Source organism: Prochlorococcus sp. MIT 0701 (assembly GCF_000760295.1).
GTDB lineage: Bacteria > Cyanobacteriota > Cyanobacteriia > PCC-6307 > Cyanobiaceae > Prochlorococcus.
Map to the genome: position 1 here is coordinate 1 of NZ_JNBA01000037.1, position 54,332 is coordinate 54,332.

Consider the following 54,332-nt stretch of genomic DNA (forward strand, 5'->3'; position numbering starts at 1 on the left):
GAATGCTGGCTATGACAGCCGGCCAATGAATACAGGTAATGCCGATTCAGGTGTCACCCTCTACGACAAGGAAAGCGCCTTCTTCCAGCAGATCGCAGCAGGTTTAGAAGCTGTATCCGATACCTGGAACTTCAATGCCTATGCCCTTATCCCTGTTGGTGATACAGAGCAGCGCCTCAATGTGCGTTATCTCGGTGGCGCTCTTGATACCTATGGCCTGGATGTTGGTTATTTGATCACGCCTGCTCTCAATGCTTCTGTTGGTTACTACTACCAGCAAGGTGATCTTGATGAGGCTGATGGTTCTGGCGTGCAAGTCGAGCTGGATTATCGGATCGCTGATGGCTTAACTCTTGGCGTCAATCTCTCCCATGATGACACCTTTGAGACCCGAGTTTCAGGAAACATCAGCTATCGCTTTGGTAGCAATAGTTCAGCATCAATCAGTGAGAAGAAAGCATGGCAAAAGCCAACAATACAAGCCTTATCTGAAGCCGTTAAGTACAGGAATATCCGCGTTCATGATGCAGCCGCTCGGCATTGCTCAAATGGCGTCCGGTTTACGGCGCCGGTTTCATATAAAACGCATTTCACCATTTCGTCCACAGTGACCGGCGATTTACATTGTACCGGAGGCAACGGCCACCCAGGAGGGGCATTTAAATCGTGGGTGGGCTGGCAACGCATAGATTAAGGCTGAGTATTGGGCGAATCAGTTATCAACTCTCCTCCTAGTGCCCCTCAAAACAAAAATAACTATTCAATACCTGGCACCTTGTTTGCTATTAGATGCTTAGATAGGCAAGCAAATAATAGAAACGAAGCATGGCAATATCTGCTCTAGACTGCAAAGCTAGCAATCAACTTCTTAGCCCTAGCTAATACTCTTATCCCCTCAACTAGCCAGTATAAGCCCAGCTGAATGTCGCAATCTTCAATTGCGTTAGCTTCTCTAAAGGCTCACGACATAGCGCCGCAAGTCTTTAGCAATAACAGGCGCCGGCTTTCAATCCAGCTCTCATTCAATGGCGGCGTCATGCCACAACTTGAGCTGCTGCATGCCTGGCCAGACCATCCCTTGCGGATCAATCAGTGTGAGCTCACTATTCAGGAATTACCCGCTTTGTTTAGCTCAGCAAGCTGAGCCGGCCATTGCTGCCGTCAAGCTGGGCTTGTCGTCCAAGTGGTAATGCAGCATTACCGCAGCAATGACCAACTGGGAGTTTGCCGACGACAGGGATCCCAAGATCAGCACTGCGTTCTTTTAGGACTTGCTCAAGCTGGAAGGTTTGATCCACAGGCATCTGTTCAGGTGCTTCACACCCCTTGAAGCTGCCGAATCCGAGTCCAGCCAACCCTTGTAGAAGTCCTGCGAGGCGCCAGTGGGTGAGCATGCGCTCGATGCGATAGGGAGCTTCTTCAACATCTTCCAGAATCAAGATTGCACCGTTGAGATCGGGTACATGGCTACTGCCTAGCAAATGGGAGGCCACAGTGAGATTGGCAACCACCAATGGCCCGCTAGCTACTCCACCCATCCAGGGCTGCCCTTCAAGGTCTGGGATGTGTTTGCCGAAGAGAAGATCATGCAGTCGGGCTTGGCTCCAGGCGGGTTCCTTGGCAAGTGTGGTGAGTAAGGGGCCATGCACGCAGCCGTCGAACCCGGCCGCCAAACGTGCCCAGAGCAGGGCGGTGACATCTGAAAACCCCATTAGCCAGCCTGGTTGCCAGGTTTGCTTGTGTTCCAGTAAACGTGCAGCCCCCCAGCCGCCGCGAGCACAAGCCAACAGAGCAGCATGAGGGTGAGGATTGAGGTCGGCCTGACGGATGGCGTCATCACCCGCCAGGTAGCCCCAGCGGCGTTCACTCACTTGCTGAGACCGGCAAACTAATCCCCATTCTTCAAGGATTTTGAGGCCTTCGAGCAGTGATTGCTCATCCTCCAGCGCTGAACTCGCAGCCACTGTGATCACCTCGTCGCCACGTTGAAGCGCTGGTGTGAGCAGGTCAGATCGGAGCTGCACCATCATTCAGCTGATGCGCCCCAGGATCAAGCCGAGCAGCAACATTGCGCCTAGCAGAACTTGATGCTGAAAGTGCTGCCCGTAGGTCGTCATTGGTTGATTGGAACCTCGCAGGGCCCACGTCTCCTTTTGCATGCCGATGCTGGCGATGAGCCAGAAGGGCCAAAAGGCCCAGCCCACTCCTGCGCTCATTGCTGCACTAGCCAAAAAGGTGCAGGCCAGTGCATAACTAAACGCGACAGTTTTAAGTGCATGGCTCCCCAAGCTCAAAGCACTGCTTTTTAAGGCCAGGTTGGCGTCGTCACGACGATCCGCCATGGCGTAAACCGTGTCAAAGCCGAACGTCCACATCAGAGTGGCCAACCAGCAGCCCAGCAGTGGCCAGCCTCCGTTGAGATTGGCCTGGCTTGCTGCCCAGGGGATTAGTACGGCAAACCCCCAGCAGAGGGCAAGCACCGCTTGTGGATAGGCAAACCAGCGCTTGGCGGAGGGATAGAGCAGGATCGGTGGCAAGGCCAGGATGGCTAGAGCCAGACATAGGCCCCGGCTTGGCGTTGGCAGGGACACCACAACCAAAAGACTGAGCAGCAACAACACAATCAATAAGCCCACAGCAGTGGAAATTCGAATGCTGCCCTTCGCTAGCGGCCGTTTCCTGGTGCGCTCCACCTGGCGATCAATGCGTCGATCCCAGAGATCATTAGCAATGCAACCGGCGCCGCTCACCATCAGGCCTCCAACGACGATCAGACTCACAAGCCCTGCTAAAGGAGGTGCATCCGGAGTGAGCCAAAGGCTCCAACCTGCTGGCACGAGAAGGATGAGCCGACCACTGGGTTTGTGCCATCGCAGCAGCTCTAGCCATTGCCTTAAGCCATTAGAGACGGATCTGCTGGTCACGGGTTTCTGGGTTTGAAGAACCCTAGGGAGGGACCTCCAGACATCGTTGGCTGATGGCAAAGTGGTCTCGTTCCAGGCTCCTGTACTTCATGCCAGGTGTCGAGCCATTGCCTTTCGGTGTGGTTGATGTCGAGCGGGAGGAGGCCAGGTACGTCAGTGCTGGTCAGCTCCGTTCTGAGCGAGAGCTCCGCAACGTTGCCGCGATTGATATTGGAACCAATTCCACCCATCTCCTGGTGGCGTCGGTTGATCCTTCTCTGCACACCTTCAGCGTTGATCTTGCAGAGAAATCAACCACAAGATTGGGTGAGCGAGACCCTGACTCTGGAGAGCTCACGGGTCCTGCTATGGAGCGGGCATTTGAGACACTCAAACGTTTTAAGGAGTTAGCCGCCAGCCATCAGGTGGAGCAGGTGGTTGCGTCGGCCACCAGCGCAGTACGTGAAGCTTCAAATGGGCGGGATTTTTTGCAACGGATTCAGGATCAGCTCGGCCTTGAGGTGGATCTGTTGAGCGGTGCTGAGGAAGCACGACTGATCTATCTGGGTGTTTTGTCTGGCATGCCTTTTGGGGAGTGTCCCCATCTTTTGCTCGATATCGGTGGCGGTTCCACCGAACTCATCCTCGCGGATGGTCGCGATGCTCGGGCTCTGACAAGCACTCGGGTTGGTGCTGTTCGGCTGCAGAGGGACTTTGTCAAGCATGAACCAATCCACCCTCATCGGCGTTCCTTTTTGCAGACATTTATTCAGGGTTCTTTAGAGCCAGCTGTTGATAAGGTCTGCCGTCGCATCAAGCCTGGGGAGAGCCCCGTGATGGTTGCCACCAGTGGAACCGCCATGGCCATCGGTGCTTTGTTGGCTAGCGAAGACGATCGCCCTCCGTTGAGATTGCATGGCTATCGATTGTCACGGCAGCGGCTTGATGGCTTGGTTGAGAAGCTGATAGCGATGACCCCCGAGCAGCGTCGCGTCCTGACGCCGATTAATGATCGCCGTGCCGAAATCATCGTTCCGGGTGCGCTGATTCTTCAAACCGCCATGCAGATGCTCGCTGCTGATGAGCTGGTGCTGAGTGAAAGGGCTCTGAGGGAGGGTTTGATCGTTGACTGGATGCTGCGACATGGCCTACTGGAGGATCGCTTTAGTTTTCAGAGCAGTATTCGTCAGCGCACCGTGATTCATCAGGTGCAGCGTTTTGCAGTGAATCACCGTCGTGCAGAGCGTGTAGCCAGCCATGCACTCAGCCTTTACGACCACACACATGGTGTTCTTCATCAAGACGATGGAGGGGGTCGGGATCTGCTTTGGGCATCGGCGATGTTGCATGCCTGTGGTCAGCACATCAATCTCAGTGCTTATCACAAGCATTCCTGGTATCTCATTCGTCATGGCGAGTTGCTCGGCTATTCGGAAGCGGAGCATTTGATGGTTGCGGCTATTGCGCGCTATCACCGCCGCAGTCTTCCCAAGAAGCGTCATCTGGAATGGCAAGCTTTAGCCACCCGGGAGCATCGTCGTCTCGTTGCCGAGATGGCCTTGCTGCTGCGATTAGCAGCAGCCATTGATCGTCGTCCTGAGCCAGTGGTGGCTGAAATCAGAGTGGAGTCCGCTGATGATGATCAGGTTGTCTTTGAATTAGTGCCGGAAGGATTGAATCAGAACCTCAGCCTTGAACAATGGAGCTTGAAGAGCTGTGCTTCGGTTGTGAAAGAAGCAAGCGGCGTAACCATGAAAGTTGTCGTTAAGGAATGCACTTAGTTCAGTATTGGGTTGTTGTTGGTTAATTGATGCCAGTGGATCTTTCTGATTGCGCCCAGAGCAGTAGGTGATTTTCGATTATGAGTTACATGAATCAGATCAGGATGCCCTGCATAGATCTCTAGGTCTTCCTCTTGTGGATAGCTAAGCGGCTCGCCCAGGGTGCCTTCAAAAACAATCTCAGCTTCACTGTTGGGGTTTTTTATCTGGCTGGGTTTTTGGCTGTTCAGTTGAAGCTGATTGATTATTCTTAGTTGTTTTTTTTTGCCCTGATGGAGATGTTGATGGCAAATTTTGGCTAGGTGTTGCAACTGCAGGCTGAGAGATTAGCTCGGTGTCCTTAGGCTCATCTTTTAGATCATTTGAACGAGTCGAAGACCAAAAGATCAGGCCTTCGGCGGTGTTGTTGATTGAAATGATTGCGTTGTTGACGCTTCTTTGGATACGGGTAAAGGTGTTGGGGTTGCTGTAATAGGTGATGGCTAGTCCTGCTGCAGTCAATCCAATCAACCCTCCCAAAAAGGCCAATGCAGGTATCACTTTTAGGTTTGGACGAGACGCTTTGCTCTTTGATTGGCGTAGGGCTTCGGAGCTTGATGGAATGATGACCTGCATGTGCTGCACAAGGGCAGTCGCATCGAGGTTGAGTCGCTCGGCGACCCGGCGCACCATGGCTCTAATAAAAACCGGCTCAGGTAGTAGTTCTTTGTTTCCATTCTCCAGGGCTATTAGTTGCTCTTTGCCTATTCGAAGACTTCCCGCGATTTCTGCTATTGAAAACCCCCGTTTTTCGCGGGCTTCTCTAAGCAACGCGCCAACTTGAATCAATGGTGTGGAGATTTGCTCTGAGTGGGATTGGTCACTCAAGAAGTCCTGAGGGTGCTCCGGCATTAAGGAAGAGGAGTGTTGACCTGCATGCATTTGACCTTAGTTGGAAGCACTGAGCTTGTCAGGCATCATTTGTTCCCATGTATGTGGGATCACGTGGTTTTGATGATGAGTAGATCAAGCAAATGCTTGGCATTAAAACTTATGGGCGATGCGGGATTCGAACCCACGACCCCTTCCGTGTGAAGGAAGTGCGCTACCACTGTGCTAATCGCCCGCACTACTGGATTTTAAAACACTCTCTTTAGCCCTTTTGGCGAAAGAGATGCTTGTGGTCTGGAGAATACAGCTTCGAACGTTGGCGTCCTGCGGCTAGGGCCGGACTGACGACATAAAGGGTGGTGCGAATCAGCTCGTGTTCACGGGAGGTCGTAGCCATTTGCTTCAAAGGCACCACGCTTAACCATTGATCGGGCCAGCTCACCCTGTAACCGATAGCGACTGGTGTTTCAGCTGAATAGTGCTGCAGCAGTGTGGCTTGTACTTCCTCCACATGTCGTGCACTGAGGTAGAGGCATAGAGAGGCTCCAAGCGATGCCAAATGTTGGAGGTTTTCGCGTTCGGGAACACCGGTACGTCCTCCTGCTCTGCTGAGAACAATGGTTTGGACAAGGCCAGGGATGGTGAGTTCAGCTTTTAGGGCTGCGGCCGTCGCTTGGTAAGCACTCAGACCCGGCACAACCTCTACTTCAATACCTTCGTCAGCAAGGCCACAGATCTGTTCCGACAGGGCCCCATAAAGGCAGGGGTCTCCGTCGTGAAGACGGACCACTCGCTTACCTGCTTGCGCCCTGTTCACCAGAAGAGGAAGAACGTCCTCGAGGGTCATCGAGCTGGTGCGGATTCGTTCACAGGATTCAGGAGCCAATGCTGCAATGTCTGGTGAAACCAGTGAATCGGTCCATACAAGGACCTCAGCCTGCTTGAGATGTTCTGCGGCACGCAGGGTTAGCAGATCAGTCGCGCCTGGACCTGCACCAACGATGGAGATTCTGCTCATCAAGCGAATGACCTAGGCCTACCAGGGTCCGGTAGCTTTCGTTTGCGACCATAGAGCCACCAGAGGCCAAAACCTCCAACTGCCATCATCGCAAGACTCATCAGCTGGGCGATACGCAGGCCCCCTTCACAGGAGGGTGGTAAGGCGCCTAGGCAGAGGGGATCAGTTCGAAGTGCTTCGATCCAGACTCTGCCGAGGCTGTAAGTGATCAGGTAGATGCAGCTCAACGCCCCGGCGGGAAGCTTCAGTAGCCCTTTGTTGCTGCGTTGAAAAAGAACAATTAACAGTGTAAATACTAGAAGATTCCAAATTGATTCGTAGAGGAATGTGGGATGGAAAAACTCGTTATTGGCATAATTAAGTGGACGATTTACGAATGGGATGAACAATTTCCAAGCAAGGTCGCCGTTGATTGGAACACCGAAAGCTTCGTTATTGAAAAAATTTCCCCACCGTCCGATTGCCTGACCAAGGGCAATGGATGGGACAAGCACATCAAGAACATCCCAGAAGGCTTGGCGACGCCAACGGCAGAAGATCAATACTGCAAGGGTGCCAGCAAGCAGTGCTCCATGAATAGCGATTCCTCCACCCCAAATTTCCACTGCACTTGGGATTGGTATCGCGAGTCCAAAGATATTGATCGAGCTCCAGAAATTGTCTCCGCTGTAGTTCCTCCACTCAAAGGCGACGTAGTAGATGCGTGCTCCAACAACGGCAGTTAATACGAGAATGGGCAGCAGATCACTGATCAAGCCCTGCTCAAGGCCTCGTTTACGGGCCAGGTTGCTGGACAGATTGAGGCCGATCAGTACGGCGATCGCAATCAGCAATCCATACCAACGCAAGGCAAAGGGCCCGAGCTGAAAGAGCTCGGGCCCTGGAGAGGTAAAGGTCGCGATATATGCGTCCATTGAGTTGAGATGAATGAGGATCAGATCCCCTCAGCAGCCTGAACCTTTTCGACTTGCTTCTTCTTCAATACAAGTAAGATCTGAGCGAGAGAAACGGCTACAAAGAACGCCAAGAGTCCATAGATTCGAACTGGATTCTGAAGGACAACCTCGGTATCGAGTTGTCCAAAGCCACCACTATTTGGGTCGCTAGTTAAGGGGGCGCCAGCCTCTACTTTGTCATCTACTTTTACCAGCAGGCTTGGACCAGCTGGAATGGTTTCACTGATAACTTTTCCGCTGTCAGTTTTGAGCTTGATGTCGCTTTCCCCATTTTTACCAGCCTTAATAGATGTAATCGTGCCAGCTTCAGTTGCTGTGAAAGCGTTGTTATTGGTTTTTTCACCAGTAGGTAATATTTGGCCTCGTCCACGGTTGCCTCCAACGTGGATGGAATATTTGCCGAATTGAATACTGCTGTCAGTCGCAGGATCAGGTGAAAGGATTGGGAAAACAATCTCTTTGTTGTTGTCACCTGGGAGTGGGCCAACAAGGAGAATATTCTCCTTCTCTTCGCTGTATTGAGTGAAGAAGACTCCTTTGGTTTCTTCTTTTATCTCGTCGCTCCAGCGATCCTGTGGGGCCAGTTTGAATCCATCAGGAAGCATGACAACGGCACCCACCTGGAGGGGCACATCACTGCCATCGGAGCTGATCTCTGTCGTGTCTTTCTTGTAAGGGATTTTCACCACTGCTTTGAAGACGCTGTCGGGAAGTACTGATTGAGGTACTTCTGCCTGAGTGGTTTTTTGGGCCAGATGACAGTTCGCACAGACGATCTTGCCAGTAGCTTCTCGGGGGTTGTCGTAGTTCTGTTGAGCCCAGAAGGGATAGGCCCAGCTGGCAGCTGGAGCAACAAGAATCGAGAAACTAAGAACCAGTGAGCCGAGAAGGATGGGGATGAGGCGACGCATGATGCGAGGGGATAGGAGAGCTGGAACGACGATGGTGCGTTTGGTTGTCAGATTCAGGTCCACCAGGGCTTCTCGCCCGTGCGGAAGTCTGTCTCGGTCCATTGGCTTACAAAGACGTTGTCGTTCTCGACAGCGATGTTGGCCAATGCGAGAGAGAGGGGTGCCGGCCCTCTTACGACCTTTCCAGTGGAGTTGTATTGACTGCCATGACACGGGCAGACGAATTTATTGGCCCCGCTGTTCCAAGGCACCACGCAGCCAAGGTGGGTGCAGATCGCGTTGATTCCGTAACTGCCAATGGCGTCTTCACCTTCAACAATCAGGTAGGTGGGATCACCTTTCAGCCCTTGGACAAGGCTGCGGTCACCATCTGAATGGTTGGCAAGCCAGCCGCTTGCTGTGACCGAATTGCCAAGTTCATCCTTGGCGCTCGTGCCACCTCCGCTCCCGGAGGCACGAGGTGGAATGAAGTACTTCACCACTGGATAGAGGGATCCAAGCGCAACGCCAGTCACTGACCCGAAAGTGAGCAGGTTCATGAACTGCCGACGACCCATCCCGGGCACATCACTCGAGGTCATTTGTGTCATGACGGATGTTCGATCTGCGCAGAATGGAGACCATTATGGACTGTGAAGGGCCCGTCACGCTTTGCAAAGACTGGGCTTTTCAGTGAAATCGTCGCATCATTCTGTGCTTTAGCTAATCCTTGACGATGCTCTGTTGTCTCTAGAGTTAAAAGAAGGAATTGCTTGCTTAAGGGATTGCCGCCAAGCTTCCTAAGACATGCGCTTGGTGTTGTGCCGCCAAAGTCTGTACTTGCAGGTGATCTGGGCGTATTTGAGCAGCAATCTTTATGTTCTGGATGAACAGGCTTTTCGTAATCATCTCGGCAAGTCGTTTTAGGCGGTCATTCGACTGGGCTTGGTAGATGTGGTCTAGGAATTGCTGGCTCGCACAACCGAAAGATCAAGCTTCTCAATTTGTGGCTGGAGGAGGCTGGTTGCTGCCGCTTGCAGGCATGTCTGGCCTGAATTGATCAGTTAGCGCCACGAGGCCTACTCCAATCAGGAAAAGGGCTGTAATGGCTCCAGCCAGCAGCAGCATTGTGATTGGATCAGTGGATGGGGTCAATACAGCTCCAGCCAAGGCCGCACCAAGCACGACCCATCGCCAGGCACTCAACATTGGTTGCCAGTGCAACAACCCCAGAATTCCTAATATCAACTGGAGCACAGGTAGCTGAAAGGCCAGGCCGGTAGCCAGCATCAGCAGAAGCACAAAGTCGAGATACCGCTCAATTGACCAAAGAGGTTCGACTACATCGGCGCCATAACTCACCAGAAACTTCAGAGCTGCTGGTGCTAGCGCCCACCATGCGAAGGCAAGGCCGGCTAGAAACAAGATCGCTGATCCAGCTACTGCTGGAGCGATCAGACGTCGTTCCCGTTGAGTAAGGCCAGGCAATACAAATCCAAGCCCTTGGTAGAGCACATAGGGCAGTGCAAGTGTTAAGCCTGCGTAGCCTGCCACCTTGATTGAGACGAATAGAAACTCTCCTGGGGCCAGCTGAAGAAAGTGAATGGATCCAGCCGGAGCTTCCAAAAGCCTTACGAGCGGCTTCACCATGAGCAGGCAGGCGCCTGCCGCTAAAACAACAGCCAGCAGACTGCGCAGCACCCGTTGCCGTAATTCCTCCAGGTGATCAACCAGAGGCATTTCCACGTCGTGGGGTGGTTCGGTGTGCTTGATTCCCTGCTCGACGTGAATCGGGGCAGGGGGTGGAAGAACCGAACCTGTGGGCTGATCGGGACTGGTCAGAACAGGCGCCGCTTGGTTTTCATCAGACTAAGAGTTCTTAGGCAGAGAGGTGTTGAAGCCCTCGATCTGGTTCAGCCCAGCAAAGGTTGCCGTCCCGGTATCGCACGGTTCCTGGGCCTGCTCCTGGGATTCGCTGCAGGTTGCTTGTGGGCACCATCACCACGGGTACGCGTTGATTGCCTCTAGCACGACTGAAGTGGGCGGCCAGGTCTGCAGCTAGTTGTAGGTCGGCCTCCTCAGCATGGCCATTGGAGGCCTTGAGAACGACATGACTGCCTGGACATTCCTGGGCATGAAACCAAAGATCACCAGGGCGGGCTTGGCGAAGGCTGATCCAATCGTTTTGGCGGTGGTTGCGACCAACCTGGACGACGAGTCCACCAGGACTGGTCAGTTCGAGGGGGCTTGGGGGTTGTTGATTGCGACGGCCCCGCTTCTGGCGATTGCGGGATTGAGAGATCAGCAATTCGTCCAGCTCCTGCCGCAACTCCTGCAGCCTTATCGACCGTTCTCGCCTTCCTTCCCAGCTGGTTCCAAGCAGATCTTCCAGAAACATTTCACTGCCGTGGATCAGCTGCAACCTTTGCTGGTGATGTTCAATCCGTGTTTTCAGCATGGGCACTGAGCGGCGGAATTTTTGAGCTTTTCGGTAGAGCTTTTGGGTTTGGTTGATCAGATCCTTGCTCGGCGAAGGCAGGCAAAGCATGGCGTCGGCTTGTTGTTGAAGAGAATTGCTTTGACTGGTTTCGTTGAGTCGACCCTGTTGTTCGGCAAGGGCCTGCTCCTCTCGTTGTCGCCACTGACAAAGTCTTTTTTGGAGGTCTTCGGCTAGTTGATTGAGAGACTGGGTTTCAAGATGCCTTCGGTAATAACTCCCGAGAGTGAGGCTGATCTCATCTTTGAAAGAGGAGGAGGTTGTTGAGTTGTCACAGTCCCAGACGCGGTAGCTGCTTGGACCGCCAAACCTCATCGTGAAGCGCTCTTTCTCAAGGCAGTCCAGCCATCGACTCCAGCGGTGGTAAATGTGTTGCCATTGCTCTTCGGTGATCTCAAGTACTGAAAGCTCCAGCAGGGCATGTGCTTTTTTTGCATCGTCGTCAACCAGCTGCAAAGCGAGTGCAGGACTGATGCCTTGGTAACACTGCTGCAGAGCGCTACGTAGCTTGGTTGGCACAAGGCAAAGAATGTCTTTCCAGCGTTTTAGGGATTCCTTTGAGCTTGGTTCTCTGCCTTGCATTGGCGGTGGAGCTACATAGATGTCTGCCGTTCCGATTGGTCTCACTCTTGATTGATGGTTGCGTACCTGGCGTCCAAGGGTGATCACCTGGCGTTGACGATCAAGCAGAAGCAGGTTGCTGTGGCGTCCCATTAGTTCCAGCACCAGAGTGCGCTCGATAGGTTCGCCGGGGCGGTGGGCGAGGCCGCACTCCACCACGCGATCAAATCCTTTCTGTTTCAGTTCAATGAGCGCCATCTGTCGAAGGCCATGTTGAATCTGCTGGGCCAAAGTGCTGCCGCTGCCTAGGCGGGGAGGAGGGGTGATCTTCACCAATCGTGGACAATCAGCACGCCAGCTGAGTTCCAGCCAAACAAGACCTTTGAGTGTGCGCAGCCCGAGCTGGAGGGTATGAGGTTCTGGTTGTTGGACCTTTTCGAAGCGGCTTGGCAGCACCTCCTTGCGGAGCTCGCTAAGTACAGCGCGCAAGCTTGAGAGGTCCATGACCTGGAGGGCAGCAGGGGCCATCGATTCAGTCGGGACCTGGATTGCAAGCAGCCTTCCTACTCTGCGATCCGATTCAATGCAATGCAATCAATGGCTCCATCCGCCGCTGAAGGAAAGCTCACGGTGATTACTGGGCCCAGTGGGGTTGGCAAGGGTTCGTTGGTGAAGCAACTCCTAGAGCTCCATCCAGAGATCTGGCTGTCTATTTCGGCGACAACGCGTGAAGCCAGGCAAGGCGAGATTGAGGGTGATCATTACTTCTTCTTGAACCGTGATCGCTTTGCAGAACTGGTTCAAACTGGCGGTTGTCTTGAATGGGCTGAATTTGCAGGCAATCGCTATGGCACCCCACGCCAACCTGTTGAGCAGCAGCTTTCATTAGGCCGGCCGGTTTTGCTTGAAATTGAACTGGAAGGGGCCAGACAGGTGCGGCGCAGTTTCCCTGAAGCTTTTCAGATTTTTTTGGCGCCGCCCAGTTTTGAGGAGCTTGAACGACGCATTCGCGGACGCGCCACTGATCCTGAAGAGGCAATTCAGCGACGTTTAGCCAGGGCGAGGGAGGAACTGATGGCTCAGCAGGAGTTTGATGCTGTGGTGATTAATGACGACCTGCAGGTTGCTGTGATTGAGCTGGAGTCTTTAATGCGTCTTAGCTCTTAGCTCTTGATGCGAATACTTTTTGCAGACTTTAAAGGGTTATTTGACAATATATAGGCCAATAAAAAAGCCCCCTTTACGGGGGCTTTTGAAGTTACTTTTATTAGAAGCAAAAAAGAATCTTAAGCATTTTTTGATTCATTTAAGCTCCTTAGCCTTCACATTGGGTGGAAGAGAAGGTCTGGGTAGAAGCGGTTGAATTCAACAATGATTCCAGCTGTAAGCCATACCCAGAGAACGGCAGCCATTGGCCAGCTTTCGAAGAATTTTCTCATCTTGATTAAGGGGAAATGGGGTGGTTGTTAAGAGGAGAATATTGCTCAGCGAGGCGAAACTGTGATCTTGTCGTCGCTCTCACGGAGACTGCCATTTTGGCCTTCAATATGAGCGAGCCATGGCCAGGCGGAAGCTCTCATCATGCAATTGAATGCCAGGGTTATATCAAGATGGATCTCATTGTCTAAGGCTGCTTTGTGGCCTTTGGCTTTGATGGCCTGGAGATAAGAGCGCCCAGCCCAACCGATGATTCCAGCGATATAGATGAAAATCACCCCTGGGATCATGATTTCGCCTTCATGCCCGCGAATAAAGGACATCGCAAACGGCTCAGTTGGCGCAGGGATTAGAGCGTGTGGGAGTCCGTCATCACCGCACAAGGATGTGCTGTAGCGGTCAAAGCGGGCAATGGCCTGTGGAGTGTCTGCAGCACTGGCTCGCTGCTGAAAACGGGCATTCTCAGCGCAAGGGGTTAGGCCAGCTATGTCGGCTTTAGCAACGGGTGCAAAGCCGAGAACCAGCAGAGCCGAGAGCACAACGGCGAAGAGACGACGCATCGGTTTCGATTCCTGTAAGACCTGCTCCGGAACGGCAGGATGTCACAAGTAAAATGTAAATGAGGCTTTCCACAACCATGCCGACGGTGCTTGCCCTCGAAACAAGTTGTGACGAGTCGGCTGCAGCAGTCCTACGTCTAAATAACGGGCGATTGCAGGTTATGGCTAGCCGAATTGCTTCTCAGGTTGAGAAACATGCTCAATGGGGAGGCGTGGTACCTGAAGTTGCCTCTCGCTTGCATGTGGAGGCTTTGCCTCATCTTGTAGAAGAGGTTTTGCAGGAGGCGGGACAGTCGATTGCTCGCTTTGATGCTGTGGCGGCAACGGTGACCCCTGGGTTGGCAGGAGCACTGATGGTGGGATCGGTGACAGGTCGATCTTTGGCTGCTCTCCATGCGCTGCCTTTTTTTGGCATTCATCACCTGGAGGGGCATTTGGCTTCAGTGCGCTTGGCGGAGCATCCTCCACGCCCTCCTTATCTGGTGCTGCTTGTGAGCGGGGGACACACTGAGTTGATTCGGGTTGGGGCAGAGGGAGAGATGCTGCGTCTTGGACGTAGCCATGATGATGCTGCTGGAGAGGCCTTTGACAAAGTTGGTCGTCTGCTTGGCTTGGCCTATCCAGGTGGCCCCGCTATTCAGTCGCTTGCTGCGACTGGCGACTCTCGCAGATTTTCTTTGCCAAAAGGACGGGTCTCTAAGCCTGGTGGTGGATTTCATCCCTACGATTTCTCGTTCAGCGGATTGAAGACCGCCATGCTGCGCCTGGTTCAGGCTCTTTCAGAGGCTGGTGAAGATCTGCCCCGCACAGATCTTGCTGCAAGTTTTGAGCAAGTGGTTGCAGATGTTTTGGTCGAGCGCAGCTTGCTCTGCGCCAATGACCAGGGCCTAAAAACGGTGGTGATGGTTGGAGGAGTCGCTGCTAACCGCCGCCTAAGAGAACTGATGAGGAAATGTGGACAAGAACAGGGGATTGAAGTGCACTCGGCACCGCTTCGATACTGCACGGATAATGCCGCCATGATTGGAGCAGCGGCCCTGCAGCGCTTGGTGTCTGGGGTTGGTGGCAGCTCTCTTGAATTGGGAGTGGCAGCTCGATGGCCATTGGACAAAACCGAGGATTTGTACCTTTCACCTCCCCCATTTTGAAGAAGCGAATTATCTTGACCTTGTCTGCTATGCAGCGATGGCTTCTGAATCTCCACTTGATTCCAACACCTCTGCGGAACCTGTCAGTAGTGAAGAGCTAAACGCTTGGCGACGAGGGTTCACGCCACAGGCCGAGATCTGGAATGGTCGTATGGCAATGGCGGGATTGATTATTGGAATCAGCGTGTTGTTGTTGTTCCGTCTAGTGATACCTGCTGACTGCAGAGCCTGGCTGAATTAGGTGTTGTTCAATTCCGCCCACGAATGCTTTGGGCTAGTTCGTTGGGCTTAAAGCTTGCGGCAACTGCCATCTCTGGCTCTACCCGGCCAGTATCCACAAGCTTCAGCAATGATTGATTGGCTGTGATCATGCCATCAAAGCTGCTGCGTTCCATGATCTCCTCAACATCCTCAAGTGCTCCTCTTTGGATGTAGTCCTTGCAAGCATCGGTATTAATCAGGATGTCGTGGTAGGCAGCTCGCTTGTTGTCGGTGGTGCGGATCAATCCTTGGGCAATCACCCCCAGCAGTGATTCTGAAAGGGAGCGACGCATGCTCTCTTGATCTTCTGGGGCATACATGCCCAGGACTCGCTCAATTGTCTTGACTGCCGAGTTGGTATGCAGAGTGCCGAACACCAGGTGCCCCGTTTGGGAGGCCTCAATCGCCGTGGCCAGAGTTTCTTGATCACGGATCTCACCGATCAGGATCACATCTGGGTCTTCTCGTAGGGCTGCTTTCAGGGCGTTGTGGAACTTCAGGGTGTGTTTCCCCAGTTCTCGATGTTTGACGAGGGATTGCTTGCTCTTGTGTACAAACTCCACAGGATCCTCGATGGTGAGGATGTGGCGGGGTTGATTTCTATTGATCCAGTCGATCATTGCCGCCAGGGTGGTGCTTTTCCCTGACCCGGTTGAGCCGGTTACCAAGACAAGTCCTTTCGGCTTGGATGAGAGACCCTTCAGTACATCAGGGAGTTGCAGTTGTTCAAGGGTGAGAATTGTTTGGGGAATGATGCGAAGTACCATCGCTGGCCCTGTGAGGGAATCCAGCAGGTTGATCCGGACTCTTGCGAAGGGAAAGGCATGGGAGCCGTCGAATTCTTTGCTGCTAAAGAACTCATCGATCTGATTTGCAGAGAGGATCTCTTGCAACCAACCCTGAAATCTTTCTGGATCGGTTACAGGCCAATCTGTGCTTTGCATTTCGCCGCGGTCTCGGAAACGAGGCACTTCGCCAACGCCTAGGTGTACATCGGAATGTCCTTCTTGATAGGCGATCCGTACGATCTCCTCCAAGTTGGGAGAGACCCCAGGATTGGCTCCAGCGAATGGAGTTAATCCCTCTGTAGATGAGGTTGATATCGGTACCGCCGATTGAGAGGCTGACTTTGGTGCTGGAGGGGGGAAGTTGGGCGGAAAGACCGGTTGACTCACGAGGGGGGATGGTGGCCGCTCTCTTCAGCTTCGTCATGGCGAAGCTCTTGGCAAGTCCGTGAGCACTTTTGGTGATCAGCAAGCACTCTTAGGATCCGTTCAAGATTGCTTCTGTTATGGCTGGTTTGCCCCGCGTCACGATCGTGCTGGGCACCCGTCCAGAGGCGATCAAATTGGCACCGGTGATCCAGGAGTTTCAGTCCTGTGACGCTTTTACGACTCGAGTTGTGCTCACTGGCCAGCACCGCGAGATGGTTGCTCAGGTCATGGATCTATTTGGTCTTTCAGCCAATCATGATCTCGATCTGATGGCCCCTCTGCAGACCCTCACACACGTCACCTGTGCAGCATTGCAAGGCCTCAAGGATGAATTCAAGGCCTACCCGCCCCAGCTTGTGCTTGTCCAGGGAGATACCACTACAGCATTTGCAGCTGCCCTTGCTGCTTTTTATGAGCAGATCCCGGTTGGTCATGTTGAGGCTGGTTTGCGCACAGACAACCTGTTGGATCCTTTTCCTGAAGAGGCAAACCGGCGCCTGATTTCTCAGATCTCCCAGCTTCACTTCGCTCCAACGCCACGCTCTCAGGCCAATCTGATCAGTTCAGGGGTTGTTGGTCAGATCTTTGTTACGGGCAACACAGTGATCGATGCTCTGTTGCTGATGGCTGAGCAGGCGCCGCCTATCGAATTTGATGGTCTCGACTGGGTGCATCAGCGCGTCATTTTGGCCACCGTGCATCGACGGGAGAATTGGGGAGACCGGCTTCAAGATATTGCCGAGGGCATGAGAAGGGTTCTTGACCTTCATCCCGACACGGCTTTACTTCTGCCTCTGCATCGCAATCCAACCGTACGAGAACCAATGCAGGCACTTTTGGGGAACCATCCGAGGGTGGTACTCACCGAGCCTCTCGACTACGACCGTTTGGTTGCTGCGATGAGGGCCTGCACGCTTCTGCTCACAGATTCCGGTGGGCTCCAAGAAGAAGCTCCTGCGCTTGGTAAGCCAGTTTTGGTTTTGAGACGGACCACCGAACGACCAGAGGCCGTTGAAGCGGGTACGGCCAGGCTGGTTGGTACCGATCCGGAGATGATCGTGACTGAGACAGCTTCCTTGCTTGATGATTCAAGCGCCTACGAGGCGATGGCACGTGCTGTCAATCCCTTCGGCGACGGTAAGGCCAGCCGTCGCATTCTTGAGGCAAGTTGTGCATTCCTGGGCGTCTGAGGCTGCCTTTAGTTCTTGCGGTCACTACCGCTGGTGGCTGAAGCGCAGCCTTGGGCAATGCGAGCGCACGTTGCTTTTCATTGGCTTGAATCCCTCCACGGCTACAGCGTCAGAGAATGATCCAACCTTGCGGCGGTTGCTGGGGTTTTGCTGCTCCTGGGGTTATGGAAACCTTCTTGTTGTGAATCTATTTGCCCGGATCAGTCAATCCCCAGCGCTGCTTAGGCACTGTGCTGATCCGATTGGTGATGCAAATGATGATCAGCTTTTGACTCGGGCACGCCAGTGGTCTGAGAGCCCTAATTGGGACCTTTGGTTTGGTTGGGGGTGCGGTGGAACTTTGCGTCGACGTGATCTTGCTGTCCAGGCTTTGTTGGAGCGTCATCGCCAGAACCGCATCAGGAACAATCCTGATGCTCGCGGCCCTCTCTCGCTTGGTTTGACGCGTGAGGGGCACCCCTGTCATCCCCTTTACATGCCTGGCAAAGAGGTACTTCGACCATTCAAGTGGGCAAGTGGGGCGACTATCGGCCATCCTGAGTCGATGGACCTTGGCATTACGGTTCACTGATGACACGCACCCCACGCCGCTATGCGGTGTACCTCCATCTATCCGGGGGGCAGACCGAAGAGGTTCATTTTCCTACTCTTGAGACGTTTCAGCAGTGGTATCAGGGAATCGTCAACGCCTCAGGCAGTGGGGGGTTCGTGAACGTACCGCTTAGCGAGCTTGATGGCGAGTATCTGGTGGTGCGTCCAGAGGCTGTGATCGGTGTGAGAGTGGAACCTCAGTTCGCAGCCCTCGATGACACCTGAGCGGTTAGGCCTGCTTTGGGGGATCACCGTCTTCGCAGGTGCCGGAGCTCGGATTTTGTCTGCTCTCTCTGGCCTTCCTGGTGTGGTGCTGTTGTTGCTATCTGGCCTGCTGATTGGTCGATCGGGCCTTGGTTTGGTTGAACCGCTGGATCTTGGTCAAGGACTTGAGACGATCGTTGGTCTGCTGGTGAGCCTTGTGCTCTTTGACGGGGGTCTCAATCTGCGCCTCCCTGGTGACACCATCAAGTCAACTGTGCTGCGCATCTTGCTGATCCGACTAGTGATTTCACTGGCCGCGGGTCTGTTGGCGGCGCATTGGTTGGCTGGTTTGGGTTGGTCAGTGGCAGCGGTTTACAGCGCCATCGTGCTGGCTACTGGTCCGACTGTTGTGACCCCGTTGGTGCAGCAGATCCGTTTGGCTTCTCCTCTGGGGGATGTCCTTGAGGCAGAGGGATTGGTGCTTGAGCCAGTGGGTGCTGTGCTGGCCTTGCTTTTGCTTGAGTTATTGCTGGGCGATTTGCATGGTTGGCGGGAGGTTGCCTTCGGGCTGCTGGCCCGCCTGGGTGGAGGCGTGTTGATGGGGGCTGCTGCTGGTTGGCTTTTGTCAGAGGGATTGCGACGTTTAAAACCGGACCCTTCGGTAGGGCTGAGGTTGCAGCTCACCTTGGGAGTGTTGTTCCTCTTGTACGCAGTTTGTGAATGGTTGTTGCCGGAGTCGGGCTTGCCGGCTTCTGTAGCAGCGGGGGTGGTGGTCGGTCGCAGGCCTGTTACCCAGTCCGATCAGCTCGATGAGTTGATCCGGGAGCTGGCCCGTCTTGCCATCACAATGTTATTTCCACTTTTGGCAGCGGATGTCTCTTGGGGTGAGCTAAGTCCGCTTGGCTGGGGGGGGGTCAGTTGTGTGCTCGTACTGATGTTGGTTGTGCGTCCTGTTGCGGTCAGCCTTGCCACTATTGGCTTGCCTCTTGATTTCAGGCAGCGATTGTTTCTTGGTTGGCTTGCACCACGTGGGATTGTTACGGCCGCAGTGGCCTCTTTGTTTGCGATTCGCCTTGAGCAGGCTGGGATTTTAGGAGCCGGTCGGTTACAAGGTTTGGTCTTTCTCACCATCCTGATGACGGTTGGCATTCAAGGCCTCACGGCCCAGCCGCTGGCCAAGGCCCTGGGTTTAATCGCTCCTCCTGAAGATTCAAACGAAGACGATTGCTCAGAGACAACGACGCAGCCTGTTCAAGTCTTGCCCGATCCTGGCCAGTAATCCCCATGTTGTGATTAGGTCTGGCCCTTGCAGGCGGCCTAGAAGCGCAGCCCTGAGGCTTTTCATGATCACACCTTTTTTGACGTTGGCAGCCTGAGCAGCATTCGTTAGAAGTTGTTGTGCTTGCTTGACATCAAAACCGTCCCAGGAAGTGCTATCAAGCTGATCGAGAAGATTGCTAAGGCCTGCCTTGGCACCTTCTACGGCAAGTTGTTCCAGGCCATCAGCTTGCAGCGTTGGTTCTTCGAAAAAAGGGCGAGCTTGATCGACACCATCCTTGAGCAGTGTCAGAGATGGACCAAGCAGCTCCGCTAGATCCAAACACCAGTTTTCTTCTGGCAGAGCCCAGCCAGCCTCAGACCACAAGGGTTTGAGTTCATGCAACAGTTGATCTTTAGGCAAGTCATGTAGCACTTGAGAGTTGAGCCAGTTGAGTTTGTCCCAGTCAAACTTTGCTCCTGCTTTATTGACTCGGTCAAAACTGAAGACGGTTGCAGCTTGCTGAAGAGTGAACCGTTCGTCAGTCCCTTCGGGGACTGACCAGCCCAGCAGGGTCATGTAGTTGGCCATAGCTGCGGCTGTGTATCCCATGGCTTGGAAATCACTGATCGAGGTCACTCCATCCCGCTTGGAGAGTTTGCGTCCTTCGGAATTGAGAATTAGCGGGGTATGGGCGAATTGAGGTATTGGTAATCCAAGGGCCTCATAGATCAGCAATTGTTTGGCTGTGTTTGCGATGTGATCTTCGCCGCGGATCACATGCGAGATACTCATGGCGGCGTCATCAACCACCACCACAAGGTTATAGAGCGGGTCGCCAATTTCCTTGGCTGGAGCCCGACGTGAGATCACCATATCGCCGCCCAAATCTGATCCCCTCCAGTGCATTGGACCGCGCACCAGATCCTTCCAACTGATGGCCGCAGCATCATCGATACGGAAGCGCACCACGGCACTTCTACCTTCAGATTGGAAGGCGGCTTCTTGCTCGGGATTGAGATCTCGGTGACGGTTGTCGTAGCGAGGGGCCTGGCCCTGGGCCTTTTGTGTTTCTCGCATCGCCTCCAGTTCAGTCTCGCTGGCGTAGCAGCGGTAGGCCAGGTCACGATCGAGCAGCTTTTGGATTGCTGCGCGGTGGTCATCCACCCGCTGGCTTTGAATGATGGGCTGTTCATCCCAGTTGAGGCCAAGCCACTCCAGACCTTCGAGGATGTTGGTCGTGAATTCAGGCTTGGATCGTTCTTTGTCGGTGTCCTCGATGCGTAAGAGGAATTGCCCCCCCTGATGGCGTGCAAAGAGCCAGTTGAAAACTGCCGTTCTTGCCGTGCCGATGTGAAGTGTGCCTGTTGGACTCGGGGCCAGCCGAACGCGCACCTTCACAATGACTCTCAGGATTAGGAAAAAGAACGGGACCGACGGGATTCGAACCCGCAACTTCCGCCGTGACAGGGCGGTGCTCTAACCAATTGAACTACGGTCCCAGATGAGCTCAGGTCCAGTCGGGAGCTCGCCGCATGGAAGCTGATCTGTGTCGCTTATGCGACCAAGAAAGTATCAACCTCTGCCCTGCCTGCCGTCAACTCGCTGGCGGTCGTCTTGTGATCCTTTTGAGGATGGATCGATTCGAATGAAATTGAAGACTTCGGATCTGCTTTTTGGGACGCTTGTTTTCGATGTCGAAATAAAGACATCCCTAGTGGCGTTGAAGGCAGGGAACTCAGATAGAGAGCAAATCGAAAAGTTGGAATCAGCGTCCCTGTGATTAGGGACGGAATCCTGCGGGTTCGATTAGGCGTACTTGGTTCCCCCGGGCTGTGAATTCGCGTCCCTGATCGCTTTGCACGACCACACGACCACCAGATTTGACTCGAATGACGCGTGCACGAACCCAACCAAGAGCGGCTGACTCGAGCACTTTTACGACATCACCAGGTTGAAGATCTAACTCCATTCTCGAAACGAAGAAACTGCAGGATGGGCCATCGGACGCGCCGTGGAGGACTTGAACCCCCGACATCAGGTTTTGGAGACCTGCGTTCTACCAACTGAACTAACGGCGCAAGGCGATGGACCCGTCGACCATCACAGAGGTGATGGCATTTGGATTGAACGAGGCCGAAACCTCAGCGGTCGAAGCGCTGCTTCACGCGGGTGGCCTTACCCACCCGTTCCCGCAGATAGAAAAGCTTCGCTCTACGGACTTTACCTCGCCGCTCCACCTTGATGGAGGCCACCTGAGGGCTATGCAGCATGAAAACACGCTCGACACCAATGCCTTGGAAGATCCTGCGCACGGTGATGGTTTCATGAATTCCGCCGTGGCGCTTTGCAATAACAACACCCTCATAGGGCTGGATCCGTTCCTTATTGCCTTCACTGATGCGCACTCCTACTCGGACGGTGTCTCCCACGTAGATGTCATTTAAATCACTTTTCTGCTGTGAGGCCTCGAACTCTTGGATCAGGGCATTAGCGCTGAGCCTGACTTTTGTGGCACTTTTGCTTGTTACATCAGTCACCATGGCTGAGCTGTCGTCAATTGTTGTTGCCGTTTCAGTGTTGCCTTCGCTCATGGAGGTGTCTTTCGAATCCGCCGTCATCCCAGCTCCGGGTTAACTAGCCAAACAACAACTCTACCTGCCGATCATTCTTGCCTTGGGGAGTTTTGGCTATTGCTTTGTGGTGAAAGCTCCTCAGACGATGATTGGCCATTGCTATCGCTCACAAGCCTTTGGGGAATTTCACTTACTCAGGAAGCCTTCAGCATCATGCTGGCGCCTGTGATCAGCATCCATAGCAGTTAAAGGGCATTAGTAGAACCTCCATAGGCTCAGCGTGGGGAGCAGGCCATTCACCTTCAGGCAGGGTCATTGATTAGCCAATCACTTTGTTTATGGGACATCTCTGGCCAGTGACGCATCAGGGGATATGTGCCTCATGAAGTCATCTTGAGATCAGCAAAGAAATCACCACTTATCGACCCAGCAAGCCAGCGATGTGGCTAGCAGTGTTGCTTGAACCAGTTCATTTGCGCCGTTCCTAGTGCAGAGATTGATAGCGTGACTAATGGAAAGATGGAAGTCGGGCAGAGCCGGTAACCGTTCATTCGATTTTTTTATATCAGTTTTTCTTCAGCCCTATGAACCTCTTCGCTGATCTGCTGGCCTCAACTTCAGAGGCGCGTGCAACGGCCACAGGGCCGCGAATTCAACAGCGTCGAGGGGTGGAAATCAAGTCTGCAAGGGAGCTGGCGATCATGCGCAAGGCAAGTCACATCGTGGCCACTGTTCTGCGCGAGATCATGGAGATGGCCGAGCCTGGCCAGACGACTACTGATCTTGACGTTTATGCCGAGCGCAGGATTCGTGAGATGGGTGCAACACCTAGTTTCAAGGGCTATCACGGCTTCCCTGCCTCGATCTGCGCGAGCATCAACAATGAAGTTGTGCATGGCATTCCAGGCCCTAAGCGAGTGATCAAGTCCGGTGATCTTCTCAAAGTCGACACCGGGGCTTACTACGAGGGATATCACGGTGACAGTTGCATCACCATCTGCGTTGGCGAGGTGCCTGAATCTGGGCGGAAACTTAGTCGCGTGGCCCAAGAATCCTTGATGGCAGGGCTCTCTAAAATTCGAGCCGGCAACACTCTTCTTGATATCGCAGGAGCCGTTGAGGATCATGTCAAGGCTCATGGCTACAGCGTGGTGGAGGATTACACCGGCCACGGTGTGGGCCGCAACTTGCATGAAGAGCCTTCCGTTTTTAACTTCCGCACGGATGATCTGCCCAACATCACTTTGCGTTCAGGGATGACTTTGGCCGTGGAGCCGATACTCAATGCTGGTAGTAAGGCCTGCCGCACACTTAAAGATCGCTGGACTGTTGTGACTCAAGACGGCAGCCTTTCGGCTCAGTGGGAGCACACCATCGTGGTCACCTCTGATGGCTGCGACATCCTCACTGATCGTGGTGACTAATGCTGGAGTTGACTTGTTATTGATTATCTGTGGACCCACTACCTAACAATCGGGAGTAAATCATTCGCCCTAGTTCGGTAAGGGGCATCAGCAGATAAGTGAGAGGGTTGGGGGTAACGATGATCAGATTGAGGCCAAGGTCGGCTTGTTGAACAATTTGGCTGGCTACTAGATCAGCAGACATTAATCCGATTGGATTGAGCTCTGAGCGGAAGGGGCCAAGTACAAGCTTGCGGATTTTGAAGACTTTGCGTTGATTCGAGGTGAGGTTGTTCCAGCGCAGGCTGACCAGCTGACCGATCAACCGCTTGCTGATTTCATAGGTGGGGCTGAGGGCTGGTTGGATTTCAGCTTCTGATGTGTTCACCCATAGCTCGCGGGGGCGTATGGATGGTTCTGCGTTGAGGGCGAGGCTCTCAAAGAGTTCCATTAAGCGCCAGCTGCTCAGAGCATTCACCTCTAAGGCCGCTTTGATGTCTTTCGGTGTCTGACGTCCCTGCGGATTGATGCCGTGATTGAGCACGAGCACGTCAAGGCTCACAAGGATGCTTTTGAGGGATGCCTCTTCGCTGCACTTCCATTGCACCCATTCCTGGGGTGCATCGTCTGATGGCTCTGCGGAGGGAATCGGTCCATGGGTCAATCCGATTACAAAAGCTCCCCGGGAGCGCAGCTTTTGGGTTAGGGCCCTTCCAAGACTTCCACTGGCTCCAGTGATGCCGATGCGGCAGTTTGACCAGCGGTTGTTGAGAGTTGTGATCTGTCCCATTCCTTCAGCTTGGGGCATCCTTTGGTGTGAGCTTCAAGTTGACGTTGCCAATTCCCTCCGAAGCGGCCCAATTGGCCTTGTTTGCACCCTATTGCGGTGGTCTTTCCAGGCAGGCTGATCTGCAGCGAGCCCTGCGGCTCTTGGCTCAGAGGTCATTGCAAGGAGAGCGACCTCTTCAAGGTGGACGTGTTCATTCCTTCACTCTTAGTTGGCAGGGAGCTAGGTCGCCACTGGAGATGTGTTCTTGTCAGTTGTGTTTTCCAGACATCCAAGCTTTGACCTACACCTTTGAAGTTTCTACGCATCAACTTGTGGACTGGTTGATGGACTGGCCTGAGTTTGGTGGTCAGGGAGACCTGCCCAATCGATTCTGGAAGTGGCTGCTCTTGGGTTCTGAAGAGTCTGTGGGTGACGCCTAAATTGCTCAGTTATAGGAACACGGAGTCCACTGATGGGCAAGACCTTGCTGATTGGATCTTGTGAGCCATTCAGTGGTAAATCGGCATTTGTTCTTGGTCTCGCTCGCCAGTTGATAGCGGCGAATCAGCCAATTCGCTTTGGAAAGCCTTTGGCCACGAGTGTGGAATGGGATCCCGCAGTTTCCCCTCTGCCCGAACCTTTAATTGATGATGATGTTCGTTTTGTCGGTGCAACCCTGGGTTTGTCTGAGCATCAGCTGATTCCCTCTTTGCATCTCCTGGCAAAGGCAACGGCTGATCACCGTTTGGCTATGTCTCAAATGGATGCTGGCAAAGGATTCGAGGACCTATGCAAACAGCTCGATCTTCATGCTCAGGGCCTCACCATTCTTGAAGCAGCGGGCAGCTTGCATGAAGGCCTTCTTTACGGTCTCAGTCTTGGTCAGCTGGCGCATGGCTTGGATGCCCGCGTCGTGCTGGTGCATCTCTGGCAGGACAGTCGCAGCGTCGATGCTTTGTTAGCGGCGAAGGAACAGCTCGGAGATCATCTGGTGGGCATCGTTTTGAATGCGGTAAAACCAGATGAAGTTGATGATCTAGAGACAAATGTGGTCCCTGCCCTGGAGGCCCTTGGACTGGCGGTGTTCGGAGTGATGCCCCATTCGCCACTCTTACGCAGCGTGACTGTGGGTGAGTTGGTTAGGCGCCTAGGAGCGAGGGTGATTTGTTGCTCTGAGCGGCTTGAGCTTCTGGTTGAGACTCTCAGTATCGGCGCCATGAATGTGAATTCCGCCATGGAATTTTTCCGTCGTCGTCGCAACATGGCTGTGGTGACTGGTGCTGACCGCACTGATATTCAATTGGCGGCCCTCGAGGCTTCGACTCAGTGCTTGATCCTCACCGGTGCAGGGCAACCGTTGCCGCAGTTGATTAGTAGGGCAGAAGAACTTGAGGTTCCCTTACTCAAGGTGGATCACGACACAGTGTCTACCGTGGAAGTGATTGAGCAGGCCTTTGGTCATGTGCGACTGCATGAGGCCGTCAAAGCAACCTATTCCTTCCGATTGGTGGAAGAACACTGTTACTTGGACCGTTTGTTTGATGTTCTGGGGTTGCCTATGCAGGGTCGATGACCACTGCTAGCTTCGATCCATTGTCATGGGGATGTCCTTGAGTCAGTCTCTGGATCTCCCTGACCTTGATCGGGTCGATACCCTTGCCCAAGAGCTTGCCCTCTTGCAGGACAAGGGCAAGCGCCGAAATGCCATGCTCGGCAGTCGCCATGTGCCGGTGGTAGCGATTCATCTTGTTGAATTGATGGCGCGCTCCCTTGCTCAAGAGGGCCATTCTCTGATCACCTCCGGTGCACAGGGGGTGAATGCCGCTGTGATCCGTGGGGTATTGGAGGCGGATGCCTCTTGCCTCACTGTGTTGCTTCCCCAGAGCCTTGATCGTCAGGCCCCTGAGATTCGCGATCAGCTCGACTCAGTGCTTCATCTCATCGAAAAACCTGAGCACGATGAGCTGTCCTTACCGATGGCTAGCAGTCTTTGCAATCAGGAGATCATCAGTCGTTGTGATCAATTGATCTGCTTTGCTTTCCATGACAGTGAGACGTTATTGACCAGTTGTCGCAGTGCTGAGGATATGGGCAAGGTGGTGAGTCTTTTGTTCTTTGATTGAATTCAACGTTGCGATGTTGATAATTACTGGACGGATAAACAAGAAAAGGATTAATCACTTTTACCTGTAAATATGTGTTGAATCAGTGTTGATAAGTACTATAATTCGGGAGAGTGTGCCATTTTCCCATGGCCCTCCATGCTAGGTATGCTATTAAAGTCTGTGCGCCTATTAGAGCAATATTGGCGGCTATAGCAACGCCTAGATCGCTCCAAATGATACCTAGACCCCACATTCCTAAAATGCCAAGCATGGCAGCTATAAGCATTATCTTCATGGCATTTATTTCCTGCCCTAAATACTGATAAAGTTTGACAAATAGCAAATTAAAGGAAGTTATTGTGTATCCTATAAGGCAGACAATTAAAGTCCAAATCCCTCCTTTGAATTCTTGTCCAAAAAGATTGAGTAGCCAAGGCGCTGTGATGATCATTGCTGTCAGTGAGGGTAAGAATAAATAGGCAAGGTGTTTATACCAAAGTCTAAATATGTTGAATACACGTGCTTGGTTACGATTGGCAGCTGCTTCGGAAAGAACAGGTTTAAAAATTGACGCGCAGGATTGCGCTATTACATAATATATAGTCCCTAGCGTGATTGCAGCGGCCAGTTCTGCAGAGGCAGTCCCATCTGCATTTATCCATCCCAATACAACCAGCCCCCCGTTATCAAGCATAGCAACGCCAAGTGTTGTTAGCGAAAGTAAGAATCCAGTTTTAGCCCATTTTGCTACTGAATATCTTGGCTTGCCATGCTTGATGATTTCTGGCTCGCTTTTGAAAAGCAATATGTATAGCAAAAGCATTGAGATGATCAATGAGCTTGCCATAGCACCAGTTACTAATAGGATCCCAAGTGGTGGTTTCCATATCACAATTAAGCTTCCTATAAATAGAATATAAATGGTCTTCTCTATACAGCCAGCAATGACACTTGCTGCAACTCCAGCTCCATGGACGGCAACGCTTGCCTTGAAGAATTGCCTAAGACAAACTAAAGGAAGAACTGATAGAACTGCCGCGAAACTCTCCAGTCTTACCGCAGTCTTATCATGAATCATGGCATGGGAAGTTACTAGTGCTATGTATGTAATTATTGAGGCAATAATTATCAGAAATGGGCCTGTACGCCTGAGTCCTCGTGATTCTTCTATATTTCTATTGGATTTGTTTCTTTTGAAGATCTTTGTGGCTAGTGTTCCCATCCCTAAGGCGCAGACTACTTTCCATATTTTCAAGACACCCATGCAAGAAGAAAATTCACCAAAAATCTCAATCTGCATTGAGCGTGCTAGAAAAAGGTTGATTAGAAAGGCCATAGAAGCGCCTGCTATCCCGCTAGCTATTGCCATATTTATTCGTCTTGCTGATAGATCTTTTTCTTGTTCCTGAGTGATTTGATTGCTTGCTAGAATGTTTCTCATGAGATTCAGCTACTTTCGTGTTTTTCAAGGCCTAATCGGAGAGGTCTTGTCTCACAAAGGCTATATATTAAACCTGGTAGACTGCTGTTTGATGTCTCAAGATTCTCTTGAGATTATATATCTTGTTTTGGTTCTATAGAGCTATAAAAATATCTTTCAAGTTAGATTTTTACTCCATGGCGTATTTGTCTCATCTGCTTTTAATCTTTCCTTGAGTTCGGCGTCGTGGCTGAGTTGATTGTTGCGGTAGTGATAACACCTGTAGTTGGGTGCCATCACGCCCCATCACTAATACCTGATCTCCTTCTTTAAGTATCGTTTCCAGATCCAGAGAGCTGGCTGCCCAGCTTTGGCCATGCCATCGCACGCGTCCTTCTCCTCCTGCTGCCATTGGTGTCAACACTTCGGCGATCTCGTCTCGTTGCCGCAGTCCACCAGGGCTGGGGTTGCGGCGGGATGACCAACGAGTCAGCCAAAGAGTTCCTAAAACCGTGATCAGCAGGAAGAAGATCATCTGCAAGATCAGTGGCATGGGAGTGATTGCGGTCAAAATCGATACAAGTAAGGCCCCAAGCGCTGCGAATATCAGACCATCGAAGCTCGGTTGAGCCAGCTCAATCGCTAGGAGTAGGCCAGCTACGGCGAGCCAGATCAGAGGAATCCAGATCAGAGAAGACAAGGTCTAGAACGCAGGACTTTCTAACCACTATTGACTAGGGACAAGCTGTTTGGAAGGTCTTAGCAGTGGTTCGTTTACGGGCCTAGATTTTGCATACACAGGAAGATCATTGTGGAAGCGTTTCTTGGGTTGCCAGCTCTCTTGCTAGTTGCCTTGCTGGGAAGTGGCAGTGTCAAAATCACAAGTGGTGGGCGCTCGCGCTTGGTGGAGCGGCTCGGCAAGTTCGATCGTGAACTGCAGCCTGGCCTTTCTTTTGTGCTCCCCATGGTTGAAAAGGTGGTCAGTTACGAGTCGTTGAAGGAGAGGGTTTTGGATATTCCTCCGCAGCAATGCATCACTCGTGACAACGTGTCGATCGAGGTGGATGCGGTGGTGTATTGGCAGCTACTTGAACACTCTCGTGCTTATTACTCGGTGGATAATCTGCAGGCGGCGATGGTGAATCTCGTTCTCACTCAGATCCGAGCCGAGATGGGCAAGCTTGACCTTGACCAGACATTTACCACCCGTACAGAAGTGAACGAATGCCTTCTTAAGGAGTTGGATGAGGCCACAGATCCCTGGGGGGTCAAAGTCACGCGAGTGGAAATGCGCGACATTGTTCCATCGCGAGGGGTGCAGCAAGCAATGGAACAGCAGATGACAGCAGAGCGGGAAAAACGTGCTGCCATTCTTCGTTCCGAGGGCGAGAAAGAGGCTCAGCTCAATGAGGCTCGTGGTCAGGCTGAAGCCTTGGTATTAGATGCGCGCGCGCAGCAGGAAGCCCTGTTACTAGAAGCTGACGCCCAGGCAAAGCAGCAGGCAACCCTTGCTCGCGCCAAGGCGGAAGCCGCCCTGGAGATTGCTCGGGCTTTGGAGGCCAGTCCCAGAGCGGAGGAGGCTTTGAGGCTTTTGTTGGCTAAAGAATGGATGGCTATGGGCGAGCAGATGGCTGCTGCACCAGCAGGAAGTGTCTTGATGGTTGATCCTCAAAGCCCAGCTGCTTTGCTTTCGGCACTCAAGGCTTTTCAGAAATCAGATAGCTGAGTTTGCTATGGCTGTTAGCTAGCTGGTTTAGCTCTCAAGCACTCGGCTGGGTCAGGGTTATTGGTCATGCGGCTCAAAGGGTTGTGTTTGGTGAGTGTGAGTGCTGGTTGCCTTGAGTTTTAAGCAGAGCAGCCATCCCTTGCGCCTGAATTTAGATCCTGCAGCAGGGTTGGCTAGGGAACGTTGCTGCAGGATCTAAATCATGAGAAGCAACAAAAAACCCTTGCTGATGACGCCGGGCTTTGGTGATGGGGATTTCCCTCGTTAGTGGATCGTGAGGGGCCATCTACTCCCTCCTTGCCGAGAGCTCCCACCAGCTCCATATGTAGTAGTTGTTACCCGTAGTTGTGGCAAAAGAAGCGCCATCTGCAGTGTTTTTGCGCATGACAGATCCCTGAATAGTCACTACTCTCTTTGCGTGGCCGGGTGATGGGGATCAATCGGTTTCAGGAGAATTGAACCCTCGGGTTGTTTGCTGGGGGATTCTCTAGAGCCTCAATTGAGTTGGCTGAAGGCCGCAAAGCTGCTTTGTGGGTCTTAGCTCGCAGGATTTCTCGTCTCTGGTAGATGTTTTAAACATCGCTCTCAGCAGGAATGCGCTTCGCCTGGATGTTGGCCAAGGAACCGAGAACGATCGGGTGAACGGTGAGCAGGGAGTTGCGGTAAGTAGGGCCTGAAAATGCTGAGTTCCTCAAAACAAAGGGTTTCTAGGCTGTGTCAATACCGCTTGTGGGTTAATGCTAGACACCTCTCTGTTGAGAAGTGGACCGTGTATCAGGCAGTGGTGAAGGGATTGATCCACTTCTGGCAACGCCTGGGGCGATCGGAATTCCGCGTCGCCAACGTCTCCTTTGCTTGATTTAGATGGACGACCCCAAAAGAGACCTGGAAAAATTCCAGCAGGAGATTGATGAAGCACAGGCCAAGGTCCGCAAGGTCAGCGAAGGAGGCTCATCTGTGATCAAGAAGCCCGCGAATCTGGATGTGGTTCTTGTGGTTGCCTGCGGACTTGGAGTGATTGCAGCTGGTGTGCACTTCGTTGGCCAGATGACCGCGCAGCATCGTTTTGCGTTGATGACTGGGATGGGTGGCGCTGGAATTGGCTTGGTTGCAGGCTTCGCTATCGGGGCAAACCGCAAAGAATCCTGAGTCTTTCGCTCATACGAGCAAGATCAGGCTGAGTTGGACCTGGTCTTGCTGAGATGTTGGGTAGGTTGAGCTCAGAACCGTTTCCAGATATGGCGACTTATTCCTTTGATGTTGTCTCGGACTTTGATCGTCAGGAGTTGGTGAATGCGTTGGATCAGGTCCGTAGGGATGTTGGACAGCGCTACGACCTTAAGGATTCAAATACTGAGATCGATTTGACAGAGAGCGAAGTGTTGATCACTACTGCTAGCGATATGACGCTGCAGGCAGTGGAGGACGTGCTGCGAGCTAAGGCCACCAAACGCAACCTCTCGCTCAAAATCTTTGACTTTCAGACGCCGGAGGCGGTTGGTGGCAGCCGGGTGAAGCAGGTGGTGAAGCTGCGCAAGGGTTTAAGCCAGGAGATCGCCAAGAAGTTGAGTAAGTCTGTGCGCGATGAGCTCAAGAAGGTGACCGTGGCGATTCAAGGCGAGAGTTTGCGGATCACCGGCAAAAACAAGGATGATCTGCAAGCAGCGATTCAGTTAGTCAAAAGCAAGGAAGATGATTTAGATGTGCCACTTCAGTTTGAAAATTATCGATAACGAAATGCTCTTTTGAATGTTGCTGTGTGTATAGTAGTGGCAGCAAAATTCTTTGTTTAAGTATTAGATATGAATCATTCGCAGGGGCCGAAGATATTTAAGCAAGGCATAAGACTTGCGCTTGCTCTCGGCATGGCTTGTCTTATGGCTGAGAAGGCTATGGCCAACCAGCTTGGTAGTCAGAAATTTGGGATTAAGGAGTCTACAATTGAATCCATCCATGATGCTTTTAAAGAGAGAAAGATTGATTGTGAGCAATTGATTCAGAGGCATTTGTATCGGATAAAGAAATATAATTTTAGCCTCAAAAGAGGAGCTCCTCTGAATGCATTTGTTGCACTTAATCCGAATGCAGTCAGGCAGGCAAAGGCTCTTGATAGGCATTTCAAACAAAGCAATAAATTGATTGGGCCTCTGCATTGCATCCCTATTGCTGTTAAAGATAATATTGATACCGTTGACACTCCCTCCACTTCCGGATCGCTGGCTTTACTTGGCTCTCAGCCAATCAGTAATGCTTTTTTGGTGAATCAATTAAGAGCAGCTGGCGGCATCATTATTGGTAAAGCCGCCATGGATGAATTGGCTTCCGGCGGGGAAGGGATTAGTGGCCGCAGCGGAAGGATTGGCAATGCTTATGACCCCAATCAAAACTCCGGTGGCTCAAGCGGAGGCTCTGCAGTTGCAGTGAGTGCGAACTTTGCTGTGTTGGGGATCGGCACGGACAACAGTGGCTCGGTCAGAGTGCCTGCAGTCTTCAACGGGGTTTATGCCATTCGGCCAAGCACGGGTCTGATCAGTCATTCAGGAATTCTCCCGAGAGGCAACCTGGATGGAGTCGCTGGCGTGATGGCAAGGTCGATTCCTGATCTTGCTCTTGGCCTTGCTGCGATAGCAAACAGATCTGATCCAGATGATGATTTAACGAAATCAGCACCGCGCACAGATTCCTATGTAAATAATTTAAAAAATGCTGCCCTTGATGGAAGGCGAATTGGCGTGATTCGCAGTGTTGCAGGCAATGAGGTCTTTGACGCCACCGACAAGACTTCAATGGCTATATTCAATCAGGTCAAAGCCAGGCTTGAGAGAAAGGGTGCATCACTTGTGGACATCAATCTGCCCTTATTCGACTCGAACAGAGCTGATAATATGGCGGGCGAGGTGGAAGATATTGATCAATACCTAGGTTCTTTTGTATCGACCAGAAGGAGCCTTCAGGACATATGTTTATCTGGTCGCACACGGCTAGGCGAGAAAGCCTGCATAGGGTATATGGAAAGCATTGCTCCAAAGTACAGCGATCGATACTATTCTGCGTTAAAGACTTTTGAGAAGAACAAAAACTATCTAGAGGGATTGATGCGAGAAGATGGCATTGATGCTTTGCTGATGCCTCTCAGCTCCTGGCAACCCCCAAGCTATTACGATGATATGTATCGCACAGCCACAACGGAATCGCCGGTTGCATCAAACTCCGGATTGCCGGCAATTGCTTTGATTGCTGGTTGGACATCGGCAACTCCAGCAATGCCTATCGGCTTTGAGTTGATTGGTTTTCAATATGGAGAGGGGGATTTGATCGGCCTTGCGCAGGCTTATTCTTCTGGTCTTCCAGGCAGGCCTTTGCCTGAATTGAACCCAGGCAACAATGACTTTCCTTTCGAGGATATTTGTGTTCAAGGAATCAATTACTTTATTACTCAGACTGGTTGGCATAGTTATAAGCAGTTCTTAAAGGATGCTAATGGTCAGAATATTGAGCCAGCTGCTTATCAAAGGTTTTTTGAGCAGCAAACGCAAAAATTCGCTCAGGCAAATCAACAGTCTGTCCAAGCTTGTGAATAACTGCTCTGCTTATCCAGCTTTTTCCTGTTCTTGAGAGGCTTCTTCTGCTCCGCAAAGACAGGCAGAATTAGGGCTTGCTAAAAAGCGTGAGTTAATTCAACTCTCGCTTTTAAATTTTTACTTCTAGATGTAGCACCTTGGCTTAGCTCGCTTGTATTTGCGCAAGAGAGCTGTAAGAACAGCTCTCTATTCTCGTTGTCTGTTCACGCCACTGCTGCAAAACTCTCGCGGAATGCCTTCAGGGTGGTTTCGATGTCTGCTTCGGAGTGAGCAAGGGATGTGAAGCCTGCTTCGAAGGCACTGGGGGCTAGGTAGATGCCCCTTTCGAGCATGGCCCGATGCAGCTTGCCGAAGAGTTCGGTATCGGTTGCTTTGGCATCTTCGAAATTCCGTACTGGGCCTTCGCAAAGGAAGAAGCCGAACATGGCACCGATACTGCTTCCAGTAATAGGAACCTCTGCTGCTTTGGCTGCTTCGAGAATGCCGTTAATTAAGCGCTCCGTTGTGCTTTCTAGGCGCTCATAGGTGCCTTCTTGCTTGAGTAGTTCAAGGGTCTTGATGCCAGCCGTCATGGCCAGTGGGTTGCCACTCAGCGTGCCGGCTTGGTACATGGGGCCTGCGGGAGCGACCATCTCCATGATCTCGACTCTGCCGCCATAAGCACCAACGGGGAGCCCACCACCGATCACTTTTCCCATGGTGGTTAGATCAGGCGTGACGCCAAAACGGGCCTGAGCACCTCCGTAGCTGATACGGAAACCACTCATGACTTCATCAAACACAAGCAAGGCGCCATGTTCACGGGTGAGTTCTCGTAAACCTTCCAGGAAACCAGGCTCTGGAGTAATGAATCCGGCATTTCCTACGACCGGCTCAAGGATTACCCCGCTGATTGCGTCAGGATTCTCGGCAAACAGCTCTTTGACTGCCTCGAGATCGTTGTAGGGCGCAGTGAGGGTGTTACTGGTGGTGCTGCGGGGAACCCCTGGTGAGTCGGGTAGACCAAGAGTTGCCACCCCGGATCCAGCTTTCACCAAAAACATGTCGGCGTGGCCGTGATAGCAGCCTTCGAATTTGATGAGCTTGTCGCGGCCAGTGAATGCCCGCATCAGCCGCAGCACAGACATGCAGGCCTCAGTGCCGCTATTCACAAAACGGACCATCTCGACGCTGGGCACGGCGTCGATCACCATTTCGGCTAGTTGATTCTCTAGCTCACATGGGGCACCAAAGCTTGTGCCCTTTTCAAGCGCATCTTGTAGAGCAGCGATGACTTCTGGGTGGGCATGGCCGCAGATTGCGGGCCCCCAGCTGCCGATGTAGTCGATGAAGCGATTGCCATCGACGTCCCAGGCGTAGGCACCCTTTACGCGGTCAAACACGATCGGTTGACCGCCTACGGAGCGGAATGCTCGCACTGGAGAACTAACGCCACCAGGCATTAAGCGCTGGGCGGCGCTGAAAATCGCCTGGGAGCGGCTGGTGTTCAAGGCTGAAGCTGTCACAGGGACCGAAGCCAAGTGGCTGATACGAACCGTTCGCCATCTTGACCCAAAACGGTCAGAAGCGGCTGAACTGTGTCAGGCCATCCGTTTACTTCTGGGTTTGCTGCCTAGGTTGTTGGACAGATGCGCGGGCATGGTGTCCCACGACTGGACTGCTCTAGACAGGGACTTAAGGCAATTTTTGCCGAAGAAGTCGGTGGTCTCCAAGCGGCAAGAGTTGCTCGTTTACGACTGTGACGGGTTAACCATCGATCGTCATTGTCCTCCTTTGGCAGTGTTGCCCGAGACCACTGAGGAGGTGTCTCAGATCTTGACTTGTTGTCATCGCTATGGCATCCCTTTTGTCGCTAGGGGTAGTGGCACTGGGCTCTCGGGAGGTGCATTAGTGGAGCAAGAGGCGCTGTTGGTGGTGACCAGTCGCATGCGCAGGATCCTTTCGATGGACCTTGATAACCACACCATTACGGTGCAGCCAGGAGTGATCAATAGTTGGGTGACTCGGGCGGTCGCTGGGGAAGGGTTTTATTACGCCCCTGATCCTTCCAGCCAGGTGGTGTGCAGCATCGGCGGCAATGTGGCCGAGAACTCCGGTGGTGTGCACTGCCTCAAATATGGCGTCACCAGTAATCATGTTCTGGGGCTTGAAGTAGTGCTTGCTGATGGCACGGTGACCATTCTCGGTGGTGGACTGTCGGAGCATGCGGAGCTCGACCTGCGTGGGGCATTTATTGGCAGCGAAGGCACCCTGGGGATCGCCACAGCCATCACTCTGCGGCTATTGCGGGCGCCGCAACATGTGACTGTGCTGCTCGCAGATTTCCCCACCATGGAGTCTGCTGGCGAGGCGGTCTGTCAGGTCACCGCCGCCGGAGTTTTACCTGCGGGTATGGAGATCATGGACAACTTCATGATTAATGCAGTCAATGATCTGTTTGGCTTCGACGAATACCCTCGTGATGCTGCAGCTGTGCTGCTGATCGAGCTCGATGGTCAGGCGGCGGAAGTCACTGTGGCCGCAGACCAGGCCAGTCGACTTTGTAGCAAGGCAGGAGCTAGGACCATTCGTCGTGCAGAAGAGGCTGCTGACCGTGCCTTGCTTTGGAAGGGGCGTAAGTCAGCATTTGCTGCGGTTGGGCAGATTTCACCCACCTATTACGTGCAGGACGGCGTCGTGCCACGCAGCACTTTGCCGAGGGTGCTAACGGCAATAGAGAGGCTTAGTCGGGAGTATGAGTTGCCGGTGGCCAATGTTTTTCATGCTGGCGATGGCAATTTGCATCCTTTAATCCTCTACAACGCAGACACGCCTGATGTGGAGTCTCGTGTTCGGGATCTCGGGTCAGCCATTCTGCGTGAGTGTCTTGATGTTGGCGGCAGCATCACTGGTGAACATGGGGTTGGGGCAGATAAGCGCTGTTATCTCGATTGGATGTTTGCAGCGGATGATCTGTCCACAATGAAACTGCTACGAAGAGCCTTCGATCCAGATGGACGGGCCAATCCTGACAAAATTTTCCCCACTCCAAAAAGCTGTGGTGAATCAGCTCGGCGCCAGGTCATCTTGACTTCAGAAGGTCTTGAGATGCCTTCAGAAGCCAAGGCATTCTGACTGCTCCGGAGGTGAATCCTTGACTGCGATTAATGCGTTAAATAGCCATGTCATTCAATTGCTGAACAGTTCCGACATCTCCTCATCGTCATCAGTTGGAGGCCAGTTGAGATCTACGGTTACCGGGGCATGATCACTAGGCTTTTCATGGCCCCTTAGATGTTTGTGGATCAGACAGCTTCTGGCCTGACTGAGAAGCTCATCGCATAGGTAGATGTGATCAATACGCCAACCCTGATCACGGTCCCAGGCACCACTTCGATAGTCCCACCAGCTCCAATGGTTGGCATCTGGTTCGAACACGCGGAACACGTCGTGGAGTCGTTCTCCTAGAACGTTTAGAAGAGCCTCTCTTTCAAGCTCGCTAGCCATAATCCCTCCCGTTAGTCGTTCGGGATGATGAATGTCTCTTGCTTCCAAGGCGATATTGAAATCCCCAACGAGGCAGAGGGGTTCATCCCGTTTCGCTTGTGCACTCAGATAGCGGTTTAGGCAGCTCAGCCATTCGAGTTTGTAGGGGTATTTCTCCGATCTCAGATCGGAACCGTTGGGAACGTAGACATTGACGATACGAATGTTGTTAACGAGCGCGCTGATGACGCGCTTTTGCTCTCCCAGTTGCAAGGCTTCGGCATCCTCTGGGAGCTCACCAGTGAAGCCCCGGCGCACATCTTCGAGAGGTTGACGGCTAACGATTGCAACGCCGTTGTAGGCCTTCTGTCCGTGAAAGTGCACCTGATAGCCCTGAGCTTCAAAGACCTCGTGAGGGAAAAGCGGATCGTCCACTTTGGTCTCCTGGAGGCAAAGCAGATCGGGTTGTGCATCCTGTAGCCAAGCTTGCACCTGATCAAGGCGGGTGCGAATTGAGTTGACGTTCCAGGTAGCGATCTGCACAGGTCATGGAAATCTGACCATGACAATTAGCATTAGCCTTACTGAACTTGGGGATGAGTCATTGATCAACCGAGCCCCCTTAGGTCTTAATCCCTTGTGCAAGCTTGGCTTGGCTGCACTGCCAATTGCCTTGCTCAGCCTGACAACAGTTGTCGATCGTGCTGAAGCACAGCTTTCAGGTGACTATCAGACACCTCAGGAGCGTGATCTCTACAACACCGTTCCGGGGAACAACGACAACGGAACGATTCTCGATGCCACCAATCCGATGGACCTTATGAATCGTTTGCGAAGGTCCACAGCAATGGACGATGCCACAGATCCTTCTGATGCAATCGATGCAGCGCTCAAGGCCCTGGAATTGCAGGGTTCTGAGGCTTCGGCGAATCAGCCCTGAAGACAGTGTTTGAACCTTTTGTACGGATTGAATTAAGCCTCCACTGACTAGCCAGGCCATCAATCAGGGGATCGGCTTCGCCTGGTTTTTTACGGCGTTCTCTAGCTTCTTGAAGCAGAGTTTGTGCTTGCTGGTCTTGGCCTTGCTCCTGCAGCATGAGAGCAAGAGCGAGCAAGGGACGTGCATCTGTTGGTGACTCACTAGATAGAACGCGGTAGAGCGCAGCGGCAGCCTTGGTTTGTCCTGTCTGGCGCTGCAAATCTGCTAGTAGAAGCCCTATGGGTATGCGCTTGCCTTTCGTTTTGGACTCAAATCTCTTTTTGAGTTCAGCAACGGCTGCTGTTCCTCTACCGGCCTCTAGGTCAAGCAAGATCTTCAGTTGCAGGACCTCGAGGTTGTGAGGCTGGATGGTCATTAGCTGGTTGATGTCCTCCCGGGCTCCATCGCGATCTCCCTGTTCCCGCTTTAGTTCAGCGAGCATCAACTTCCATAACCAGGTTTTTGGCTGCCTGGCCATTAGCAGTTCAATCTGGGTGATTGCCTCCTCGCTACGGCCTAGGACCAGCAATCGCTCCAGCAGCTTCTGCTGTTCTTCTGTGTTCAGATCACCATTATTTTGTTGATCTAGCAGATCTTTCACCTGCCGATTGAGGATCTCCCGATTGCCTAGAGCTCTTGACTCAGGTGCGATCAATTGCGCTCCAAACCAGGCCAGTGCTGAAGCGGTCATGAGCCCAGTGATCAGAAGGATCATCCCGCGGGAGGGCAGAATCCTTTCGGGCTTAAGCACTTCAGCGAGCAGAAAATTACCTGGTCAGTCTGGGACGGTTCACGAATGCTGGCTAGATTTCCAATTGGGCCAGTGGATGCCCTTTTTTTCGATGCGCGACCATCCGATTCCTGCGGCCACTGAGCCGTTGCAGTACAGGGCCATCGGTGTCGTAAGAGGCACTTATCGGCCTCAAGATCCTGAGCAGTTCACTCGAGGTTTCCTGGTGGATTCTGAAGGGGTTGAGATTGAGGCTGTTGTCCTAGGCCGTGTGCTCACCTTGATGCGGCGTCATCTAGCAATGGATCAACCTCATTTATGGGTCGTCTATCCCCGCTGCCGCGAAGCGGATCATCTCCATCTACAGATCTCTGGAATCTGGGAGCCCAGCACCCTGAAACAAACCTTGCTTGATGAAAGTGATTCAGAGTGTTCGAGTGATTCCAGCTTGGAACTTGAAGATCAGCTTCCTCAAGGGGACGACTACTTTTCTATTCGTGGTGAATTGATCTATACCAGGCCTGAAACCGGTGACCTGGTTTTGAAGGTTCGCCAGAAGCCTAGGGGTGATGGCAGTAGACCTTTGCCGTTCAAATTGCAATTAAAAGGGGATGTACCCCTCAGTAACCTGCGTCATTTTGTGAGTTTGGAGGTGCGACGTCGCGGGCAGCAGCTTCACCTTGAAGACTATGAAGTGATGGGGCCGATGCCTACTCGCGGTGGCAAGGGGAGAGGCGGAAGAGGTTCCCTTGTTCGAAGGGATGGACGCGGTAGCCAGCCCAATAACTGAATGTCGTTGATCCAACCTTTCTGCTTCAGCCTTGGTGTTAGATCTTTCGATGCATTGGCTTTCTATCTAGGCGTCGTGATTGCTACTGGTTTGGCTGTCGACAAGCTGTATTGGCAGTCTTTCCATGTTTGGTTTGATCAGTTTCCCAAGGGACTCCCTCTGGGGCAATGACGGCCCTGTTTGTTGACTGCCCAACTGGTCTGGCTGGTGACATGCTCCTGGCCGCATTTTTGGATCTGGGTGTGCCTCGGGCAGTGATTGAGGCTCCCCTTGCAGTGCTTGGCCTTGAGCAGGTTTATGCCCTTACGGTTGCAGAGGACCGCAGCGCTGGCTTGAGGGGCCTGAGGTTATCCGTCGAAGGGCTCGAATCAGAGCCTCCTCATCGGCTTTGGCATGACATCAGAGCGCTGATCATGGCGGCTGATTGGTCAGAACCTTTGCGCGCCAGGGTGCTGACGGTGTTCAAGGCTTTGGCGGAAGCAGAGGCTGCAGTTCATGGTCACCCCATCGACGAGGTGCATTTTCATGAAGTGGGCATGATCGATGCTTTGGTTGATGTGGTGGGCGTTTGTGCGGCTGTTGAGCACTTGGCTCCCGAACAGATTGTCTGCGCCGTTCCTCCGGCGGGGCGGGGCAAGACGGCAACAGCTCATGGCTTCTTGCCGGTTCCGGTCCCGGCCGTTTTGGAACTAGCCCGAAGACATCAAATCTGCCTCGAGGTTGGTGATGACCTCCCGGCTTGTGAACTCACCACACCGACGGGGCTTGCCTTGATGGCTGTGCTGGCAGAGCGCTTTGGTCAGCCTCCCTCGCTAAGAATCAAAGCGATTGGCGTGGGTTTGGGGCACCGCACTCTTGATCGCCCAAACATCCTGCGCATCTGTGAGCTCGATGGTTTCGCTAGAGCGCCATCTGAAGAAGATGTGGCTGGTCTGAGATGGCAGCCAGTGGTTGTGCAGGAAGCCTGGATTGATGACGCAACGCCTGAGGACGTTGCCGTTTTCAGTGATCAGTTGCGGAATGCCGGAGCGTTGGACGTTGTTTCTGAGCAAGTGCAGATGAAAAAAGGTCGCCAGGGTGTAAGTGTGAAGGCATTGGTGACCCCTGAACAGGCTCCTGGGTTGCGAGTGGTGTGGTTCTCTCAGGGGACCACTCTCGGGTTGCGGGAGCACTCTCATGGGCGGTGGTTGCTGCCTCGTCGTGGGGGATCCTGTCCCACGCCATGGGGCTCAGTGCGTGTCAAGCAGGTGCGTCGTCCCCAAGGGATCCTCACTGTCAAGCCGGAGCATGACGATCTCCTTCGCCTCAGTGTTGAGACGGGCCATTCTCTGGAGGAGTTACGGCGTGAAGTGTTGTTGGCTTCGGAGGATTTTGTTGCAGATGAGGATTGGTCATGATGATCTCAGGGTTGATTCGCCATGTGCGGGGTTTGAGGTTTTGGCTGGGCAAGGTGGCTCTCCCAGGTGGGTTTCGACTCTGGATCACGCTCGCAAGTCTTGCCTTTGTAGTGGTGGCATTGGTCAGCCATGAGGCACAGTTGCGTCAGCTTTCACTGAGTGGCCTGGCCTGCTGGTGGCTGGTGCTTGGTGTGGGAATCAGCTGGTCGAGCCTCGTGGTGAATGCACTCGCTTGGCGAGTGTTAGTTGGTTGGTTGGGCCATCGACCCAGGCAAATATCACTGATTCCTCTTTTCCTGAGTAGCAATCTGCTCAAGTATCTGCCTGGCGGGATCTGGCATTTTGTTGAGCGAATGCGGGTGCTAAGGCCCCATCTGGGGGCCGGGCCTGCATTGGCTTCTGTGTTGCTCGAGCCCTTGCTCATGGCCGTAGCGGCTTTGCTTTGGGTTCCCTTCGGAGGTTGGCAGTCAGGCCTTGCGATGGTCTGTTGCTTGCCAGCAATGTTGTTGATACCGCGCTGGAGAGAGCCCCTGCTCAGACGCTTAGAACGTGCCAAAGCCAAGCAGCTCGATCGGGTTGATGCGGGTCTGGTTGGTGTTGTCTCAGCAGAATCATTGGGCAGTGGACGAGACGACTACCCCTGGAGTTCGCTGGCGATGGAGATGCTCTTCGTGGCATTTCGCTTTACTGGATTCTGGTGTTGTGTGATGGCGTTTTCGCTGAGCACCAGCTTGTCGATGGGGGAATGGTTGGCAGCGTTTGCCTTGGCTTGGACTGTGGGCTTGGTCGTTCCTGCAGCGCCTGGAGGGCTAGGGGTTTTTGAAGCCACTCTTTTGTTGCGAGTGGGATCTGAGGTACCGGAAGCTCCCTTGTTAGCGGTGGTGCTCTGCTACAGAGTGATCGCAACGATTGCTGATGGGCTTGCCGCTGCTGCCGTTGCAGGAGATCGTGCGTTATTGAAGCGACAGACGGTGCATTAGCGAGGCAGATAGCACATGCAATCAAGTGATGATTATCTCATCTTTCAAAAATTAAATTGTCTACAAAAGTCTGAAACCCTTATTGATGAGGTCAGACTAGTAACAGCATTGATAAGTCTTACGGCCATAAGTAGCACGTTTTCTGTGTTGTTGAGTGGAAATCAATAGGAGTGTCTTGTTGCTCGACATGGTTTGGTCTTTACCCTTTCTGCATGGCTAAAAAGGGCTGAGCCCAATCATGGGAATCAAGTTATTTCTTGCTGCAAAGTTGCTTGAGTCTTGTATTAGAGAATGCTGGAGAGATTCTGGTTTCTTGGGGTATTCTAGAGATAGAATTTCGCTTAATGACTGTCAATCTATGAAATCATGGCTGGAGGCTAAGACCTTAAAAGAGAGGCTTCTGGGCCAAAAAATTCTCTCTGAACTCAAAGAATAGTAGCTTGCTAATTCTCTTCTAAGCAATGGCTTTTACACTTTAGTCATCATCACTTCTGGCGAAAATTTTCAATTCACTTGGCTTGGTTTGAGCTGTAAAAAGTTCTCTGAAATCTTCTTATGCTCATAAATTTCGCTAAGCACTGGTTCGTTGTGAACATAAATTTGTATCGCATGCATCACACTGTTGCTAGCAAAGAAACTGACCATGGATGTTCTTGACCTTTTCCCAAGGTCCATCCTCAAGGGTGAGCTTGAACCCTCAATGCTCAGAAGCCTGCAGAGTCTTGCGGCTCAGGTGCTCGCGAATCCAGAAAACAGCCCTGATGCATCGGCGAAGCTGGCTGGGCAACTCAACCAACAAAGAGAGCTTGGTCTCAATCAACTAGAGGTTCAGAATTTTTGCAATCAAGCTGTCTTGCCTGGTTGTGAACGTTGGATTCGTCATGTGATTGATCGGCAACCTCCTCAAGGTCGTGGCCCATGGACACCAGGCCGCTATCGGCTGCAGATGGTGGATGTTTGGTTGAACAGCCAACGTGCTGGTGATTACAACCCGACCCATACCCATGGCGGCAGTTTCTCGGGTGTTGCATTCCTGCAAGTGCCATCTCAGATCAGGCCAGATAGTTTTGATGGTCAGCTTTGTTTTCATGGCCCTGAGGAATGGCACATCCAAAGTTTTCGCACGGGAATGGCGCACTATGTTTTGCCAGTGCCAGGTGAGTTCTATGTTTTCCCAGCATGGCAACCTCATTCTGTGATGCCTTTTCGAGGCGAGGGAGAGCGCTGGTCATTGGCTTTTAATGTTTTGGCATTGCCTAAGACAAAGGATCAGCCCAAGCCACAAGATCAGCCCTCCGCTCAGCTCAATCGAAATGTGTCTCTTTCATCCCAGAGGGCCGTGGTGAAAGGGTTCTAGCTAATTTTTTGGTTAAAAAAACTAGAGCTTCCTTTTGATGATTAATAGCTGTAATAGTCTGGATGAAATAAACTCAGGGCTAGCAAGCTTGTGAAAACAAATACGCTTAGCAGTTGTCTTGAATCAGAGCCAATGGAGGCAAGTGTAAGCACCAGAGATTCCATGTATTAATGGTCTCGAAGGAACTTAAGCCACGCCAAAGGTTTAGGCCTAAGAGAGAGTTCGCTTGATCGTATGTTTAGCCAAGCGGGGCATTGGTTGTATACCAAATGGGCGAACCCATTTCAACTGTAACCCCAACTAATCGCAGAGAAAGGAAAGCTGCTACGCCAAGAAATAGGCGTATTAGAAGCACATTATTGTATTTTTCCATAAGTTGTTAGCCAATCAAAAGATTCCAATATCTTAGTCTTCGCATGCTGCTAATCTCGTATCAAATAAGTGATTTATCTGTAGCAAGTGTTGTGATGGAAAGGCTTTTTTGTCTGTCGGGTCCCTCTTTGCAATTCTCGCTTGTTATCAAGCTGTGGTTTTGAATGAGGTCTGCCTTTTTGAAACCGACCCAAAACTCTTGTTGAAGATCATTTGAAGTATTGAAAACTAAGTGAGTGGTTCTTTACTTAAAGGAGGCTTTTTTCGTTCCCCTTGATCGAGCCCTGGGACCAATGCCAGCGAAGCGACTAATCCCAGAGCGATGATAATCAGTGCTGGCAAGATGGATTCCGCCATGCGTTCATCTGCGGCGTATTGGTACAGCCGTACAGAAAGGGTGTCGAAATCAAAGGGTCTCAGAACAAATGTGAGAGGTAGTTCTTTAACCGTGTCGACAAAAACCAAAAGTGCTCCTACCGCTAGGGGACCTTTCAGCAAAGGCAGATGGACGCGTCGAAGCACCTCCTGCCATTGACAGCCAAGTCCAGTAGCGGCTTCATCCAGGCTTGGGGAGAGGCGCTCGAAGGCAGCGTCAAGTCCTCCTTTTGCAACTGCCAAGAAGCGATCGCTGTAGCCCCACAGCAGCAGCAGAATCCATGCAAGGTTCCATGGAGCACCGTTGAATGGCATCAGAGCAATGGCCATTACAGCTCCTGGAATGGCATAGCCAATACCTGCCATAAATGAGAGGTTGCCCATCCATCGTGTTGATGACCAACGCTTGGCGATTGCAAGGATCAGACCTGCTACCACGGCCAGGCTTGCTGCTGCCAGCCCAAGTCCAAGACTGCGTTCTGTCAGTGGGATTAGATCAGGGTCTATCCCTTGTTCGAGTTGATCGAGATTGAGGATGGCCCACAGCAGGGGCACACCCAAAGTGATCGTGGGAGGAATGATGGCTAGGCACTGAGCGCACAGGGCTCGTACACCATGCAGCTGCCAGGCTGGAGAATCGCCACCAGCGACACCCTCTGTCCAGCGGCGGCTTCGTCGTCTCAGTCTGCGTTCATACCCCACCAGTGACATCACGATGATCAGCGCGATCATTGCTAGTCCAATGGCACCGGCAGGATTGCCTTCCATTTGCCAGGTCTCAACGATGCCAGCTGACAGGCTTGGGATGGCGAGTAGTGCTACAGCCCCGAGTTCATTGACGACTTCCATGCCCATCAGGGCAATGCCGGCACCAATCGCTGGCAAAGCCATGGGCAGAGCAATGCGTCGAAAACTGTTCCACGGTCCAACCCCAAGGCTGCGGCAGGCTTCCAGTTGGCGGCGTCCGCAGATTGAAAAGCTTTCAGTGCTGAGGAGAAAAACGTAGGGATAGGTTGTCAGCGCCATGATCAAAATCCCCCACCCCATGCCATGAATTCGTATCGCATTGCGACTGCCAAGGTCGATCAGGATGGCCGAGAGGAGGTAGGCGGGTGTCGCGAGGGGCAATAGCTGAGCCACTCGTAGGGCTCGACGCCCTGGGAAGCGGCAGTTTGCTAATAACCAGCCGTTTGCAGTTCCCAGTAGGCCACCCAATAAGGATGTCCCGATGAGCAGAGTCAAGGTCCCTTGAATCTGTTGTGGGCCATCGACTCCCAGGCTGGCCGATCCATGGATGAATCCCTGCAGTGCTTCACGGATCAGACCAATCAGAGGCCAGAGAGCAAGTACAGCAAGCAGAATTGCCATGCTGTTGAGAAGCAGGCGGTCTGGTTGCCAATGGCGTTTGCCCAGGCGGTTCGAGCCGTAGCTTGACGGGACGGCGTCTTGGGTCATCAGGCGATCAATCTCAACCGTTAGAGGCCATCAGGGAGAAGGTTTTGATGTCGAGCAAGCGAAGTTGGGTGGCATTGGCAGAGTTCTGCAGCGGTGAAGACTTTTTTCAGCATGACCTCAACTGCGTTCAACAGCATTGTGAGTCACGACATTCTTTTTGCTCTGCGCTGGCTTTGAAAGCTGTCCTGCAGCTTCTTTTTGTGTTCAAGATCCCTTCAGGCTTGTTGATTGAGGGGTAGTTTTCTAGGGGCGTCGCTCGCGTACCGGAATAGGCACAAGTGAGGGTTCCATCAGTCCGCCGCCGCTGTTGTCGTCATCGGAATCGGCCAATAACCAAAAGGCCAGCATCACTAGGGCCAGGGCGGTGATGGCGGTCAGCAGTTCAAGCATGGCCCTCTCCGTTGAATAAATACTTTAGCCAGGTAGATCTCAATGAGGAGGTATCAGAAGCTTGATTTTGTTAATACTGAAGTATCAATTCAGCACAGCAAACACAACCAGCGAGCGTGCAGTCGTTTTTATTGCTCCAGAATTGAGTGCACTGTTGATGCAGCTGTTGTTCAGGTTCTCCTCCTGGCGCGGGTTGAGCCAATGCCATTGATGCAGCTGTTGAGTTGCCAGCATTGGGCGAAGCTGTAGATCTATTTGCCTGTTGGTTGGATTCAGCTGAACCCTTTGCCGGCGTCCTTTGCTACGCAGGCCTGAAGTTGGCGTCGCAGGGTGTCGTGATCGAGTTGGCGTCCAATCAACACCAGTTGGTTCTTGCGCTCAGCGGGCCAGTCGCTGTCATCAATGGAGAAGCGCTTGCCGGCTAAATGAAAGATGTGGCGGCGTTCGCTCTCGTTGAACCAGAGAATCCCTTTCGCACGAAAGACTTCTGCAGGAAGTTGATTGTCTAAGAAATTTTGGAACTTCCTGAGAGCAAAAGGGCCATCGCTGCTGAAGGATAGGGATGAGAATCCTTCGATTGCTAGGTGATCAGGGTGGTCATCGTGGTGATGACTGTGATGGTTGTGATCGTCGTCGTGGTCATGGCTGCAGTGGCCGTGTTCGTGATCACAGTCGCTGTGATCATGGCTCTCTGCAACGTTTGCTGGTTGTAGGCGATCGGTTTCAAAAAGGCCCACGCTTAGCAGCAGCTGTAAGGGCACATTTCCTTTGATTGATCTAAGGATGCGCGGATTTTGTTTGAGTTCTGCCACCTTGGCTTCAACCTCTCTCAATCGTTCTTCAGGGACGAGATCTGTTTTGTTGAGCAGCAGGATGTCGCCATAGATCACTTGGGATCTACCGACTTCGCTTTCCAGGAGTTGGTCGTCAAAGTTTTCCGCGTCGATCAAAGTAATGATCGAATCCAAGCGGGTTTGATCTCGCAGTTCACTGCCAAGAAAGGTCATGGCAACGGGGAGCGGATCTGCCAGGCCGGTGGTTTCCACAACGAGGTAATCGATTGGGTCTGGACGTTCGAGAATCCGATCAACCGCTTCGAGTAGCTCCCCATTGATCGAGCAGCAGATGCAGCCATTGCTGAGTTCGACCATGTTCTCGCCGGTGGTCACGATCAACTCGTTGTCGATGCCAATTTCACCGAATTCATTCACCAATACGGCGGTTTTGATTCCGTTCTGATTGCTGAGGATGTGGTTGAGCAGGGTGGTTTTGCCAGCACCTAGGAAGCCAGTGAGGATTGTTACCGGTACGCACCGGTCTTGCTCGAGCGCTTCGCCATGATCAGGCTGAGTGGTTGTTTTGGATGCGATTGCGTCGTTCATGGTCTTGCCGTCAGGGGAGCGGGAGGGTGCTGGAACCACGGCCGTTCGTTGATTCCATGCTGGCAGCAGTTTCGTCTGAGTGAGTTTTGATCAGCCAGGTTCAAGCAAATTGATCGCTTCGGCGAGCTTCAAATCACGATCGCTCAATCCGTTGACGTCATGGGTGGTCAACTCGATCGTCACAGTGGCATAGACGTTGCTCCATTCCGGGTGATGGTTCATGGCTTCAGCTAGTAGTGCCACACGGGTCATAAAACCGAAGGCTTCCACAAAGTTGAGAAAGCGCCATTGCCGTCGCAGCCGTTGATCCGCCAGGGTCCACCCCGGCAGCTTTTCAGCTACGGAAGAGAGCTGTTCAGCAGTAAGCAGGGTTGCCGTCATGAGGTTGTGTTGTGAGATTTGGAGTCATTCTTGTCTGTGATGGCTCCTGTGTTGTGTTGCTCTAATGATGCAATGGCTGAAGGGTGATTTGAAGTTTTTCCCTAGGAGTGATTGCGGCAGTTGAATCCAATGCTGTTGTCCGAGCTGGTCGGATACTGCTAAACAATTTTTCTTTGAACTAGCAATGATTGAGCGCTGTGGTGCGTTGTCGAGGGGTTTTCTGTTTAGAGCATCGATCAACGATGCACATTGGGCAGCGCATTTGTGAGGATCATGTTTGATCTGTTGGCATCAATTGCCCCTGATCTGGTGACTCCGCTAGATCGTGTAGACGATCAACGAGGAGATCCACGTCGGTCTCAGTACCACCATCTTCAGACCAGGCATCAGGGTTGTGGCGTTGCTGCACCAACTGGTTGAGTTTGGAGCCATTACGGCGTGCCAATAAGTTGGCTGTGCTGCTTGAAGCTCCCTCCTGTGCATTAGCAGTTGGCTTGTCTGTTTTGGATTTCGAGAGATCAGGAATGGCGAGATTGAGGGCACCTCGTAGTAGATACTCGATGGCTTGTTTTTGATCCATGCCGTGCATCGCGGCATAACGATCAAGTCGCTTTAACAATTCATCAGGCAGATCATTCATGGCTGTTCATTTCGCCAATCGCGTGGATCGCCACCCTCCTGTGGCTTCCATGCCGGCGATGTTCCCAGAGATAAATCGCCTGCCAGATTCCTAGTAGCAGCCTGCCTTGATCAATGCTGAGGCTAAGAGTGCTGCAGGTGAGAGCTGTGCGGATATGCGCGGGCATATCGTCTGGCCCTTCATCGTCATGGAGATAGGAACGCCGCTCGCCTAGGCCGTTGATCGGTCGGAAGCCCTCTTCTGGCACGAGAGCCTTGAGATAGGCCGAGAGATCTGTGAGCACTCGTGGGTCTGCGTTTTCGTTGATGGTGAGGCTGCAGCTGGTGTGCAATGCCGTGAGGTGGAGAACGCCACGCATGATCCCCGAGGCAGCAACCCAGTTGTTCAGTTTGGGGGTCAGGTCTGTGAAGCCCTCTCCTGTCGTGACAATCTCCAGCTGGTGTAACGCTTGCTGAAGAGGCATCGCTGTTGGGGGGAGTGACTGACTGCCTAAGTTTGGTCTACACAGTTGAGCTGGCACCAATGGGGCGTGTTGTTTCGTTGAGAGGGCCTACTGGCCGATCATTACTTTGCTTGCTGCGCTTGCGAGTGGCTTTGCCCCTCTCCATGCGCAGCGGGGGCTGAAGCAGCTACAAAATATCTGCTCGATGGCTTGTCTCGAAACCTTTTGCTGGTCAAGAAAGCACTCGCCAATGGATGACCTATGCCTTGATGGCCACCGATGGTCAGGAATTCCCTTGTGGTTGGATGACGTTGACTGATGACTGATGCCGCAAGGAATGCACCTGGAAAAGGAGATGACCGTCAATGTTGAAGCTGAGCTCACCCTCTTATTTGACGGGGCTTGTCCTTTTTGTTGCCGTGAAGTGAGCTTTTTGCGCGCTCATGATCGTCACGGTCGCTTGAATTTTGTTGATATTGATTCCCCTGACTATGAGCCTGAGGCCTTTGCTGGCATCAGTTATCGGCAGGCGATGGGGCGCATGCATGCGTTGCGTCGCAATGGTGAAGTCGTGCGAGATGTCGCGGTCTTTCGCGAGGCGTATCAACTGGTGGATTGGGGATGGCTCTATGCACCCACGGCCTGGCCTGGTGTTGCTCTTGTTGTGGATGGTGTCTACAAGATCTGGGCTCGATTGCGCCTGCGGCTCACTGGCCGCGAATCCCTCGATCAGCTATGCCGCTGCCGCATGAAGCGGCTTTAGTTTTTTGCTTCTCTTTTGCCTAACGCTTAAGGGATAAGGGGGAGTCAAGAACGACGAACTTTTGGCCTTAGGGCGCTCGTCTGTTTAAGGTTGATGCAGTCATGGATCCAGCCCTTGTCTGTGCTGGCTTGGCAACGACTTGGTGAATATCTGCACGAGACCCAGCTTTTGGGTTCGATTCAAAGCACCCTCTATTGGGATCAGAACACTCGCATGCCTGTTGCCGGCGCAGCTTGGCGCGGTGAGCAACTCAGCCTTCTCGCTAAGCAATTGCATGCTCGTCAAAGCAGTCAGCAATTTGAGGGGCTGTTGGTGGAGGCTCGAGCTGAATTTGAGCAAGCTCGATTGGCGGGGGAGTTGGAACCAATCCAAGTTGTTGAGCAAGCTCGCAACCTGGAGCTGCTTGAGCAAGACCTCAGGCGACAGCAGCGCTTAGATCCTGCTTTGGTGGGTGTGCTAGCGACTGCGAAGTCTGCGGGATATGCCCGATGGCAGCAGGCCAGAGCCAATGCGGATTTCTCATGCTTCGCGCCGGCTTTGCAGCATCTGATCAGCTTGCGGCAGGAGCAGGCCCAGCAGCTGGCAGAACAACGCAGCTGCTGGGAAAGTTTGGCCCAACCTTTTGAGCCGGATCTGAGCTTGGCGCGTTTAAAGGAGCTGTTTGCTCCATTACGTCAACGACTGCCTGATTTAGTCGAGCAGGCACGCGCTTGGACTCGTTCTCGTGCTGTGTCATTGGGATGGGACTTGCATGACACCACTCAGCAGGGGCTTTGTGAGCGTCTGCTGCAGCAATGGGGTCGGGATCTGAGCATCACTTGCGTGGCGCGATCACCTCATCCGTTTTCAATCACCCTTGGACCTCAGGATTTTCGACTCACGACAAGAGTGGTGCCTGGGCAGCCCTTCTCTTGTTTTTTGGCCACCGCCCATGAATGGGGACACTCCCTCTATGAACAGGGTCTACCTGCTCAAAGTCATCAATGGTTCACCTGGCCGTTGGGCCAGGCCACGTCGATGGCGGTGCATGAGAGCCAGTCTCTGTTTTGGGAGAACAGAATCGCCCGCAGTAGGGCTTTTTGCGAATGCTGGTGGCCTCATTTTGCATCTGTAGGCGCGCCACTCAGCTCTGCTGATGAGCTTTGGCTGGCGATGAACCCATTAACACCAGGCTTGAATCGCGTGGAAGCCGATGAACTCAGTTATGGCTTGCATATTTTAATTCGAACAGATCTTGAAATTGCGCTGCTAGAAGAAGGCTTGCCGGTGGAGGATTTGCCTGATCAATGGAACCAGCGCTATAGCAATTTGCTTGGTGTGATTCCCAACAATGATGGCGAGGGTTGCCTGCAAGATGTACATTGGAGTGAGGGATTATTTGGTTATTTCCCTTCTTATCTGCTAGGGCATTTAATTAGTGCGCAGCTATCAGAAGCGATGCAGCAGGCGATTGGACCACTTGAGGAACATATTTCTCATGGTAATGAGCATCAGCTGTTGGCTTGGTTGCGAGAACATATTCACCCGATAGGCCGGATGATGAATGCCGAGCAATTGGTTGAGCATGTAACCGGAAAACCTTTATCAAGCAAGCCTTTCCTTGATTACTTAGAAGACAAGCTCAAGCGTTTACGAGAGCTTTGACTGAGAAGGATGTGAAAACGCATAGCTCGCGCAAAACGCTTGCTGCCATCTGGCTGCAGTTTTCACATCACGCTGCGCTGCAATGGCAGGCAGTTCTTAATCGCCAAAGCCCTTAGGCGTGATCTGTTGTTGGCGGTACTTCAAAAGGCCAAACAGAAGTTTGCTGTGAGGGTGTATGGGCTCTGCCTGATGGCAAACCATCTTCACTTTCTACTTAAGCCAACCGATGCCAAGGATTTGCCCAGGTTGATGCATGGGTTTGCTTTGTACTCAGCATTGCTTGGTACTCCGCCATGGCCTTAAACCGCTTGAGCGGACGTTGCGGGCATTTCTGGGAGGCCAGGTATTTCTCAACGCCAATCCACCCCAAAGACCACAGGCGAATGCTGAATACCTTGAGGTCTATCCATGCCAGTCCCAAAGCAGCTGGGGTAAGGAAAGGATTCTTTGATCCCTATAGCAACTATGGCCACTACAGCCGGTTAAAAGCAGATGGCATCAGCGAATGGAGCCCTGCCTTTTTAAAGCTCTCGGCAACGCTTGATGGCTGTGCCAAGCGCTATGAGAGTTTCTGCCAGCGCTATCGCCATAACAGTAAAGCTGCTCCCAAGTGCCATTGGGACAGCCGCATGCTGAAACGATTGGTGAGCAGTGCAAGAACTAGAAGGAAGAGAAAGCGAATATCACCAGGTCAACAGCAACTCCCATTTGCATTTGATGTTCGGCTCAACCAAATCCCAGAAGATTGGCATCAACTTGCGGTGAAATTTAGAAAAGCCAATGGCATCCGTGATGGAGATCAAACGCTCAGGCTGTTCATTCTGACAAGTCTTGTCAAAAGCGAGGCTGGCCTAAGCATCACATGCAGCGAATCTGCCTATCGCCAATATCGCTGAGGCCATGGGGCACACGATTAAAGTTCATCTCGGTAGTTACGCCAGGTTCAAACCCGATGCAACAGCAGACCTCTATGCGCAGGTGAATGCAGTCAAATAAAAAGCCCTCCGATTAGCAGGGCCTTGAAAATGTTTTGTCGGGGGATGGATCAGCCGCACCTCACGACCGCCTTGCTTTTCCTTTCGTAGGTTTTGTATTGCTTTCAGCTCCATAGAGCATCAGGCTCCCCAAAGATTTGAATTCATAGCTGGTGGTTCAGGCCATAAAATCTTGGTTAGTCCAAAATGATGCAAGTTCAGCATTTTGATCAAGGGCATGGGCCCGGCGGACAGCGCCTTCCGCATTGACTAGCCCATTCCCAAAGGTGTTATCAAAACCACCAGTGCCGAGATCCATGGCACTGCCAATCAGGATCTCGCTCACTTCGCCGCCGTCGATAGCAGCGTTCTCACTCCACAACAAGGCGGCGACACCGGCCATGTTTGGGTTGGCGCAGGAGGTGCCACCAAAGGTGTTAATTGTGCCGTTTCCATTGATGGATCTGCTATCGGTCGGTGCTACCAAAGTGAGGTTGGATCCACGGTTCGAATAGCTTGCCAAGGTCGTGGCTGATGCGTTAACAAGACCGTCGACCTCATCCCAAGACCCCGTTGCATTAAGAGCACCGACACTGGCGATATGGTCAAAGTCGCTGCTGGCTTTTGCTACACCGGAAACACTATTTAGATAGTTGGGGTCACCGAGATTGCCGGCAGGCCCACCGTTCCCGGCAGCAACGGCAAAAAATCCGAAGTCACCGGTGGTGCCTAGAAGTTCGTTCATCTCATTGCGGGTGGCACCGCTACTCCACCAACTTTCACCCTGAATGCCTCCCTGAAATACAAGTTTTTGGCCATCCTGACGGTTAGTTATTGCATCTTCGATGGCTTTATAGAGGTTGTCGCCACCTGCGTAGACGTTGTATGCCCACAGCTTGGCATTGGGTGCAACGCCGACAACTTCGCTGCCGTCATGGGCGGCAGCCATCACACTCATCGCCCTATGACCATGATCGTCAGTGCTGACACCTGTGCGATTTACCGCACGTTTCAGATCACTATGGATGGTGGGATTGCCGTTTGCGTCGCCAGTAAAGCCAGTGTCAAGTGAAACGAGCACCACATCATCGGAGCCAGTGTTAAAGCGCCAGGCGCCGTTCACATCCATGACCTGAGTGTTCCACTGTCCATGGCTACTAGCGTCAAGGTTGGGGGAAAGATCGATGGTGACATCTTCAAAGCGCAGCTTTTCTACGCCCTGCAAATACAACTCATCGCCATTGGCGAGGCCCAGGGAGTCAAACACCGTACCGCCATAAAAACTCTGCTGCCCGATCTCAGAAGCAGAGCCTGCATCGATGCCGTTGCGGCCGTTGAAGAAGCTCACCTCATCGCTGCGTATCCCTTCCAGGTGCAAACTATCGGTACCACCTCGCCCTTTGTAGACATATGCCGAACCCAACGCCGAACCAGCACCGGAGTACATAAAATCATTAGCTGTTTCATTGCCAAGGTGATTCAAACCAAGTGCCTTTGGCTTAATCAGTGTGATCTGTTCACTGAAGGATTCAAGCTCGATCAGGTTGTCTTGACTGCCTCCAGTCAGGCTGACCTGAATATCGTATCGATCACGTTGGTCGCCTAGGGCTGCGACTTGTAATTTATCTTTGAGGTTGACCAGAAAAGATCCCTGATTATGTTGCACAATTTGAGTACCAAGATCGACAATATCTCCGGTTTCGAGATCTTTTGCGGATACATGTGCACTAGCTTGATATTCCTGAGGCCAGCCATTGGAATTAAATGAGATTTTGAGAGCGCCGTCTTCAAAAACCTCTTTTTTGCTGCTGTCACCAGATGCGTCAACGATGTGAAAAGTAGTCATTGTTTTAAAGGTGATAAGTGTGTGAGTTGTGTTGGGTTGTTTCCCCTCGACTCCTACAAGATCTCAGCCTTTATGGTGAAAACTCCTATTCCTTTCTGGTGGAGAGAGCAGGGGGTACTGGTGAAAAGTTGGTGAAAAGCTCAGATCAACCTTCTCGACAAGTTATTGCTACTACCTGGAGTTGGGATTGGGATGTAAGGCTTAACCAGATTCCAGAGGATTGGCATCAACTAGCAGTGAAGTTCCGCAGGGCTAATGGGATCAACAATGTTGATCAAACTCTCTATACATGATTGCCAAAAAGGCAAGATGAGTGGTTATAGATCAGATGTAGTTGATGGTGAATTTCCTATAAATACAAAAGTATTAGCATTCATTGGTGTCTGTCAATAGAAGTATTTAGACCACTTACACTGAGCCAGTGCTACAAGGCATCCAGAATTCAAACAAGAAGCTTTGAAGTGTTAAGACAAAAAGAAAGGCCAGCCATAGCAAAGGATATGTTGGCCTGCTCCCAAGGCAGATATATCGCCTTAATCTGAATAAATTAAATCCCCAGAATCCATCTGTGCCGTTCCCAACTCTCAAGAATCTTCATTGAGGGAAGTGACTCATCTTCAGGGATTTCATACCGTTCCTTCCATTCTGCTTCTGTAAGCGTCAAGCCGTCGACTTCAATTTCTTTGGAACCTCCGATAGCAACCTGTAACTCTTGAAGGGAAAGCTCTTGATCCAGCAGTTCAGTGTTGTTGTAGTCAGTGTTGATAGTAGTCAGTGTTTTGAAGGTGATAAGTGTGTGAATTGTGTTGGGTTGTTTTCCCTCGACTCCTACAAGATCTCAGCCTTTATGGTGAAAACTCCTATTTCTTTCTGGTGGAGAGAGCAGGGGTTGTTGGTGAAAAGCTGGTGAAAAGCTCAGATCAACCTTCTCGTCAAGTTTTTGCTACTACCTGGAGTTGGGTTTGGGATGTGGACTGGTGGAGGTCAGCCCAGGTTTGAACGATTGCCCTAGAGCATGACGCGCGGCTGACTTCACTCAAAACAGCCAACT

59 protein-coding genes, 3 tRNA genes and 2 pseudogenes are annotated in these 54,332 nt (G+C 52.3%); 32 read left to right on the plus strand and 32 right to left on the minus strand.

What is annotated here, in order from left to right; translation table 11 throughout:
* Positions 1 to 694, plus strand: a pseudogene (locus EV12_RS09920) (carbamoyl-phosphate synthase); the annotation flags it as partial.
* 228 nt (positions 695 to 922) lie between these two features.
* Positions 923 to 1,144, plus strand: a complete 222-nt coding sequence (locus EV12_RS14260; RefSeq protein ID WP_152562319.1) for a hypothetical protein — start codon at positions 923 to 925, stop codon at positions 1,142 to 1,144.
* Here the strand turns inward: EV12_RS14260 and EV12_RS09925 are convergent.
* Entirely contained in the window at positions 1,128 to 2,027 is a 900-nt protein-coding gene (locus EV12_RS09925) for a S66 peptidase family protein (protein WP_036915019.1), read from the minus strand. The two genes, EV12_RS14260 and EV12_RS09925, sit on opposite strands and share 17 nt — an antisense overlap.
* A gap of 3 nt (positions 2,028 to 2,030) precedes the next feature.
* Positions 2,031 to 2,924: a 4-hydroxybenzoate polyprenyltransferase gene (locus tag EV12_RS09930; protein ID WP_036914969.1), complete on the minus strand. Its 894-nt coding sequence runs from the start codon at positions 2,922 to 2,924 to the stop codon at positions 2,031 to 2,033.
* A 53-nt stretch (positions 2,925 to 2,977) separates the two neighbouring features.
* On the opposite strand from EV12_RS09930, the gene EV12_RS09935 reads away from it, so the two are divergent.
* Positions 2,978 to 4,684, plus strand: coding sequence for a Ppx/GppA phosphatase family protein (locus EV12_RS09935; protein ID WP_081939874.1), 1,707 nt, complete (start codon positions 2,978 to 2,980; stop codon positions 4,682 to 4,684).
* Between the two features lie 186 nt (positions 4,685 to 4,870).
* Here the strand turns inward: EV12_RS09935 and EV12_RS09940 are convergent, their stop codons facing one another.
* The 8 genes from EV12_RS09940 to EV12_RS09980 all read right to left on the minus strand — a co-directional run bounded on the left by EV12_RS09940 (position 4,871) and on the right by EV12_RS09980 (position 12,004).
* A complete protein-coding gene (locus EV12_RS09940) occupies positions 4,871 to 5,575 on the minus strand; it encodes a helix-turn-helix domain-containing protein (protein WP_036915020.1) in 705 nt (234 codons plus the stop codon).
* A 142-nt stretch (positions 5,576 to 5,717) separates the two neighbouring features.
* Positions 5,718 to 5,789: transfer RNA gene (locus tag EV12_RS09945), tRNA-Val, on the minus strand.
* Between the two features lie 27 nt (positions 5,790 to 5,816).
* Positions 5,817 to 6,572: a precorrin-4 C(11)-methyltransferase gene (gene cobM / locus EV12_RS09950; RefSeq protein ID WP_036914971.1), complete on the minus strand. Its 756-nt coding sequence runs from the start codon at positions 6,570 to 6,572 to the stop codon at positions 5,817 to 5,819.
* Complete coding sequence (gene lgt, locus EV12_RS09955; RefSeq protein ID WP_036914972.1) at positions 6,572 to 7,486, minus strand: prolipoprotein diacylglyceryl transferase; 915 nt, start codon at positions 7,484 to 7,486, stop codon at positions 6,572 to 6,574. Before lgt ends, cobM begins: the two co-directional genes overlap by 1 nt.
* A 20-nt stretch (positions 7,487 to 7,506) precedes the next feature.
* Entirely contained in the window at positions 7,507 to 8,439 is a 933-nt protein-coding gene (petA, locus tag EV12_RS09960; RefSeq protein WP_036915022.1) for a cytochrome f, read from the minus strand.
* A gap of 53 nt (positions 8,440 to 8,492) precedes the next feature.
* Positions 8,493 to 9,029: a cytochrome b6-f complex iron-sulfur subunit gene (gene petC / locus EV12_RS09965; RefSeq protein ID WP_036914973.1), complete on the minus strand. Its 537-nt coding sequence runs from the start codon at positions 9,027 to 9,029 to the stop codon at positions 8,493 to 8,495.
* Positions 9,030 to 9,417: 388 nt separating this feature from the next.
* Positions 9,418 to 10,158 carry a twin-arginine translocase subunit TatC gene (gene tatC, locus EV12_RS09975; RefSeq protein ID WP_072014308.1) on the minus strand — a complete coding sequence of 247 codons (741 nt, stop codon included), beginning with the start codon at positions 10,156 to 10,158 and terminating at the stop codon, positions 9,418 to 9,420.
* Between the two features lie 139 nt (positions 10,159 to 10,297).
* Positions 10,298 to 12,004 (minus strand): NFACT RNA binding domain-containing protein, encoded by a 1,707-nt coding sequence (locus EV12_RS09980; RefSeq protein ID WP_036914975.1) that lies wholly within the window; start codon positions 12,002 to 12,004, stop codon positions 10,298 to 10,300.
* A gap of 69 nt (positions 12,005 to 12,073) precedes the next feature.
* Here EV12_RS09980 and gmk point away from each other — a divergent pair, with 69 nt between their 5' ends.
* Positions 12,074 to 12,643: a guanylate kinase gene (gene gmk / locus EV12_RS09985; protein ID WP_036915024.1), complete on the plus strand. Its 570-nt coding sequence runs from the start codon at positions 12,074 to 12,076 to the stop codon at positions 12,641 to 12,643.
* A 155-nt stretch (positions 12,644 to 12,798) separates the two neighbouring features.
* Here the strand turns inward: gmk and psaJ are convergent, their stop codons facing one another.
* Positions 12,799 to 12,915: a photosystem I reaction center subunit IX gene (gene psaJ / locus EV12_RS13265; protein ID WP_072014309.1), complete on the minus strand. Its 117-nt coding sequence runs from the start codon at positions 12,913 to 12,915 to the stop codon at positions 12,799 to 12,801.
* A gap of 45 nt (positions 12,916 to 12,960) precedes the next feature.
* The gene (locus EV12_RS09990) at positions 12,961 to 13,473 is read right to left on the minus strand and encodes a photosystem I reaction center subunit III (RefSeq protein WP_036914976.1); all 513 of its coding nucleotides are present in this window, start codon (positions 13,471 to 13,473) and stop codon (positions 12,961 to 12,963) included.
* A gap of 77 nt (positions 13,474 to 13,550) precedes the next feature.
* Here EV12_RS09990 and tsaD point away from each other — a divergent pair, with 77 nt between their 5' ends.
* Entirely contained in the window at positions 13,551 to 14,621 is a 1,071-nt protein-coding gene (gene tsaD / locus EV12_RS09995; RefSeq protein ID WP_036915025.1) for a tRNA (adenosine(37)-N6)-threonylcarbamoyltransferase complex transferase subunit TsaD, read from the plus strand.
* Between the two features lie 37 nt (positions 14,622 to 14,658).
* A complete protein-coding gene (locus tag EV12_RS10000) occupies positions 14,659 to 14,862 on the plus strand; it encodes a high light inducible protein (protein WP_036914977.1) in 204 nt (67 codons plus the stop codon).
* A gap of 7 nt (positions 14,863 to 14,869) precedes the next feature.
* On the opposite strand, the gene EV12_RS10005 is transcribed toward EV12_RS10000, so the two are convergent.
* Entirely contained in the window at positions 14,870 to 16,057 is a 1,188-nt protein-coding gene (locus tag EV12_RS10005) for a type IV pilus twitching motility protein PilT (protein ID WP_036914979.1), read from the minus strand.
* 116 nt (positions 16,058 to 16,173) lie between these two features.
* Between EV12_RS10005 and wecB the strand changes: the two genes are divergently transcribed.
* From wecB to EV12_RS10025, 4 genes are read left to right on the plus strand one after another with little or no spacing between them, the layout of a single operon-like run.
* On the plus strand, positions 16,174 to 17,286 hold the full coding sequence (wecB, locus tag EV12_RS10010; protein WP_036914980.1) for a non-hydrolyzing UDP-N-acetylglucosamine 2-epimerase: 1,113 nt from the start codon (positions 16,174 to 16,176) through the stop codon (positions 17,284 to 17,286).
* Positions 17,210 to 17,857: a DUF1643 domain-containing protein gene (locus EV12_RS10015; protein ID WP_036914981.1), complete on the plus strand. Its 648-nt coding sequence runs from the start codon at positions 17,210 to 17,212 to the stop codon at positions 17,855 to 17,857. Before wecB ends, EV12_RS10015 begins: the two co-directional genes overlap by 77 nt.
* Entirely contained in the window at positions 17,857 to 18,102 is a 246-nt protein-coding gene (locus EV12_RS10020; RefSeq protein WP_011130678.1) for a hypothetical protein, read from the plus strand. Before EV12_RS10015 ends, EV12_RS10020 begins: the two co-directional genes overlap by 1 nt.
* Positions 18,092 to 19,360 carry a cation:proton antiporter gene (locus EV12_RS10025; protein ID WP_036914982.1) on the plus strand — a complete coding sequence of 423 codons (1,269 nt, stop codon included), beginning with the start codon at positions 18,092 to 18,094 and terminating at the stop codon, positions 19,358 to 19,360. The genes EV12_RS10020 and EV12_RS10025 overlap by 11 nt, the downstream gene beginning before the upstream one ends.
* Here EV12_RS10025 and gltX read toward each other — a convergent pair.
* The 5 genes from gltX to rplS form a co-directional block, all read right to left on the minus strand.
* Positions 19,310 to 20,740: a glutamate--tRNA ligase gene (gene gltX, locus EV12_RS10030; protein ID WP_036914983.1), complete on the minus strand. Its 1,431-nt coding sequence runs from the start codon at positions 20,738 to 20,740 to the stop codon at positions 19,310 to 19,312. The two genes, EV12_RS10025 and gltX, sit on opposite strands and share 51 nt — an antisense overlap.
* Positions 20,741 to 20,767: 27 nt before the next feature.
* A tRNA-Asp gene (locus EV12_RS10035) sits at positions 20,768 to 20,841 on the minus strand.
* A gap of 281 nt (positions 20,842 to 21,122) precedes the next feature.
* Positions 21,123 to 21,311, minus strand: coding sequence for a hyperconserved protein Hcp (locus EV12_RS10040; RefSeq protein WP_006043540.1), 189 nt, complete (start codon positions 21,309 to 21,311; stop codon positions 21,123 to 21,125).
* A 36-nt stretch (positions 21,312 to 21,347) separates the two neighbouring features.
* A tRNA-Trp gene (locus EV12_RS10045) sits at positions 21,348 to 21,420 on the minus strand.
* A 63-nt stretch (positions 21,421 to 21,483) separates the two neighbouring features.
* Complete coding sequence (gene rplS, locus EV12_RS10050; RefSeq protein ID WP_036914984.1) at positions 21,484 to 21,960, minus strand: 50S ribosomal protein L19; 477 nt, start codon at positions 21,958 to 21,960, stop codon at positions 21,484 to 21,486.
* A 539-nt stretch (positions 21,961 to 22,499) separates the two neighbouring features.
* On the opposite strand from rplS, the gene map reads away from it, so the two are divergent.
* Entirely contained in the window at positions 22,500 to 23,339 is an 840-nt protein-coding gene (gene map, locus EV12_RS10055; protein WP_036914985.1) for a type I methionyl aminopeptidase, read from the plus strand.
* 16 nt (positions 23,340 to 23,355) lie between these two features.
* Here map and EV12_RS10060 read toward each other — a convergent pair whose 3' ends face one another.
* Positions 23,356 to 24,126, minus strand: a complete 771-nt coding sequence (locus EV12_RS10060; RefSeq protein ID WP_036914986.1) for an SDR family oxidoreductase — start codon at positions 24,124 to 24,126, stop codon at positions 23,356 to 23,358.
* A gap of 8 nt (positions 24,127 to 24,134) precedes the next feature.
* Between EV12_RS10060 and ebsA the strand changes: the two genes are divergently transcribed.
* From ebsA to EV12_RS10075, 3 genes are read left to right on the plus strand one after another with little or no spacing between them, the layout of a single operon-like run.
* Complete coding sequence (ebsA, locus tag EV12_RS10065; protein WP_036914987.1) at positions 24,135 to 24,527, plus strand: type IV pilus biogenesis protein EbsA; 393 nt, start codon at positions 24,135 to 24,137, stop codon at positions 24,525 to 24,527.
* Positions 24,528 to 24,559: 32 nt separating this feature from the next.
* Positions 24,560 to 25,660 carry a phosphotransacetylase family protein gene (locus EV12_RS10070; protein WP_036914988.1) on the plus strand — a complete coding sequence of 367 codons (1,101 nt, stop codon included), beginning with the start codon at positions 24,560 to 24,562 and terminating at the stop codon, positions 25,658 to 25,660.
* 31 nt (positions 25,661 to 25,691) lie between these two features.
* Positions 25,692 to 26,210: a DNA recombination-mediator protein A gene (locus EV12_RS10075; protein ID WP_036914989.1), complete on the plus strand. Its 519-nt coding sequence runs from the start codon at positions 25,692 to 25,694 to the stop codon at positions 26,208 to 26,210.
* An 82-nt stretch (positions 26,211 to 26,292) separates the two neighbouring features.
* Here EV12_RS10075 and EV12_RS10080 read toward each other — a convergent pair whose 3' ends face one another.
* A complete protein-coding gene (locus EV12_RS10080) occupies positions 26,293 to 27,633 on the minus strand; it encodes a hypothetical protein (RefSeq protein ID WP_036914990.1) in 1,341 nt (446 codons plus the stop codon).
* A 190-nt stretch (positions 27,634 to 27,823) separates the two neighbouring features.
* Positions 27,824 to 28,312 carry an NfeD family protein gene (locus tag EV12_RS10085; RefSeq protein ID WP_036914991.1) on the minus strand — a complete coding sequence of 163 codons (489 nt, stop codon included), beginning with the start codon at positions 28,310 to 28,312 and terminating at the stop codon, positions 27,824 to 27,826.
* A gap of 111 nt (positions 28,313 to 28,423) precedes the next feature.
* On the opposite strand from EV12_RS10085, the gene EV12_RS10090 reads away from it, so the two are divergent.
* The 6 genes from EV12_RS10090 (at position 28,424) to EV12_RS10105 (ending at position 32,919) form a co-directional block, all read left to right on the plus strand.
* Positions 28,424 to 29,338, plus strand: a complete 915-nt coding sequence (locus EV12_RS10090; RefSeq protein WP_036914992.1) for an SPFH domain-containing protein — start codon at positions 28,424 to 28,426, stop codon at positions 29,336 to 29,338.
* Positions 29,339 to 29,868: 530 nt separating this feature from the next.
* Positions 29,869 to 30,015, plus strand: coding sequence for a hypothetical protein (locus tag EV12_RS14265; protein ID WP_193742211.1), 147 nt, complete (start codon positions 29,869 to 29,871; stop codon positions 30,013 to 30,015).
* 2 nt (positions 30,016 to 30,017) lie between these two features.
* Positions 30,018 to 30,197 (plus strand): hypothetical protein, encoded by a 180-nt coding sequence (locus tag EV12_RS14270; RefSeq protein ID WP_152562318.1) that lies wholly within the window; start codon positions 30,018 to 30,020, stop codon positions 30,195 to 30,197.
* Positions 30,198 to 30,202: 5 nt separating this feature from the next.
* A complete protein-coding gene (locus tag EV12_RS10095; RefSeq protein WP_036914993.1) occupies positions 30,203 to 30,487 on the plus strand; it encodes a hypothetical protein in 285 nt (94 codons plus the stop codon).
* 89 nt (positions 30,488 to 30,576) lie between these two features.
* Entirely contained in the window at positions 30,577 to 31,071 is a 495-nt protein-coding gene (locus EV12_RS10100; protein ID WP_036914994.1) for a YajQ family cyclic di-GMP-binding protein, read from the plus strand.
* A 159-nt stretch (positions 31,072 to 31,230) separates the two neighbouring features.
* Positions 31,231 to 32,919: an amidase gene (locus tag EV12_RS10105; protein ID WP_241466505.1), complete on the plus strand. Its 1,689-nt coding sequence runs from the start codon at positions 31,231 to 31,233 to the stop codon at positions 32,917 to 32,919.
* 203 nt (positions 32,920 to 33,122) lie between these two features.
* On the opposite strand, the gene hemL is transcribed toward EV12_RS10105, so the two are convergent.
* Positions 33,123 to 34,424: a glutamate-1-semialdehyde 2,1-aminomutase gene (gene hemL / locus EV12_RS10110; RefSeq protein WP_036914996.1), complete on the minus strand. Its 1,302-nt coding sequence runs from the start codon at positions 34,422 to 34,424 to the stop codon at positions 33,123 to 33,125.
* A 133-nt stretch (positions 34,425 to 34,557) separates the two neighbouring features.
* On the opposite strand from hemL, the gene EV12_RS10115 reads away from it, so the two are divergent.
* Positions 34,558 to 36,033, plus strand: a complete 1,476-nt coding sequence (locus tag EV12_RS10115) for an FAD-linked oxidase C-terminal domain-containing protein (protein WP_193742215.1) — start codon at positions 34,558 to 34,560, stop codon at positions 36,031 to 36,033.
* 54 nt (positions 36,034 to 36,087) lie between these two features.
* Here the strand turns inward: EV12_RS10115 and xth are convergent, their stop codons facing one another.
* On the minus strand, positions 36,088 to 36,927 hold the full coding sequence (gene xth / locus EV12_RS10120) for an exodeoxyribonuclease III (protein ID WP_036914997.1): 840 nt from the start codon (positions 36,925 to 36,927) through the stop codon (positions 36,088 to 36,090).
* 19 nt (positions 36,928 to 36,946) lie between these two features.
* Here xth and EV12_RS10125 point away from each other — a divergent pair, with 19 nt between their 5' ends.
* On the plus strand, positions 36,947 to 37,324 hold the full coding sequence (locus tag EV12_RS10125; RefSeq protein WP_342626206.1) for a hypothetical protein: 378 nt from the start codon (positions 36,947 to 36,949) through the stop codon (positions 37,322 to 37,324).
* Here the strand turns inward: EV12_RS10125 and EV12_RS10130 are convergent.
* Entirely contained in the window at positions 37,275 to 38,054 is a 780-nt protein-coding gene (locus EV12_RS10130) for a tetratricopeptide repeat protein (RefSeq protein ID WP_241466504.1), read from the minus strand. The two genes, EV12_RS10125 and EV12_RS10130, sit on opposite strands and share 50 nt — an antisense overlap.
* 151 nt (positions 38,055 to 38,205) lie before the next feature.
* Between EV12_RS10130 and EV12_RS10135 the strand changes: the two genes are divergently transcribed.
* The 5 genes from EV12_RS10135 (at position 38,206) to EV12_RS10155 (ending at position 42,617) form a co-directional block, all read left to right on the plus strand.
* On the plus strand, positions 38,206 to 38,883 hold the full coding sequence (locus EV12_RS10135; RefSeq protein ID WP_193742212.1) for a hypothetical protein: 678 nt from the start codon (positions 38,206 to 38,208) through the stop codon (positions 38,881 to 38,883).
* The gene (locus tag EV12_RS14275; protein ID WP_193742213.1) at positions 38,884 to 39,054 is read left to right on the plus strand and encodes a hypothetical protein; all 171 of its coding nucleotides are present in this window, start codon (positions 38,884 to 38,886) and stop codon (positions 39,052 to 39,054) included.
* On the plus strand, positions 39,051 to 40,280 hold the full coding sequence (locus EV12_RS10140) for a LarC family nickel insertion protein (protein ID WP_036915000.1): 1,230 nt from the start codon (positions 39,051 to 39,053) through the stop codon (positions 40,278 to 40,280). Before EV12_RS14275 ends, EV12_RS10140 begins: the two co-directional genes overlap by 4 nt.
* Positions 40,277 to 41,260, plus strand: a complete 984-nt coding sequence (locus EV12_RS10145) for a lysylphosphatidylglycerol synthase domain-containing protein (RefSeq protein WP_036915001.1) — start codon at positions 40,277 to 40,279, stop codon at positions 41,258 to 41,260. Before EV12_RS10140 ends, EV12_RS10145 begins: the two co-directional genes overlap by 4 nt.
* Before the next feature lie 643 nt (positions 41,261 to 41,903).
* Positions 41,904 to 42,617, plus strand: a complete 714-nt coding sequence (locus EV12_RS10155) for a putative 2OG-Fe(II) oxygenase (RefSeq protein WP_036915004.1) — start codon at positions 41,904 to 41,906, stop codon at positions 42,615 to 42,617.
* Between the two features lie 600 nt (positions 42,618 to 43,217).
* Here EV12_RS10155 and EV12_RS10160 read toward each other — a convergent pair.
* From EV12_RS10160 to EV12_RS10185, 7 genes are all read right to left on the minus strand, one after another.
* On the minus strand, positions 43,218 to 44,819 hold the full coding sequence (locus EV12_RS10160; RefSeq protein ID WP_036915006.1) for an ABC transporter permease: 1,602 nt from the start codon (positions 44,817 to 44,819) through the stop codon (positions 43,218 to 43,220).
* Positions 44,820 to 45,062: 243 nt separating this feature from the next.
* Positions 45,063 to 45,209 (minus strand): hypothetical protein, encoded by a 147-nt coding sequence (locus EV12_RS14280; protein ID WP_011825376.1) that lies wholly within the window; start codon positions 45,207 to 45,209, stop codon positions 45,063 to 45,065.
* A gap of 84 nt (positions 45,210 to 45,293) precedes the next feature.
* Positions 45,294 to 45,443, minus strand: coding sequence for a hypothetical protein (locus EV12_RS14285; protein ID WP_193742214.1), 150 nt, complete (start codon positions 45,441 to 45,443; stop codon positions 45,294 to 45,296).
* Positions 45,444 to 45,481: 38 nt separating this feature from the next.
* Positions 45,482 to 46,591 carry a CobW family GTP-binding protein gene (locus EV12_RS10170; RefSeq protein WP_036915008.1) on the minus strand — a complete coding sequence of 370 codons (1,110 nt, stop codon included), beginning with the start codon at positions 46,589 to 46,591 and terminating at the stop codon, positions 45,482 to 45,484.
* 90 nt (positions 46,592 to 46,681) lie between these two features.
* Complete coding sequence (locus EV12_RS10175) at positions 46,682 to 46,972, minus strand: 4a-hydroxytetrahydrobiopterin dehydratase (protein ID WP_036915009.1); 291 nt, start codon at positions 46,970 to 46,972, stop codon at positions 46,682 to 46,684.
* Positions 46,973 to 47,243: 271 nt separating this feature from the next.
* Complete coding sequence (locus tag EV12_RS10180; protein WP_036915010.1) at positions 47,244 to 47,612, minus strand: CopG family transcriptional regulator; 369 nt, start codon at positions 47,610 to 47,612, stop codon at positions 47,244 to 47,246.
* On the minus strand, positions 47,605 to 48,075 hold the full coding sequence (locus EV12_RS10185; protein WP_036915012.1) for a secondary thiamine-phosphate synthase enzyme YjbQ: 471 nt from the start codon (positions 48,073 to 48,075) through the stop codon (positions 47,605 to 47,607). The genes EV12_RS10180 and EV12_RS10185 overlap by 8 nt, the downstream gene beginning before the upstream one ends.
* Positions 48,076 to 48,379: 304 nt before the next feature.
* On the opposite strand from EV12_RS10185, the gene EV12_RS10190 reads away from it, so the two are divergent.
* The 3 genes and pseudogenes from EV12_RS10190 to EV12_RS10205 all read left to right on the plus strand — a co-directional run.
* Positions 48,380 to 48,817 carry a thiol-disulfide oxidoreductase DCC family protein gene (locus tag EV12_RS10190; protein ID WP_036915013.1) on the plus strand — a complete coding sequence of 146 codons (438 nt, stop codon included), beginning with the start codon at positions 48,380 to 48,382 and terminating at the stop codon, positions 48,815 to 48,817.
* A gap of 93 nt (positions 48,818 to 48,910) precedes the next feature.
* Complete coding sequence (locus EV12_RS10195) at positions 48,911 to 50,461, plus strand: carboxypeptidase M32 (RefSeq protein ID WP_036915014.1); 1,551 nt, start codon at positions 48,911 to 48,913, stop codon at positions 50,459 to 50,461.
* A 21-nt stretch (positions 50,462 to 50,482) separates the two neighbouring features.
* A pseudogene (locus EV12_RS10205) lies at positions 50,483 to 51,279 on the plus strand (transposase); the annotation flags it as partial.
* A gap of 334 nt (positions 51,280 to 51,613) precedes the next feature.
* On the opposite strand, the gene EV12_RS10210 reads toward EV12_RS10205, so the two are convergent.
* Complete coding sequence (locus tag EV12_RS10210) at positions 51,614 to 53,281, minus strand: S8 family peptidase (RefSeq protein ID WP_052039474.1); 1,668 nt, start codon at positions 53,279 to 53,281, stop codon at positions 51,614 to 51,616.
* Between the two features lie 26 nt (positions 53,282 to 53,307).
* Between EV12_RS10210 and EV12_RS10215 the strand changes: the two genes are divergently transcribed.
* Together EV12_RS10215 and EV12_RS10220 are read left to right on the plus strand one after the other, a co-directional pair.
* Positions 53,308 to 53,574, plus strand: a complete 267-nt coding sequence (locus EV12_RS10215) for a hypothetical protein (protein WP_052040509.1) — start codon at positions 53,308 to 53,310, stop codon at positions 53,572 to 53,574.
* A 508-nt stretch (positions 53,575 to 54,082) separates the two neighbouring features.
* Entirely contained in the window at positions 54,083 to 54,280 is a 198-nt protein-coding gene (locus EV12_RS10220; RefSeq protein WP_036915017.1) for a hypothetical protein, read from the plus strand.
* Positions 54,281 to 54,332 lie beyond the last annotated feature (52 nt).

What these genes read in the sequence shown, in the direction of transcription:
- EV12_RS14260 (WP_152562319.1), top strand. Translation starts at nt 923, where the DNA reads ATGTCGCAATCTTCAATTGCGTTAGCTTCTCTAAAGGCTCACGACATA.
- EV12_RS09925 (WP_036915019.1), bottom strand. Translation starts at nt 2,027, where the DNA reads ATGGTGCAGCTCCGATCTGACCTGCTCACACCAGCGCTTCAACGTGGC.
- EV12_RS09935 (WP_081939874.1), top strand. Translation starts at nt 2,978, where the DNA reads ATGGCAAAGTGGTCTCGTTCCAGGCTCCTGTACTTCATGCCAGGTGTC.
- EV12_RS09940 (WP_036915020.1), bottom strand. Translation starts at nt 5,575, where the DNA reads ATGCCGGAGCACCCTCAGGACTTCTTGAGTGACCAATCCCACTCAGAG.
- cobM (WP_036914971.1), bottom strand. Translation starts at nt 6,572, where the DNA reads ATGAGCAGAATCTCCATCGTTGGTGCAGGTCCAGGCGCGACTGATCTG.
- lgt (WP_036914972.1), bottom strand. Translation starts at nt 7,486, where the DNA reads ATGGACGCATATATCGCGACCTTTACCTCTCCAGGGCCCGAGCTCTTT.
- petA (WP_036915022.1), bottom strand. Translation starts at nt 8,439, where the DNA reads ATGCGTCGCCTCATCCCCATCCTTCTCGGCTCACTGGTTCTTAGTTTC.
- petC (WP_036914973.1), bottom strand. Translation starts at nt 9,029, where the DNA reads ATGACACAAATGACCTCGAGTGATGTGCCCGGGATGGGTCGTCGGCAG.
- tatC (WP_072014308.1), bottom strand. Translation starts at nt 10,158, where the DNA reads ATGCCTCTGGTTGATCACCTGGAGGAATTACGGCAACGGGTGCTGCGC.
- EV12_RS09980 (WP_036914975.1), bottom strand. Translation starts at nt 12,004, where the DNA reads ATGGCCCCTGCTGCCCTCCAGGTCATGGACCTCTCAAGCTTGCGCGCT.
- gmk (WP_036915024.1), top strand. Translation starts at nt 12,074, where the DNA reads ATGGCTCCATCCGCCGCTGAAGGAAAGCTCACGGTGATTACTGGGCCC.
- psaJ (WP_072014309.1), bottom strand. Translation starts at nt 12,915, where the DNA reads ATGAGAAAATTCTTCGAAAGCTGGCCAATGGCTGCCGTTCTCTGGGTA.
- EV12_RS09990 (WP_036914976.1), bottom strand. Translation starts at nt 13,473, where the DNA reads ATGCGTCGTCTCTTCGCCGTTGTGCTCTCGGCTCTGCTGGTTCTCGGC.
- tsaD (WP_036915025.1), top strand. Translation starts at nt 13,551, where the DNA reads ATGCCGACGGTGCTTGCCCTCGAAACAAGTTGTGACGAGTCGGCTGCA.
- EV12_RS10000 (WP_036914977.1), top strand. Translation starts at nt 14,659, where the DNA reads ATGGCTTCTGAATCTCCACTTGATTCCAACACCTCTGCGGAACCTGTC.
- wecB (WP_036914980.1), top strand. Translation starts at nt 16,174, where the DNA reads ATGGCTGGTTTGCCCCGCGTCACGATCGTGCTGGGCACCCGTCCAGAG.
- EV12_RS10020 (WP_011130678.1), top strand. Translation starts at nt 17,857, where the DNA reads ATGACACGCACCCCACGCCGCTATGCGGTGTACCTCCATCTATCCGGG.
- EV12_RS10025 (WP_036914982.1), top strand. Translation starts at nt 18,092, where the DNA reads ATGACACCTGAGCGGTTAGGCCTGCTTTGGGGGATCACCGTCTTCGCA.
- EV12_RS10040 (WP_006043540.1), bottom strand. Translation starts at nt 21,311, where the DNA reads ATGGAGTTAGATCTTCAACCTGGTGATGTCGTAAAAGTGCTCGAGTCA.
- rplS (WP_036914984.1), bottom strand. Translation starts at nt 21,960, where the DNA reads ATGACGGCGGATTCGAAAGACACCTCCATGAGCGAAGGCAACACTGAA.
- map (WP_036914985.1), top strand. Translation starts at nt 22,500, where the DNA reads ATGAACCTCTTCGCTGATCTGCTGGCCTCAACTTCAGAGGCGCGTGCA.
- EV12_RS10060 (WP_036914986.1), bottom strand. Translation starts at nt 24,126, where the DNA reads ATGCCCCAAGCTGAAGGAATGGGACAGATCACAACTCTCAACAACCGC.
- EV12_RS10070 (WP_036914988.1), top strand. Translation starts at nt 24,560, where the DNA reads ATGGGCAAGACCTTGCTGATTGGATCTTGTGAGCCATTCAGTGGTAAA.
- EV12_RS10075 (WP_036914989.1), top strand. Translation starts at nt 25,692, where the DNA reads ATGTCCTTGAGTCAGTCTCTGGATCTCCCTGACCTTGATCGGGTCGAT.
- EV12_RS10080 (WP_036914990.1), bottom strand. Translation starts at nt 27,633, where the DNA reads ATGAGAAACATTCTAGCAAGCAATCAAATCACTCAGGAACAAGAAAAA.
- EV12_RS14270 (WP_152562318.1), top strand. Translation starts at nt 30,018, where the DNA reads ATGCTGAGTTCCTCAAAACAAAGGGTTTCTAGGCTGTGTCAATACCGC.
- EV12_RS10095 (WP_036914993.1), top strand. Translation starts at nt 30,203, where the DNA reads ATGGACGACCCCAAAAGAGACCTGGAAAAATTCCAGCAGGAGATTGAT.
- EV12_RS10100 (WP_036914994.1), top strand. Translation starts at nt 30,577, where the DNA reads ATGGCGACTTATTCCTTTGATGTTGTCTCGGACTTTGATCGTCAGGAG.
- EV12_RS10105 (WP_241466505.1), top strand. Translation starts at nt 31,231, where the DNA reads ATGGCCAACCAGCTTGGTAGTCAGAAATTTGGGATTAAGGAGTCTACA.
- EV12_RS10115 (WP_193742215.1), top strand. Translation starts at nt 34,558, where the DNA reads ATGGTGTCCCACGACTGGACTGCTCTAGACAGGGACTTAAGGCAATTT.
- EV12_RS10125 (WP_342626206.1), top strand. Translation starts at nt 36,947, where the DNA reads ATGACAATTAGCATTAGCCTTACTGAACTTGGGGATGAGTCATTGATC.
- EV12_RS10130 (WP_241466504.1), bottom strand. Translation starts at nt 38,054, where the DNA reads ATGACCGCTTCAGCACTGGCCTGGTTTGGAGCGCAATTGATCGCACCT.
- EV12_RS10135 (WP_193742212.1), top strand. Translation starts at nt 38,206, where the DNA reads ATGCGCGACCATCCGATTCCTGCGGCCACTGAGCCGTTGCAGTACAGG.
- EV12_RS14275 (WP_193742213.1), top strand. Translation starts at nt 38,884, where the DNA reads ATGTCGTTGATCCAACCTTTCTGCTTCAGCCTTGGTGTTAGATCTTTC.
- EV12_RS10140 (WP_036915000.1), top strand. Translation starts at nt 39,051, where the DNA reads ATGACGGCCCTGTTTGTTGACTGCCCAACTGGTCTGGCTGGTGACATG.
- EV12_RS10145 (WP_036915001.1), top strand. Translation starts at nt 40,277, where the DNA reads ATGATGATCTCAGGGTTGATTCGCCATGTGCGGGGTTTGAGGTTTTGG.
- EV12_RS10155 (WP_036915004.1), top strand. Translation starts at nt 41,904, where the DNA reads ATGGATGTTCTTGACCTTTTCCCAAGGTCCATCCTCAAGGGTGAGCTT.
- EV12_RS10160 (WP_036915006.1), bottom strand. Translation starts at nt 44,819, where the DNA reads ATGACCCAAGACGCCGTCCCGTCAAGCTACGGCTCGAACCGCCTGGGC.
- EV12_RS14280 (WP_011825376.1), bottom strand. Translation starts at nt 45,209, where the DNA reads ATGCTTGAACTGCTGACCGCCATCACCGCCCTGGCCCTAGTGATGCTG.
- EV12_RS14285 (WP_193742214.1), bottom strand. Translation starts at nt 45,443, where the DNA reads ATGCTGGCAACTCAACAGCTGCATCAATGGCATTGGCTCAACCCGCGC.
- EV12_RS10170 (WP_036915008.1), bottom strand. Translation starts at nt 46,591, where the DNA reads ATGAACGACGCAATCGCATCCAAAACAACCACTCAGCCTGATCATGGC.
- EV12_RS10175 (WP_036915009.1), bottom strand. Translation starts at nt 46,972, where the DNA reads ATGACGGCAACCCTGCTTACTGCTGAACAGCTCTCTTCCGTAGCTGAA.
- EV12_RS10180 (WP_036915010.1), bottom strand. Translation starts at nt 47,612, where the DNA reads ATGAATGATCTGCCTGATGAATTGTTAAAGCGACTTGATCGTTATGCC.
- EV12_RS10185 (WP_036915012.1), bottom strand. Translation starts at nt 48,075, where the DNA reads ATGCCTCTTCAGCAAGCGTTACACCAGCTGGAGATTGTCACGACAGGA.
- EV12_RS10190 (WP_036915013.1), top strand. Translation starts at nt 48,380, where the DNA reads ATGCCGCAAGGAATGCACCTGGAAAAGGAGATGACCGTCAATGTTGAA.
- EV12_RS10195 (WP_036915014.1), top strand. Translation starts at nt 48,911, where the DNA reads ATGCAGTCATGGATCCAGCCCTTGTCTGTGCTGGCTTGGCAACGACTT.
- EV12_RS10210 (WP_052039474.1), bottom strand. Translation starts at nt 53,281, where the DNA reads ATGACTACTTTTCACATCGTTGACGCATCTGGTGACAGCAGCAAAAAA.